The 57,671-nt window shown below is 67.1% G+C and carries 42 protein-coding genes (2 of these 42 only partly in view); 22 read left to right on the top strand and 20 right to left on the bottom strand.

Features of this window, described 5'->3' with window-relative positions; all coding sequences use genetic code 11:
• Positions 1 to 278, top strand: the 3' portion of a protein-coding gene (locus CYFUS_RS27335) for a dienelactone hydrolase family protein (RefSeq protein ID WP_095987911.1). The gene continues 463 nt to the left of window position 1, outside the view; the window shows 278 of its 741 coding nt (coding positions 464-741); the start codon falls outside the window, past its left edge; its stop codon occupies positions 276 to 278.
• A 129-nt stretch (positions 279 to 407) separates the two neighbouring features.
• On the opposite strand, the gene CYFUS_RS51845 is transcribed toward CYFUS_RS27335, so the two are convergent.
• Both CYFUS_RS51845 and CYFUS_RS27325 read right to left on the bottom strand, forming a co-directional pair.
• Positions 408 to 1,139 (bottom strand): hypothetical protein, encoded by a 732-nt coding sequence (locus CYFUS_RS51845; RefSeq protein ID WP_095987910.1) that lies wholly within the window; start codon positions 1,137 to 1,139, stop codon positions 408 to 410.
• A gap of 273 nt (positions 1,140 to 1,412) precedes the next feature.
• Positions 1,413 to 2,600, bottom strand: coding sequence for a cytochrome P450 (locus CYFUS_RS27325; protein WP_095987909.1), 1,188 nt, complete (start codon positions 2,598 to 2,600; stop codon positions 1,413 to 1,415).
• A 189-nt stretch (positions 2,601 to 2,789) separates the two neighbouring features.
• Between CYFUS_RS27325 and CYFUS_RS27320 the strand changes: the two genes are divergently transcribed.
• From CYFUS_RS27320 to CYFUS_RS27310, 3 genes are all read left to right on the top strand, one after another.
• On the top strand, positions 2,790 to 3,389 hold the full coding sequence (locus CYFUS_RS27320) for a biotin transporter BioY (protein ID WP_095987908.1): 600 nt from the start codon (positions 2,790 to 2,792) through the stop codon (positions 3,387 to 3,389).
• A 34-nt stretch (positions 3,390 to 3,423) separates the two neighbouring features.
• Entirely contained in the window at positions 3,424 to 4,368 is a 945-nt protein-coding gene (locus CYFUS_RS27315) for a WD40 repeat domain-containing protein (protein ID WP_198316096.1), read from the top strand.
• A 292-nt stretch (positions 4,369 to 4,660) separates the two neighbouring features.
• Complete coding sequence (locus CYFUS_RS27310) at positions 4,661 to 8,365, top strand: TIM-barrel domain-containing protein (RefSeq protein ID WP_157758682.1); 3,705 nt, start codon at positions 4,661 to 4,663, stop codon at positions 8,363 to 8,365.
• A gap of 88 nt (positions 8,366 to 8,453) precedes the next feature.
• Here CYFUS_RS27310 and preA read toward each other — a convergent pair whose 3' ends face one another.
• The 4 genes from preA to CYFUS_RS27290 all read right to left on the bottom strand — a co-directional run bounded on the left by preA (position 8,454) and on the right by CYFUS_RS27290 (position 15,896).
• Positions 8,454 to 9,557 carry an NAD-dependent dihydropyrimidine dehydrogenase subunit PreA gene (preA, locus tag CYFUS_RS27305; RefSeq protein WP_095987905.1) on the bottom strand — a complete coding sequence of 368 codons (1,104 nt, stop codon included), beginning with the start codon at positions 9,555 to 9,557 and terminating at the stop codon, positions 8,454 to 8,456.
• 272 nt (positions 9,558 to 9,829) lie between these two features.
• Positions 9,830 to 11,005 carry an RCC1 domain-containing protein gene (locus CYFUS_RS27300; RefSeq protein ID WP_157758681.1) on the bottom strand — a complete coding sequence of 392 codons (1,176 nt, stop codon included), beginning with the start codon at positions 11,003 to 11,005 and terminating at the stop codon, positions 9,830 to 9,832.
• Positions 11,006 to 11,236: 231 nt separating this feature from the next.
• Entirely contained in the window at positions 11,237 to 12,193 is a 957-nt protein-coding gene (locus CYFUS_RS27295) for an alpha/beta fold hydrolase (protein ID WP_095987903.1), read from the bottom strand.
• A 31-nt stretch (positions 12,194 to 12,224) separates the two neighbouring features.
• Positions 12,225 to 15,896, bottom strand: a complete 3,672-nt coding sequence (locus tag CYFUS_RS27290; protein ID WP_095987902.1) for a tetratricopeptide repeat protein — start codon at positions 15,894 to 15,896, stop codon at positions 12,225 to 12,227.
• 131 nt (positions 15,897 to 16,027) lie between these two features.
• Here CYFUS_RS27290 and CYFUS_RS27285 point away from each other — a divergent pair, with 131 nt between their 5' ends.
• The 4 genes from CYFUS_RS27285 (at position 16,028) to CYFUS_RS52995 (ending at position 23,443) form a co-directional block, all read left to right on the top strand.
• A complete protein-coding gene (locus tag CYFUS_RS27285) occupies positions 16,028 to 16,291 on the top strand; it encodes a hypothetical protein (protein ID WP_198316094.1) in 264 nt (87 codons plus the stop codon).
• Positions 16,292 to 16,424: 133 nt separating this feature from the next.
• Entirely contained in the window at positions 16,425 to 19,022 is a 2,598-nt protein-coding gene (locus CYFUS_RS27280; RefSeq protein WP_157758680.1) for a diguanylate cyclase, read from the top strand.
• A 668-nt stretch (positions 19,023 to 19,690) separates the two neighbouring features.
• Positions 19,691 to 22,336, top strand: a complete 2,646-nt coding sequence (locus tag CYFUS_RS27275) for a CHAT domain-containing protein (RefSeq protein WP_095987899.1) — start codon at positions 19,691 to 19,693, stop codon at positions 22,334 to 22,336.
• A gap of 480 nt (positions 22,337 to 22,816) precedes the next feature.
• Positions 22,817 to 23,443: a zf-TFIIB domain-containing protein gene (locus CYFUS_RS52995; protein ID WP_095987898.1), complete on the top strand. Its 627-nt coding sequence runs from the start codon at positions 22,817 to 22,819 to the stop codon at positions 23,441 to 23,443.
• 32 nt (positions 23,444 to 23,475) lie between these two features.
• Here the strand turns inward: CYFUS_RS52995 and CYFUS_RS27265 are convergent, their stop codons facing one another.
• The 6 genes from CYFUS_RS27265 to truD form a co-directional block, all read right to left on the bottom strand.
• Positions 23,476 to 24,963: an FAD-dependent oxidoreductase gene (locus CYFUS_RS27265; RefSeq protein ID WP_095987897.1), complete on the bottom strand. Its 1,488-nt coding sequence runs from the start codon at positions 24,961 to 24,963 to the stop codon at positions 23,476 to 23,478.
• Positions 24,960 to 26,330 (bottom strand): 2Fe-2S iron-sulfur cluster-binding protein, encoded by a 1,371-nt coding sequence (locus CYFUS_RS27260; RefSeq protein WP_095987896.1) that lies wholly within the window; start codon positions 26,328 to 26,330, stop codon positions 24,960 to 24,962. Before CYFUS_RS27260 ends, CYFUS_RS27265 begins: the two co-directional genes overlap by 4 nt.
• A gap of 257 nt (positions 26,331 to 26,587) precedes the next feature.
• Positions 26,588 to 27,961, bottom strand: coding sequence for a hypothetical protein (locus CYFUS_RS27255; RefSeq protein ID WP_095987895.1), 1,374 nt, complete (start codon positions 27,959 to 27,961; stop codon positions 26,588 to 26,590).
• An 8-nt stretch (positions 27,962 to 27,969) separates the two neighbouring features.
• Entirely contained in the window at positions 27,970 to 28,479 is a 510-nt protein-coding gene (locus tag CYFUS_RS27250; protein WP_095987894.1) for a hypothetical protein, read from the bottom strand.
• On the bottom strand, positions 28,476 to 29,048 hold the full coding sequence (locus CYFUS_RS27245) for an RNA polymerase sigma factor (protein WP_198316941.1): 573 nt from the start codon (positions 29,046 to 29,048) through the stop codon (positions 28,476 to 28,478). Before CYFUS_RS27245 ends, CYFUS_RS27250 begins: the two co-directional genes overlap by 4 nt.
• Before the next feature lie 123 nt (positions 29,049 to 29,171).
• The gene (truD, locus tag CYFUS_RS27240; RefSeq protein ID WP_095987892.1) at positions 29,172 to 30,776 is read right to left on the bottom strand and encodes a tRNA pseudouridine(13) synthase TruD; all 1,605 of its coding nucleotides are present in this window, start codon (positions 30,774 to 30,776) and stop codon (positions 29,172 to 29,174) included.
• A gap of 97 nt (positions 30,777 to 30,873) precedes the next feature.
• Between truD and CYFUS_RS27235 the strand changes: the two genes are divergently transcribed.
• From CYFUS_RS27235 to CYFUS_RS27215, 5 genes are all read left to right on the top strand, one after another.
• Positions 30,874 to 31,830: a hypothetical protein gene (locus CYFUS_RS27235; RefSeq protein ID WP_095987891.1), complete on the top strand. Its 957-nt coding sequence runs from the start codon at positions 30,874 to 30,876 to the stop codon at positions 31,828 to 31,830.
• Positions 31,831 to 31,931: 101 nt separating this feature from the next.
• Positions 31,932 to 33,617 (top strand): adenylate/guanylate cyclase domain-containing protein, encoded by a 1,686-nt coding sequence (locus CYFUS_RS27230; RefSeq protein ID WP_095992253.1) that lies wholly within the window; start codon positions 31,932 to 31,934, stop codon positions 33,615 to 33,617.
• A complete protein-coding gene (locus CYFUS_RS27225; protein ID WP_095987890.1) occupies positions 33,617 to 35,500 on the top strand; it encodes a serine/threonine-protein kinase in 1,884 nt (627 codons plus the stop codon). Before CYFUS_RS27230 ends, CYFUS_RS27225 begins: the two co-directional genes overlap by 1 nt.
• Before the next feature lie 231 nt (positions 35,501 to 35,731).
• The gene (locus CYFUS_RS27220) at positions 35,732 to 36,547 is read left to right on the top strand and encodes a hypothetical protein (RefSeq protein WP_095987889.1); all 816 of its coding nucleotides are present in this window, start codon (positions 35,732 to 35,734) and stop codon (positions 36,545 to 36,547) included.
• Between the two features lie 99 nt (positions 36,548 to 36,646).
• Positions 36,647 to 37,897 (top strand): NAD(P)/FAD-dependent oxidoreductase, encoded by a 1,251-nt coding sequence (locus CYFUS_RS27215; protein ID WP_095987888.1) that lies wholly within the window; start codon positions 36,647 to 36,649, stop codon positions 37,895 to 37,897.
• Positions 37,898 to 37,933: 36 nt separating this feature from the next.
• Here the strand turns inward: CYFUS_RS27215 and CYFUS_RS27210 are convergent, their stop codons facing one another.
• Together CYFUS_RS27210 and CYFUS_RS27205 are read right to left on the bottom strand one after the other, a co-directional pair.
• The gene (locus CYFUS_RS27210) at positions 37,934 to 39,505 is read right to left on the bottom strand and encodes a sigma 54-interacting transcriptional regulator (protein WP_095987887.1); all 1,572 of its coding nucleotides are present in this window, start codon (positions 39,503 to 39,505) and stop codon (positions 37,934 to 37,936) included.
• Between the two features lie 14 nt (positions 39,506 to 39,519).
• The gene (locus CYFUS_RS27205) at positions 39,520 to 40,368 is read right to left on the bottom strand and encodes an MBL fold metallo-hydrolase (RefSeq protein WP_095987886.1); all 849 of its coding nucleotides are present in this window, start codon (positions 40,366 to 40,368) and stop codon (positions 39,520 to 39,522) included.
• A 271-nt stretch (positions 40,369 to 40,639) separates the two neighbouring features.
• Between CYFUS_RS27205 and CYFUS_RS27200 the strand changes: the two genes are divergently transcribed.
• A complete protein-coding gene (locus CYFUS_RS27200) occupies positions 40,640 to 41,572 on the top strand; it encodes a DUF2381 family protein (RefSeq protein WP_198316092.1) in 933 nt (310 codons plus the stop codon).
• A gap of 11 nt (positions 41,573 to 41,583) precedes the next feature.
• Positions 41,584 to 42,075 (top strand): serine/threonine protein kinase, encoded by a 492-nt coding sequence (locus CYFUS_RS27195; RefSeq protein WP_095987885.1) that lies wholly within the window; start codon positions 41,584 to 41,586, stop codon positions 42,073 to 42,075.
• Between the two features lie 25 nt (positions 42,076 to 42,100).
• Here CYFUS_RS27195 and CYFUS_RS27190 read toward each other — a convergent pair whose 3' ends face one another.
• Complete coding sequence (locus CYFUS_RS27190) at positions 42,101 to 43,735, bottom strand: IS1182 family transposase (RefSeq protein WP_095987884.1); 1,635 nt, start codon at positions 43,733 to 43,735, stop codon at positions 42,101 to 42,103.
• A gap of 286 nt (positions 43,736 to 44,021) precedes the next feature.
• On the opposite strand from CYFUS_RS27190, the gene CYFUS_RS27185 reads away from it, so the two are divergent.
• Positions 44,022 to 44,675, top strand: a complete 654-nt coding sequence (locus tag CYFUS_RS27185; protein WP_095987883.1) for a GAD-like domain-containing protein — start codon at positions 44,022 to 44,024, stop codon at positions 44,673 to 44,675.
• Positions 44,676 to 44,990: 315 nt separating this feature from the next.
• Here CYFUS_RS27185 and CYFUS_RS27180 read toward each other — a convergent pair whose 3' ends face one another.
• Together CYFUS_RS27180 and CYFUS_RS52990 are read right to left on the bottom strand one after the other, a co-directional pair.
• The gene (locus CYFUS_RS27180; RefSeq protein ID WP_095987882.1) at positions 44,991 to 45,614 is read right to left on the bottom strand and encodes a hypothetical protein; all 624 of its coding nucleotides are present in this window, start codon (positions 45,612 to 45,614) and stop codon (positions 44,991 to 44,993) included.
• Position 45,615: 1 nt separating this feature from the next.
• Positions 45,616 to 46,191 (bottom strand): hypothetical protein, encoded by a 576-nt coding sequence (locus tag CYFUS_RS52990; protein ID WP_232536826.1) that lies wholly within the window; start codon positions 46,189 to 46,191, stop codon positions 45,616 to 45,618.
• 360 nt (positions 46,192 to 46,551) lie between these two features.
• On the opposite strand from CYFUS_RS52990, the gene tnpA reads away from it, so the two are divergent.
• Together tnpA and CYFUS_RS27165 are read left to right on the top strand one after the other, a co-directional pair.
• Positions 46,552 to 46,848 carry an IS66 family insertion sequence element accessory protein TnpA gene (gene tnpA, locus CYFUS_RS50950; RefSeq protein WP_420042713.1) on the top strand — a complete coding sequence of 99 codons (297 nt, stop codon included), beginning with the start codon at positions 46,552 to 46,554 and terminating at the stop codon, positions 46,846 to 46,848.
• 539 nt (positions 46,849 to 47,387) lie between these two features.
• On the top strand, positions 47,388 to 48,944 hold the full coding sequence (locus CYFUS_RS27165; protein WP_095987881.1) for a kelch repeat-containing protein: 1,557 nt from the start codon (positions 47,388 to 47,390) through the stop codon (positions 48,942 to 48,944).
• A 243-nt stretch (positions 48,945 to 49,187) separates the two neighbouring features.
• On the opposite strand, the gene CYFUS_RS27160 is transcribed toward CYFUS_RS27165, so the two are convergent.
• Positions 49,188 to 49,922, bottom strand: coding sequence for a hypothetical protein (locus tag CYFUS_RS27160; RefSeq protein WP_095987880.1), 735 nt, complete (start codon positions 49,920 to 49,922; stop codon positions 49,188 to 49,190).
• A gap of 225 nt (positions 49,923 to 50,147) precedes the next feature.
• On the opposite strand from CYFUS_RS27160, the gene CYFUS_RS52985 reads away from it, so the two are divergent.
• Positions 50,148 to 50,573, top strand: a complete 426-nt coding sequence (locus CYFUS_RS52985) for a DUF5953 family protein (RefSeq protein WP_269770157.1) — start codon at positions 50,148 to 50,150, stop codon at positions 50,571 to 50,573.
• A gap of 117 nt (positions 50,574 to 50,690) precedes the next feature.
• Complete coding sequence (locus tag CYFUS_RS54630) at positions 50,691 to 51,149, top strand: class I lanthipeptide (protein ID WP_420042654.1); 459 nt, start codon at positions 50,691 to 50,693, stop codon at positions 51,147 to 51,149.
• A gap of 143 nt (positions 51,150 to 51,292) precedes the next feature.
• Here CYFUS_RS54630 and CYFUS_RS27155 read toward each other — a convergent pair whose 3' ends face one another.
• Entirely contained in the window at positions 51,293 to 53,491 is a 2,199-nt protein-coding gene (locus CYFUS_RS27155; protein WP_095987879.1) for a peptidase domain-containing ABC transporter, read from the bottom strand.
• 6 nt (positions 53,492 to 53,497) lie between these two features.
• Complete coding sequence (locus tag CYFUS_RS27150) at positions 53,498 to 54,229, bottom strand: efflux RND transporter periplasmic adaptor subunit (protein ID WP_232536825.1); 732 nt, start codon at positions 54,227 to 54,229, stop codon at positions 53,498 to 53,500.
• Positions 54,230 to 54,675: 446 nt separating this feature from the next.
• Between CYFUS_RS27150 and CYFUS_RS27145 the strand changes: the two genes are divergently transcribed.
• The gene (locus tag CYFUS_RS27145) at positions 54,676 to 55,935 is read left to right on the top strand and encodes a lanthionine synthetase C family protein (protein ID WP_095987877.1); all 1,260 of its coding nucleotides are present in this window, start codon (positions 54,676 to 54,678) and stop codon (positions 55,933 to 55,935) included.
• 12 nt (positions 55,936 to 55,947) lie between these two features.
• On the top strand, positions 55,948 to 57,671 hold the 5' portion of the coding sequence (locus CYFUS_RS27140; RefSeq protein WP_095987876.1) for a lantibiotic dehydratase. It continues 1,549 nt past the right edge of the window; only the first 1,724 of its 3,273 coding nucleotides appear in the window; its start codon is at positions 55,948 to 55,950; its stop codon lies beyond the right edge, outside the window.

Here is a 57,671-nt window from a genome sequence, read left to right as displayed (position 1 = left end):
TGGCCACGGATGACCCGCGGAGCCCGCACCTGCTCGCGGACAAACTCCGGGGCGAGCTCTATTTCGGCCACGCCGACAAGGATGTCTTCATGGAGGCCGCGTCCATCGCCCGGCTGGAGGAAGCGCTGAAGAAGGCGGGCGTCACCTTCCAATCCGAGCTCTATGAGGGCTCGGGCCATGGCTTCGCCGTGAATGGCTCGCCGGCCTTCACCCCTCAGGCCTCCGAGCGGCACTGGAAGACGATGCTCGCGCTGTTCGGCCGCACCCTGCGCGTCTGACGCTTCGGGTTGTCTTCATCGGCTGGAGTACGCCACGCCCACGCCACCGTAGAACGAGCGGGGTGGGGTGGGCCACCGGCACCCAGGGCCGGCGAGCGGGAGGGGGCGCCGGGGGCCAGACTCGTCCGGTCAGATGTCGCCGGAGAAGTCTCCCTTGAGCTTCACGGTGGCGTCGCGCTCGCAGCTCACGTCCAGGGAGATGGCCCAGTTGGGCGTGGTACGGACGAGGGTGGCGCTACCCGCCCAATCACCCCCGGGGCAGTGGACGCCCGCGTTGTTGTAGTTGATGGACACGCGGGAGTCCGGCAGGGTGATGGCCTCTCCCAAGGTGACGGTCCGGTCGATCTCGACACTGACGTGCATGTAGTCGCCGTCTGAGCCACACTTGTCCGAGTTGTCCTCATACGTGAGGGAGAACTCGAGGGTGTCACCGCAGCTCGAGGGCGGGGTGCAGTAGGTGAGCCCGGAAGAAACCCCCTCGTAGTACTCGCCCGTGATCGCGGGCTCCGCGATGTTCCACGCGCAGGTGGGCTTCAGCGGGCGGCAGCACGCGGTGCTGCCGTCTCCACACTTGTCCGTGTGGCAGGAGACGGGGTTGGTGGTGGTGCCCGACGCACAGGCCTGGGGCGAGACGGCGTCCTTGCCCGAGCGCGTGCAGAACGCGACCCGATTGCCGTCACAGAAGGCGGTGTTGGGCGTGCAGCTGAAGTCACCGCTCGCGGCCGGACCCTGGGGACCTTGAGGACCCTGGGGACCTTGAGGACCCTGGAGGCCGGCGGGACCGGCGGGACCGGCGGGGCCCTGCGAGGTGCAGGCAGAGAGGGAGAGGAGAACCGCGAGCGACAGACAACGAAGGGACATGGATGGAGTCTCCGGATGTGCGCGGGTGCACCGCGCGTGTGTGAGGGGATGGACTCATCCGTGTGAAGGGAAATTTTTGCGCTTTTTATTTTTTCTCGAATTCCCTCGCGCTCGCCCCAGGCGTCGCGGGGCACCCAGCTCGAGGGCGACGCGCTGGTGGCCCCGGCGGGCGAGGTACACGGTGCCCGGGCCGCAAAACCGTTTGAACCGTTGCTTCGGCTTCGCGTCGCGTGCAACCCAGAACGCACGCGACGCCTTCCACCCAGAGGGCGTTCAACCACCGACGGGGATGTACCGGAGCGGCAGCGCGACGGGCCCGCGCGTCGTGAGCGCGCACTGGTATTGAATGTTCCCCAGGAGCCGCTCCACCCGCTGGAAGCGCGCGAGCACCGTCTCCAGGACGATTCGCACCTCCATCCGAGCGAGCATCGCACCCAGGCAGAAATGAGCGCCTTGTCCGAACGCGAGGCCGCCCTGGGAGCCCCGGTGCAGATCGAAGCGATCCGGATCCGGAAATTTCCGCTCGTCTCGATTGGCGGAGGACATGAGCGGGAACACCATCGAGCCTTGCGGAATGGTCACTCCCGCGAGCGTGACGTCGCTGGCCGCGAGCCGGGGAACCCCCGGCGCCACGCCGTCGTAGCGGAGCATCTCCTCGATGAACGACGGAATCAGCGAGGGCTCGGCCCGCAGGTGGGCCATCATCTCGGGATGGTCGGCGAGGAAGAGGAGCGAGTTGCCGAGGAGGTTCGTGGTGGACTCCAGTCCGGCGATCAAGAGGAGGATGAGGAAGTCCTTGATCTCCACGTCCGTCAACCGCTGTCCCTCCACCTCCGCGCGCAGCAGATCGCTCACCGTGTCGTCCGCGGGCGCGCGGCGCCGCTCTTCGATCACCTTCCCCACATACTCCGTCAGCTTCGCGATGGTGCCGCGAATGCGCTCGGCGGCTTCGGGAGACGCGGGGGAGGGAGTGATCGCGACGATGTCATCGGACCACTGCTTGAAATAGGGAAGGAGCTGGTGATCGAGCCCGAGGATCTCGCTGATGACATACGCGGGCACGGGCAACGCCAGCGTCTGGATGAAGTCAGCGCCGTCCACGAGACCGCTCGCGAGCCTCTCGGCGGTGGCCCGCACGCGTGGCTCCAAGCGGGCGATGGTGGCGGGTCCGAACGCACGCAGCAGCAGGGCACGCAGCCGCGTGTGCTGCGGCGGATCCCGGGTAATCATTGAATTGGCCATCGGGTTGTAGCCCACCCAGGCCGGCTGCCACGCCACCGTGAAACCCGACGACGAAAAGAGGGAAGGGTTCTTGAGAACGAAGAGCACGTCCTCATAGCGGGACACCGCCCACATGCCATGCGGCTCGACCTGACACACCGGGCTCAGGCGCCGCAGCTCCGCGTAGTAGGGGTAGGGATTCGTGAGGACTTCGGGTGACATCAAATTGATCTGAGTCATGGTGTTTCCTGGAGGTGTGCCTGACCGATTCCACCTGGTGGCGGGACGGGCCAGGAACTGAATATAGGCGAAGCCATTGGTCCCGGGAGTGGACTCGCGAGTTCCCCCAATCATGTGAGGTCTGGAGCGGCTCACGTTCCCCGGGCTCGCTGACGTCTTGCATCGGAGCTCCTCCTCGCTGAGCATGGGATGGTGTCTCCACGCCCCTCTGGTTCTCCACCACCTCGCGTCCTGGCCGACGTCTTCGCACGCACGCGCGTCCATGATGGGGCGCTCGTGCTTGGCGCCGCGCTGTTCACCGCGTTGCTCGCGCAGGTCGCCATCGAGGTGCCGGGCTCCCCGGTGCCGATCACGGGCCAGACGCTCGCGGTCGTCCTCATGGCCGCCGCGCTCGGGCCCGTGCGTGGCATGGCCGGGCAGCTCGCCTACGTCCTGCTCGGGGCGGTGGGACTGCCGTTCTATTCCAAGGGGGCCAGCGGCTGGGCACAGGTGCTCGGGCCGACCGGCGGCTACCTGGTGGGCTTCATCCCCGCGGCCTTCCTCGTGGGCCTCGCGGCGCGGCACGGCTTCGACAGGGTGGCATGGAAGGCGGTCCCGCTCTTCCTCGCTGGCCAGCTCGTCATCCTGGCCATCGGCGTGCCCTGGCTCTGTGTGGCGGCCCCGCTCGACCTCGCCACGGCCCTGCACAAGGGCTTCCTGCCCTTCCTCCCCGGTGGGTTGCTCAAGGCAACCCTCGCCGGCCTGTGGATGCCCCTCGCCTGGAGGCTCATACAGCCTCGCGAGCCATGAAGGTGCGCCTGCCCCATCAACGATGAAGAACTTCATGCACCTGGTGGACCATCACGAGGCACGCTGTCTTGCTTTGAGTGCGGACGGCACGCTCCTGGCGACAGGGGGGATGGACGGACTCCGGTTGTGGAGCGCGCAGCAGGGGACCCCACTGGCAGTTCGCGCCGACGTGGGCCCGGTCAATGCGCTGTGCTTCACGCCCGAGGGGGAGCACCTGCTCATCGGCGGGCGGGACGGGACACTCCGGCGCTGGGCCTTCCCCTCTGGCGCGGATGTGCAGCGCGTGCAGTGGGAGCAGCCCGTCATCGCCCTGGCAGTGACTGCACACGGCGGCCACATCGCCGTGGGGCTGGGAACAAAGAGCACTCCCGCTGGCACCCACGTGGTCGTGCTCGCCCCGGGTGGAACCCCTGTCGAGCTGCTGTCTCAGGACGAGACCCAAGGCCACTGGTCCCTTGCGTTCTCTCCGGACGGTCGGACCCTGGCGGCACTCAACGTCGATGGGCATACCACGGAGAGCGCCTTCTTCGCCGTGGTGGAGGTGGCGACGGGCACCCTCCTGCAGCAACGTCTCGTGGGAACGCTGCACTACTCAGGCTCGGTATCGTTCAGCCCGGCCGGGCACCTGGCGGTAGCTCCAAACCCGTGGAGGGACAGCAGCGGAGGAGTCGGGGCAACCGGCTTCGCGGTGCTCGAGAACAGCCAGAGCCCGACGCCTCTTCTGACGTCCTGGTGGGAACACGAAACGGTGTTCCTGCCCGACGGCAGCCTCGTTGGCCGGAGCTGGAGCGCGCTCCACTTCCGCCCTCATCTGCACGACAAGGTCAGCGCCTCCCTGACTCTGCCAGAGGGAGGGCCCGAGGTAACGCTCCTCACGGCGGCCACGAGCGCACCGGTGGTGGCCACGGCCGTGGGAGACAACCGGGTGCTGGTGGGCTCCGTGGACGAGCTGCTGCGCCATGCCGAGGCGCATGAGTGAGGGCTGGAGCCGAGGGTCTGCCTGGCACGTGTCTTTGCGACGGCCAACGCGAGCCGGGTGTCCACGGGGAGCAGCCTCCCAAGACAGTGTTGAGTGAGCCACAAACCAGGGATGTTAAGGTAAGCAGTTTATTCTTGGATGCCTCCGGAAGAGCTGCCACCCTGATCCGAGGAAGCGCGCACCGGAGGCTCGCGCACGTTCGAGCCCTGAGGAAAGAAAGCACCGGTGCGAGCCGTCTCGGCCACGCCCTCGTGAAGGGAAGGAAGCTCGAACAATGAGCAGGACTCTTTCGATGCAAAGTCGCGCTGTACTCAGGAGAGGAGCGGGCCGCGCGCGTACGTTCGCGCTGCTCGCAGCGATCGCGTCAGCCTCGGCGGCTTGCACTGCGCCCGCGACGCCCCCGGACGCCCCACAGCCCCCGGACGCCCCGCAGTCCCCGGTCTCCAATACGGCTGTCATCTCGGGCAAGGCCCGCTTCGAGGTGCTCAGCCCCACGCTCATCCGCACGGAGTACGCGGGTGACGCCCGCTTCCTCGACGCCCCGACCTTCAACGCCATCGGGCGGGGCGGCTTCGGCAAGACGAGCTTCACGACTCGTACCGAGGACGGCTGGCTCGTCATCGACACCGGCGCGCTGACGCTGCGCTACAAGGTGGGCTCCGGCCAGTTCACCGACGAGAACCTCGTCGTCAGGTTGAAGGCCGGCACGCAGGACGTCGAGGCGCGCCCCTGGGCGAGCCGGGTCATCCCGACTTGCGCGCTCGGCGTGCTCTGCGAGGCAGAGGGCCTCGTGCTCGAAGGCATCAGCGAGGCGCGCGACCACACCGGCTTCACCGGCACCGGCTTCGCCGCGGGCTTCGAAGGGACCGGGACCCGCGTCACCTTCCAGGTCGCGCCCGCGGCGGGCGGCTCCTACGTCCTGGACCTGCGCTACGCGAACGGACTCGGCGACCCGCGCACGCTCACGCTCACGGTCGACGGCGGGTCGGCGCGCCAGTTCTCGCTGCCGCGCACCGGCAACTGGGACTCCTGGGGCCACCTGTCACTGCCCCTCGACCTGATCGCCGGGCCGCACGTGGTTGCCCTGACACGCACCAGGTCGGACACGGGCCAGCTCAACATCGACAGCCTCGCGCTGCTCAAGTCCGGCGACGCGTACCCGCAGGCGCCGAGGACCTGCGGTTTCGGAGCGCTCTGCGAGGCCGAGGCGCTCGCGCTCACCGGCCTGATGCACCTGGCGACCGACCACCTCAACTACACCGGCAACGGGTTCGCCGCGGGCTTCGAGGGCGTGGGTGACTCGATTGGCTTCGCCATCGACGCGCCCGCCGCCGGCGACTACGAGCTGACCGCCCGCTACGCCAACGGCTTCGCGTCGCAGGCCGGCGTGACGCTGAGGGTCGAGGGCGGTTCGAGCCCCCCCGTCTCCATGCCGCCCACGGGCAGCTGGGACGCCTGGAAGCCCGTCACCGTGCCGGTGCACCTCGCGGCCGGCACCAACCACGTCACGCTCGTGCGGCAGGCGACCGACGCCGGCAACGTCAACATCGACAGCCTGGCCATCGGCCCGGCCGGCACGGGCCTTCCCGCGCCGGGCAGCACGGCGGGTGGGGTCTGCGGCTTCGGCGGCATCTGTGAGGCGGAGTCCGCGGGCCTGTCCGGCGGCGCGAGGACCGCCAAGGATCACAACGGCTACAGCGGCAAGGGGTTCGCGGCGGGGCTCGACGTCACCGGCTCGCGGATGACCGTGCGCGCGGTCGGCGTTCCGGCGGCTGGCACGTACTCGCTGCAACTGCGCTACTCCCGCGGGCTGAAGACGCCGGGCGCGGTAACCGTGCAGGCAGGTACGGGCGCGGCCTCCACCCTCACGCTGCCGACCACGAGCGACTGGGACAGCTGGCGCACGGTGCGTACGGACGTCACCCTCCCCAGCGGCACCAGCGACGTGCGCCTGAGCTGCCCGCAGGCCGGCGGGTGCGCGGTCAACGTCGACACCGTGGCGCTGACGAAGACCGACGCGCCGCTGCTCGCGCCGCACGCCGCGCTCGGCGGCTACCGGCGTGGCCTCGACGCCTTCGACGGCGACAAGGGCAGCGCGATCCTCAACCCGGGGCTTCTCTACCAGGACGGCTGGTCGCTGCTGGACGACACCGCCTCGGCGGAGTACGACCCGGCGTCGCGCAAGCTCACTCCCCGCGCCGCGCACCCGGGCGGCTACCAGGACGGCTACGTCTTCGGCTACGGCCAGGACTACCCACGGGCCCTCGGCGACCTCGCGACGCTCACGGGTCCGTCGAAGCTGCTGCCGCGCTGGGCATACGGCGTCTGGTTCTCCGAGTACCTCGACTTCACCGCGGCCGACTTCCAGGAGGGTCTGCTCCCGAGGTTCCGCGCGGAGGGCGTGCCCCTCGACGTCCTCGTCGTCGACACCAACTTCAAGGCCGGCAACTACTGGAACGGCTGGGAGATCGACACCAGCAAGTTCCCCGACCCCGAGGGGTTCTTCGACTGGGCGCGCTCGCAGGGCCTGCGCACGACCCTGAACATCCATCCCAGCATCCTGCGGACCGACCCGCGGTTCGCGGCCGCGCAGGCGACCGCGAAGGGCAAGCTCACCCGGCACACCGGCGGCTGCTCGGGCGAGGCCTCCGAGTGCTACACCTTCGACTTCGGCGATGCTGACCAGTTGAAGGCGTTCTTCGGCCTGCACGACACGATGACGCAGCAGGGCACCGACTTCTGGTGGCTCGACTGGTGCTGCGACGCCAGCGAGGCCAACATCGACGGCGTCACCGGCGACGCGTGGATCAACCAGCAGTACACCGACTACACGAACTCCAGCATCGGCCGCGGCTTCGCGTTCTCCCGCGCGTTCGGCTCGCTGCAGGCGGGCGGCTACAGCAACCCGACCGCGGTGCCGACCGGGCCGTGGGCGGACAAGCGCACGACGCTGCCCTTCACCGGTGACACCACCTCGACGTGGGGGACCCTCGCGGCCGAGATCGGCTTCACCTCCGGCGAGGGCATTGCCACCGGCCTGTCGGCGATCAGCCACGACATCGGCGGGCACAACGGCGGCCTGTGGGGCATCCCCGGCTCGGACGTCGTCCACGGTCAGCGCACGGACAAGCTGCCCGACGACCTGTACGCCCGCTGGGTCCAGTTCGGCACCTTCCAGCCGATTGATCGCCTGCACAGCAACCACGGCGACCGGCTGCCCTGGCAGTACCCGGGCGCCGGGGGTGCGTCGGCGAAGAAGTTCCTCAACCTGCGCGAGGCGCTCGTGCCGTACACCTACACGCTCGCGCGTGAGGCGGAGGCGACCGGCGTCCCGGTGGTGCGGCCGACGTACCTCGCGTACCCGACCGAGCAGGACGCGTACGCGACGGCCGGCAGCGAGTACCTGTACGGCTCGGACGTGCTCGTCGCGCCGGTGACCACGCCCGGGAACACCGCCACGACCCCGGTGTGGTTCCCGCCGGGCAGCTCGTGGACCGACTGGTTCACCGGCAAGACGTACGCGGGCGGCACGACCCAGAGCCTCACCACCGGGCTGGACACCATGCCGGTGTTCGTCAGGTCCGGCGGGATCGTGCCCACGCGCAGCAAGGACGTCACCAACGACGTCCAGAACCCGCTGGACGCGGTCACGCTCACGGTGGCGGCGGGAGCGACGGGGCACGCCAGCCTCTTCGAGGACGACGGCACGACCTCCGACCGCACGCAGAGCACCCGCACGGACATCCGCTACACCGAGGACGGCCAAAGCGCGGCGCTCCGTGTCGACGGGCCTGTCGGGTCGTTCGCCGGGCAGGTGCAGAAGCGCGCGTGGACGGTGCGGTTCGTGGGTGCGCGGGAGCCGGAGTCGGTGACCCTCGACGGCAAGGCGGCGCCGGCGGGCAGCTGGACCTGGGACGTCGCGAGCCGCGTCCTGACGGTCAAGGTGGCCGAGCGTCCGACGAGCCAGGCTGTGGACGTGGCCTACCGGTACAGGTAGGACGCGTTGGCCCCGGGTCAGCCCCTGACCCGGGGACCAACACGGGTAGCCACGGTGGGCGGCTTCGTCGACGGCATGGGTGACGAAGTTACCCGCTGGTGAGCGAGTCCGTCTCCCGCTTGATCTCGCCCTTCCACGTCTCGTTGTCCTTGCCCCCAGTCACCTTGGCTGCCTTGGCCGCGCGCTGGCGCTCCACCAAGTCCGCGTGGGTGGTGAAATACGGGAGGCTCTTGCCGACGAGCTCGCGCACCGACGCGAGCTCGTGCTTGCTCAGCACCTCCTGCAATTCCTCCTTGAGTTTGGCGATGACCTCGTAGCCCTGGAGCATGGCGCCGGTGCACACCTGCACGGTGTGCGAGCCGAGCAGCAGGAACTGGGCGGCGTCGTAGCCGGTCTCGATGCCGCCCATCCCGGAGAGGGGCATGCCGGGAAGCGCGCGGGCCACCTCCATTACGTGCCGCAGCGCGATGGGCCGCACCGCCTGGCCCGAGTAGCCGCCCGGCACGGAGTAGCCCTCCACGGTGGGCATGGGCCGCAACGTCCGCAGATCCACCCCCGCGATGGAGAGGATGGTGTTGATGGTGGAGAGTCCATCAGCCCCCGCCCTCGCCGATGCCCGGGCCGACAACACCGGGTCCCCCACGTTGGGCGTCATCTTCGCCCAGACCGGGATGCGCGAGACCTCCTTGACCCAACCCACCACTTCCTCGCAGATGCTGGGGTCCTGGCCCATGGCCGCGCCCATCCGTCGCTCGGGCAGGCCGTGCGGACAGGAAAGGTTCAGCTCGAAGGCGTCCACCCCTGTCTCCTGCACCTCGCGGACGATCGTCTGCCAAGCCTCCTTGTTGTACTCCTCCATGATGGAGGCCACCAGCACCTTGTGGGGGTATGCCTTCTTGAGCTGGCGCAGTTCCTCCAGCCAGGTGGAGAAGGGCCGATCGGAGACGAGCTCGATGTTTTCGAAGCCCACCACCACCTTGTCATCCTCGCGCGCCTTCACCTTGGCGTAGCGGGGCGCGGTGTTGATCACCTTCGAGGCGTCCAGGCTGATAGTCTTGCACACCACTCCGCCCCAACCCAGATCGAAGGACTTGGCGATCACCCGGGCGTTGGTGCCCGGTGGCCCCGACCCCAGGAGGAAGGGGTTCTCGAACTCGATGCCACACACAGTGATCTTCAGCGAGGGATTCACAGGGTCCTCCAGGGGATGTCCTCACAATAGCCCGGACCCCGGGTGCTCAACCACCTGCGCCTGCCCCGGTTTGAGTGGACCTACCCCACAAGTCGGCTACACGAGAGGTCGTGTCCATGGCGCGAAGGAAGAGGCGCGGTGCCGGTCGTCCTACGAGTGTTTGTGTTCAAAACAGGCCGGCCTTCACGTCGTTTCCTACTCCACCGTGAGCTGCAGGCGGGTCGAGGCGCATAGGAAGGATTGAAGGCCTGTTGAGGGGTCCTGCCGGCCACCTACTGTGGCAGCCCAACGACTGTCACGGGAGCGAGGCGCTGGGTCGTTGTCCCGTCTCCGAGTGTCCCCTGGGCGTTGTCGCCCCAGGCCCATACCTTCCCGTCAGCGGTCACCGCCAGGGAGTGCAGGGTACCGGCGGCAAGATGCACGACCTGGGCAAGCCCTGGCACCAGGACGGGCGTGTAGCGGGTTCTCGTGGTGCTGTCGCCAATCTGGCCATAGAGGTTGTAACCCCAGCCCTTCAACGTACCGTCGGCGAGCAGTGCCATTCCGTGACCCACCCCGGACTGGATGGCCACGGCCGTGGTGATACCGGGGACCTGGACGGGAGTGGGGCTGGTGCTGACCGCCGAACCGACGCCGAGTTGTCCGACCCAGTTGTCACCCCAGCTCCACACGGTTCCGTCGGACTTCCGCGCCACGGAGGAGTTGCTCCCCATCACGGAGACGGCGCTCACGCCCGTGAGGTTCTTCACCGGGACGGGAGCGGTGCGGCTGATGGTCGTGCCGTCTCCCACCTGGCCAAAGTAGTTATAGCCCCACCCCATCACCGTGCCGTTGGCGAGCACCGCGAAGGCGTGGTCACCACCGGCCGCGATGGACACGGCCTGGGAGAGATTGAGGACCGGGACCGGGGAGTAGCGATCCGACGTCGTCCCGTCTCCGAGCACGCCAAAACCATTGCGGCCCCAGGCGCGCACCGTTCCATCGGAAAGCAACGCGAAGGAGGAGTACGCCACCGCCGCAATGGCTTTCACGCCACCGAGGCCCGGCACCTGGAGCGGCACCAGACTGCTGGTGGTCGTCCCGTTGCCAAGCTGTCCCGAGGAGTTGCCGCCCCAGGCCCAGACCGTGCCATCGACACGCAACACCAGGGAGTGATTCCTTCCCGCGGCAACAGCCAACACCCCGCTCAGACCCGGAACCTGCGCTGGAGTGCTCCTGGAGAGTGTCGTGCCATCTCCAAGCTCTCCGTTGCCGTTCTCTCCCCAGGCCCAGACGGTCCCGTCGTAGCGCAGCGCCAGGGTATGGTCGTCCGCGGCGATGCGCCATGCTCCGCTCTGTACCGCTTGGGCACTCCGCCCCTGGGACAGCACCTCTTCACCCGCCGCGCCGCAGCCCGCCATCCACAGCAGCCCAATCCCTACCGCCCACCATCTCCAGATGACAATCACGATGCTCCTCCTGAAGGGGGAAACGAGTAAGTCAAGTCTAACACGATTTCGTGGGAAGGGCCTGGGGCCTGAGCGATTCCTGACCGATCAGGGGTGCTCCCTTCGCAGCCTCACCACGACCACGCCATGACCAGTCGGCGAGTCACGGCCCTCGGAGAGACTGGACGCCGGCGAGCAGCTGGCGCGCCATGACGATGCGCTGCACCTGGCGGGTGCCCTCGTGGATCTTGTTCAGGGGGGCAATCCTTTCAGGAAGGAGAGGAGCGCGGCATTGACCTCGGCGGGGCGCTCCTGTTGGACCCAGTGGCCCGCGCCCGGGACGATGACCGGCTCGTGGAGGTGAGGCACCAGGGCCTTCATCGGCTCGACCGGCGCGAAGGCGCGTCCCGGGTCCTGTTCACCGATGACGAAGAGCGCGGGCTGATGGATCTTCATCGTGGCGAGCTCGGGCAATTCCTCCCAATCCCGGTCCATGTTGCGGTAACGGTTGAGGCTGCTGCGGAAGCCACCGCGGGAGAACTCCTTCACGAAGTACGCGAGGTCCTCTTCCGTGAGCCAGGCGGGCAGGGTGGAGGGGGCCTCGAGGCCAGCGAGGTAGCCGTCGCCTGGCTTCTTCGCGCGCACGACCGGTGACATGGGATCGTAGCCGGGAGTGCCGGTGTAGATGGTGCGTAGCGCCTTCGCGACATCCGCCTCGAACTCCGCCTCGGCGACGCCGGGCTGCTGGAAGTAGAGGATGTAGAACCAGGTGTCCTGGAACATGTGCCGGAAGAGCTGCGTGGGCGGCTGGGGCGAGCGGCCGAGGTGCGGCACACTCATGCTGACGACCGCGCGGTAGCGCTCGGGGTGGAGCGCGGCGCTGGTCCACGCCATCGCCGCGCCCCAGTCGTGGCCGACGATGACGGCGGTCTTCTCCCCGAGGGTATCGAGCAGGCCGGTGCAGTCGGCGAGCAGCTGCTTCATGCTGTACGCCTCGATCTCCCAGGGCTTGTCGCTCTGGCCGTAGCCGCGCACATCGGGGGCCACGACGTGGTAACCGGCGGCGGCGAGCGCGGGGATCTGGTGGCGCCACGAGTACCAGGACTCCGGCCAGCCATGGAGCAGCAGCACCAGGGGACCCTGGCCGGCCTCGGCGATGTGCAGGTGGATGCCGTTGGTCTGAACGATGCGGTGGGTGATTTCAAACATGTTCGATTATCCGCTCCTGTCGTTCCCGTGCTCAGGGCCGGCCCTGCTGGGCCTTGCCCTGCTTGAAGAGTTCCTGCTCCGCCTTCTCGCGCGGGTGGTCTCCCGCCAGCCTCGCGTCGATGGCCAGCTTCAGCTCCACGTCCGGCCGCGCGAACACCGCGGCCGCCGCCTGCTCCAGCACCACGTCTCCCGCCGCCTTGGCGAGCACCCAGTCCGTCATCTCGGGGCGCACCCTGGCCCGCTCACGTGCGTGCTCGGCCGCTTCCTTCAGCTCCGACTGAGCCCGCAGCGCCGCCGCCACCTCCGCGCCCGCGGGGCCCGTCAGCGCCTGGAGCATGATCGTCCCCAGGCCCCGGATGCGCCGCTCCTCCTTCCATACCTTCCCCAGGGCTTCGGACTTCGCCGCCCCGCGCTCCATCGCCACGGAGGCCAGCGCCCACTCCAGGGACCCGGCCACGCCGAACTGCGGCCAGAGCTTCCCGGCCTCGCGATAGGCCTCCACCATCTTGTCGAGCTGCTCCTGCTTCGGATCGTGGTAGCGCTGCCTGTCGAGGGCCTCGCCCAGCAGGAGCCAGGCCGCCGCGATCGTGGGCGCGTGGTTCGTCTGCTTCGCCCGCTTCAGTGTCGCCTCGGCCCAGGTCACGCCCTGGGCCATCCACTTGCCCAGCTGCGCGTCCATCTCGCCCGACTCCCACTGCTTGCGGGCCAGGACGCCGGCACTTCCCTCGAAGGACGGCAGCGTCTCCAGCCGCTTCGCCAGCGACGCCAGGCCCTGCGTGTCCCGGTGCCAGCTCAGCCACAGCAACTGCCGCTCCCAGGCCGCGGCCTTCCCCGGTGACAGCGTCTGCTCCTGCTGGCTCAGCTCCTGGCCGCGGCGCAGCGAGGGATCCGCGTCCAGCGCCTTCAGCACCTCCTCGCGCAGCGGGCCCTCGAGCAACACCGCGAGCAACTCCTGGGCCTCGCCATCCTGCAGGTGCAGCGGCGTCGTGCGCACGAAGCGCTCCAGGACGGTCACCTTGCCCAGGTACTCATGAGCGGACGCCAAGTTGCCCACGACCAGGGCGTTGTCTGGTGCCAGCCGCACCGCGTCCTCCAGGTACTTCACCGCCGAGCGCAGGTGCGTCACGTCTCCCGATGCCCGGTACCGGGTCATGAGCGCCATGGCCGTGTTGTTGGCGGCCGCCGAGTTGTGCTTCGCCTCGTGGGCCCGGAAGGCCACGTTCTTCGCCAGGGCGCGATCGGCGTCCTCGAGCCGGCCTTCGCGCAGGGCCCGGGTGGCCTCCAACTGCAGCAGATCGTCCTGGATGGTGGGCGAGCGCGGATCACCCTTGCGCAGCCACTTCTCCTCCTCGTCATCGTCCGTGGCCATGCGCGCCAGCAAGTTGGCCGCGCCGTACTTCAGCTCCGATTCCGTCGCGGTGTCGTAGACCTCCTCGCACAGGGGCCTGGCCTGGTCGAGCCGATCCAGCTCGCGGTAGACATGGGCCACCTGCAGCGTGAGCGCCGGCTGCTTGCGCTCCACCACGCCGCGCAGCTCCTTGTCGCCTTCCTCGCTCCGGCCGAGCCGGTGGTACACCTGCCCGAGTCCCAGGTGGAAGCGCGGGTCGCCCTCGGCATCCTGGCGGATGGAGAGGAAGACGCGCTCGGCCTCGCCCAGCAGGGCCTGGCGCGCCTCGCCTTCCGTCTCGTTGGCCCGCATCAGCTTCAACATGCCCAGCATGAGCGAAGTCGGCACCACCGACTGGTGACGCAGGTACTCCTCGCGCAGCTTCTCCAGGCCGGAGTCCGCCTCCACCTGCGCGGACAGCCACTCGTCGAAGATCTTCCGCTGCTGCTCCTCGCTGCCGGAGGCCACCTCCAGCCGCTTCATCACCTCCGCGGGGAGCTGGCCCGCGCGCGCCCGCGAGATGAGCCGCTCCTGCAGCGCCTTCGCCGCCTCCTCGTACTTGCGCTGCACGCTCTGGAAGGGCTGCAGGCGATCGGCGACGTAGGACGAGAGCACCGCATCCGCCTCGGGCAGTTGTCCCAGGTCGCGGTAGCACAGGCCGAGTATCATCTGCGCATCGCCCGTGAGCCGCCCCATGGGCCCGAGCGCCGTCAGGGTGGCCATGGCCCCCTTCGCATCACCCCGGGCCCGCGCCAGGCTGGCCAGCTCCACGGCCAGCTCCTGGTTGCCAGGAGACGCCTTCAGGGCCCGGGCGATCTTCGCCTCGTCGCCCTCCTGGATGAGCGCCTTGTCCTTCTCGCTCGTGGCGGAGGCCGCCTCCAGCCGCTCGCGGTAGAGGGCCACCTTGTCGCCACGGGAGTTGTCCTGGTCCTCGTGCCTCGTCCACGCCTCCACGTCGCCGGAGGCCTCCAGCCACAGCGAGGGCGCCTCACCGAAGGTGTCGATGATGGCCTCGGCCGCGTCCAGCGACTCCTTGCCGGGCAGCTCGACGTAGAGCGAGAGCGCCCGCAGGGGCTGATCCTTCACGAGCCGCTCCGCCTGGCCGCGCATGAGCGCCACCCGTCGCTCCTTCAGCGCGCGAGTGCCCGCCACCCGCAGCGCGTCCTCCACCACCGTGAGCGCCGCCCGCGCGTCCGCCGTCGTCTCCTGGCCGATCTCCCGGGCGCAGGCGTCGAGCCGCTCGCCGAACCGGGCCGAGGGCTCGCCGCTGATCGCGCTGGAGGGCAGGGTGCTGATGCCCGTCACCACGCGGCCCACCGCCTCCAGCGTGTCCTTCGTGCAGGGCGTGGGCAGGCCCGCGAGGCTCAGGCGCACCACGGCGTCCGCCGCCTGGGCCCGCGCCGAACCATCCGTGTGCGCGTCGATGACGGAGCGGTAGCGCTCGATGGCCTGCTCGCGCGGGAGGGTGGCCTCGGCCGTCCGGGCCTCCTCCAGCGCCAGCCGCGCCAGACGCTCCGGCGAGTTCAGGTAGCCGTCCACGCCCGACCAGAGAACCATTCCCGCGACACCGGCGAGCACCAGCCGCTGCCACGTGCGCGTCACGGGGCCGAGCGACTCCTTGGAGTAGAACTGGTACGCGTTGCCTTCCACCTCGCGCACCCGGTAGGCCGTCAGCGGGAACACGGGGATGAAGATCAGGCTGATGAAGTACGTGGCCACATAGGAGCCATCCGGGGCCTCGTCGCGCTTGCCGTACAGACCCACGCCGCAGCCGTTGATGCGGAAGAGGGTGGGGGCGCCCTTGAGGGGACGCGAGCCCCGCAGCGCGCTCTGGGCCGTCTGCTTCAGCACCGGCTGGCGGGTGTCCTTCACCACGCGCTTGAGGAGGGAATCCGCCTTGTCGAAGCGGCCCTTGCCCAGGAGCCACCCCGCGTACGCGAAGCGGCAGAAGACCTCGGGCTCGGCCAGTGCGGCCTCGAGCTCCGCGCGCTGCGAGGCGTCCTCGGACAGCTTCAGGGCCTTCTCCAACAGGCGGCGGCAGCCCTCGGTGCTGCCCGTGGCCTGCAGGAGCGCCGCGACCCGGCTGGCCACGCCCGCCACCCGCTTGCGCACGAGCGCCTTCATCTCGGCCTCGTCGGCCTCCTCCAGCGCGCCGGACAGGCCATCGAGCACCCGCTCCATGCCCTCACGCACCATGTCCACGCGGACCTTCATGCCGCTCCAGTCCGTCCGCTCCGGATCTGGCTCCAGCACGTCCTCGGCGAGCAACCCCGCGACATGACGCATGTGCTCGGCCAGCGTGTTCAAGCGCTCCATTTCCCCCCTCCAGGGACTGAATGAGCGCGCGACCATAGGCGATACGTTGGGTGGGAGCGAGCCCCCCGCACGGTGGGCGCCACCCTTGCAGTGCCCACCGGGTGGAGCCCGGGGAGGGCCCTCACGTGGACATGACGACTCACCGGCGCGACCTAGCCATCTGGGGCTATGCATTCGGCTACTTCGCCACCACGCTGGCCTACACCTTCAGCGGCACCTCCATCGTCTTCATGATGCTGTTGCAGCTGGCCCGCGTCCATCTCCAGCAGCAGCGGGCCGGAGGCCTCCTGCAGGTCCCCGAGTGCCCCCTCCGCTCCATTCCCCACCCTCAACAGCACCCCCATCCCGCCACGCCTACGCACTGCGCAGTGAAGCGCCTCACTCATGAGGAGTGAGGCGCTTCACTGCGCCAAGACGGTTCGGGTGGCAACTTGGATTCTACCAAGAGCAACAAGAGGCGGTCCTTGGTGAGCAGGTATCTTACATTTACTTGTGGTCAGCGCAACTGACTACACGCTCGGCGCAGACATGAAATGCGAACAGGCGAAAGTACAGCCTCTGCACAGGGAGAATCTCATGGCGCTACGCGGTTACTGGCAGACCGTCGTCTCGGCCCACGGTGCTTCGAGTCTTGCAGTCGCAGTGCTTCTAGGCTGCGGCATTGCCACCGGCGTTGCTCACTGGACGGCCGAACGTATTCTTGAGCGAGACGTCAAGCGGCGCTTCACTATCGACGCACGCGATACCGTCTCATCAGTGGAATCCCGCATCAGGGCCCATGCAGAGGTACTGCTCAACCTGCAGGGCCTCTATGCCTCGGTTGGCCAAGTCTCGCGAGACCAGTTCCACCGTTACGTCGAACACCTCGGTCTCGATCGGCGCTACCCAGGATTTGAAGCGATAGAGGTGGTTCGTTATCTGACTCCCACCGAACTGCCAAGCTTCGTAGAGAGGACTCGTTCAGACCGCAGCCTGAATCCCAACGGCTATCCAGACTTCCATATTCATCCGGCTGGCCAGCGTCCAGCCTATTATGTCATCGACTACGTCGAACCCACTCTCGTTGGCGAAAAAGTACTTGGTCTGGATGTTGGTGCGTTGCCACTGGAACTCGAAGCGCTTGAGCGCGGTCGCGACACAGGCCGGGTGGTTGCGACAAAGCCTATCAAGCTGGCGCAGGACTCTAACGGTCAGCCTGGATTCGTTCTGCGTGCGCCGATTTATAAAAACGGCTACCCGATTGAGAACGAATCACAGCGAAGAGCGGCATTGGCCGGCTTCGTAGCTGCCGTTTATCGTATGAACGACTTGATGACAGGGGTCGTTGGCGCACGAACCATGCGCGAAATGCACATCCGTGTATACGACGTCGGCTATGTAAACGAGCATTCTACGCAAGTTATTCTATACGACAGCCTGGCTCCGAACCCAAATGTGGTACGCGCGCCCGACGAAATCACTTCGCGAGTCTCGCATAGCCAAGATATCGTCGTCGGTGATCGCAGCTGGCGGTTTGTACTTGCCGCACGCTCGGATTCCCCGTACGAGATTAATCATGCGCTGCCCAACTTGATCCTTGTTAGCGGTGGTGTTTTTTCCCTCCTGCTCGCTGCACTGGTCTTGAGTTATGTGCGCACACGCCGGTTGGCAGGCAGTCTTGGGGCTCTGGGTGCCGAGCAGAAGGCCATCTTGGAGAACCCCCTCTCCGGTATCCTGTACACGCGACAGGGAACAATTGTGCGTAGCAATCAGCGCATGGCCGAGATGTGCAATCGAGCCTCCGAAGAGCTTGTCGGCCTTGAGCTTGGCGCGCTTTTTGTCGATGCCTCGAGTCTGCAAGATGTTCAGAACATCGAGTCCTCACTTGGCCGTGGCCGACCTGTAGCGCTCGATGTTCGCCTTCGCCGCCAGGATGGATCAACCATTGCCTGTGCGGCGTATGGGAAAATGCTCGCTGGCGATGGACTGGCAGGCTGTATTGTTTGGGTGATCATGGATATGACTGACCCGGAGCAAGTTGAAACAGAACGCCGTGATCATGAGGCTGCGCTCCGTGAGGCGAACGACCGCTTGACCGCAAGCCTTCAGGAGGTCGGCCGACGCAAACAACAGATTGAGTTGCTGACCGAACTTAGTGGGATGTTGCAGGCTTGTATCGACACTGGTGAAGCTTTTAAGACGATTTCCTACTACGCCGAATTGCTATTTCCGGGAGAGTCTGGCGCGCTCTACCTGATCAGTGCAGACCGGGACTCGGTGGTGCGCGGCGCCGCATGGGGTCAACCAACGGCTCATTCCGAAGCCTTTGTCCCAGATGACTGCTGGGCACTCCGGCGTGGTCACCCTTTCCGGCCACCGGAAGGCAAGTTCGGGCCGATATGTGGACATGTTGATGAAGAATCCAAGGCAACGCGCCGCTATATGTGCCTACCGCTGGTCGCACAACATCAGCCTCTTGGTCTGCTCTACCGCGAACTGTCACAGGCTGAGGCGCTTATCGACCCTGCACAGGACGATCTTGCTGTGATGCTGGCCGAGCAAGTGTCACTCGCCATCGGTAATCTAAGGCTACGGGAGCAACTGAAAGGTCAAGCCATTCGGGATCCACTCACGGGTCTCTATAACCGCCGGATGATTGAAGAGGCCTTGACCCGTGAGTCCGCGCACAGTCGCAGCAGTGGCAAGCCGCTTGCTCTCATCATGATCGATGTCGATCACTTCAAACGTATCAACGATAAGTACGGTCACGACGGGGGAGATATGGTGTTGAGAATGATAAGCTCCATACTGAAGCGTATTGCCCGTGCAAACGACATTGCTGCGCGATTCGGTGGTGAGGAATTTCTGCTGTTGATGCCGAATACTACACTCGAGACGGGCGAACAGCGGGCTTTGGAGTTGCTCGAAGAAATCCGCGCCATGCGAGTGGCCATCGGTAGCACCATGCTTACCGACGTTACTGCCTCCTTCGGCATCGCACTGATGCCACTTCATGCCGATGGACCCGAGGAACTTGTCTCAGCCGCCGACACAGCGCTCTACGCAGCCAAGAATGGAGGCCGGAACCGCATTGTATCTGCAACGATACGACTCCAAGGAGTGAACGCATTGGCTGAGAGCGCATGATTTGAAGGGCACCTCAATCCTAGGATTGCCACGTCACCACCGCAGCGGGCTCGGCTTGTATGAGATCCACCGGCTTGCCGGTTCCGATATATGCAAGGGATGGAAGTCACCAAGAGAAGGGCGCCGCGCGCAGTTTGAGGTTTCGGCAGGGGGGGCACGGAACGTATCCGTTCGGCCAGCAACTCCCCCGGGCCCGGGCTCAAGTCAGCCGACAAACCACAGTGAGTCCGCATCGTCGAGCAATTCAAGCACAGCTAGCTGACACAGAAGCAGTTCGCTCAACAGCAAGGGCCTGCCGTCGAGTACCGTGCAGTCGTGAGGTTTCCCCGATCAGGTGGCTCTCACGTGGTTTGTGTGGATCCAGGGACGCATGAGGATGGCCACATGCGAGGGACTCGCCTGCTCGCTGCCGCTGAACCACGCGAAGTGAGGGAGAGCGACGAAACCAGGTCAACTTCAATCTCTTTTGCTGCATCCATTGAGATGAGCGGCGTGAGGTGCTTCACCTTGATGATGTGAAGCGGCTCACAATCTTCATATCGGAAAATCAGTAAGCTGAGCGATAGCAGCGACGTCACGGGTGTTTTGCGCACCGCAGGCGAGTGAGACAGTCATTGAGGGAGCACACATGTGGGGACTGCTGCCAAGGCGCGAAGGGGAGTCTCACGATGGATGACATCACGTCGTTGTTGCTCGATTTCATTCGTGTAGAGAATGCGGAGGATCGATATGCCTTCCGCTTGGGGGCGCAGGAGTATGTCATTCGGAGCGCGGGTGGAGGCGTCGAGAACGTCGAACTGAAGTGGAGCCATGCGCTGCTCGCTGATTTTGTCGCCCTCCACCAACCAGGTTGTGATCCAGCGGTGATTCATCGCGTCGGCGGGACGATTCGTGATTTCCTCAAATCAGACGAATGGGCAAGACAGGAGGCGCTGCTCGGTGAGGCGGTGTCCCGTGGGCAGCCAGTGGTCGTGACGGTCCGCTCCGCTGCGGCGGAACTGTACGCCCTGCCCTGGGAGTTGCTCACCCTTGATGCGAGTGGGCAGCACTTGGGCGAACTACCCTCCGTGCTTGTGCGCTACGAGTGGCCCGAGACCAGAACCACGGTTGAATCGCCCTCGCCACGTCCGGAAGGTGGGCGTATCCTTTTTGCGTGGTCGGCGGCCGGTGGATACGTCCCCGTAGCACAGCATCTCCGCGCCATCCAGGAGGGGGCAAGAGCGGGCTATTATCCCTTTGATCTCCAGGGCGACGTCCTCGAACGCGCTACCTGCGGGAGCTTGGATGATGTGCTTAAGGCGGCCAAGGCCCCTGGGGGCAAGCCTATCTCGGTGCTTCATCTGCTCTGCCACGGGGGCACCGCAGGACAGACCTGCGGCCTTATGCTCAACAGTGAGACCGATGGCGAGCCCACCGTCATTGACGCCGGACACCTTCGCCAACTCCTCGCCCCCTACGCGGGCATGGTGCGGCTGGTGGTCATCGCTGCCTGCAACGGTGGCAACATTGGCACCCTGGGCAACCATCTTGGAAGTGTCGCTCAGGCCCTGCATCAAATTGGAATTGCCGCAGTCATCGCTTCGCGCTTTCCTTTGTCCATTTCTGGCTCGATTCGGTTCTCCGAGATCTTCTACCGGGAGTTGTTCAGCGGCCCCTCCTCCGTGGAGACCGCTTTTCTCGCCGCCCGCCGACAGCTCGCGAGAGACACGGGCCTGCTGGATTGGGCGAGCATGCAGCTCTACGCACGCGACGCCGATGGCAATGACAATCGTCCCATCGTCCTGCGCCCTTACCGTGGACTGCTCGCATTCCAGCCCGAGCACAGCCGCTTCTTCTTCGGCCGCGATGCCGAAATCACCAAAATACTCAACGGCCTCGGCGGGCTTCTCAAGGCCGGAGCGCCCCGTTTCCTCGTCATCGCTGGCGCGTCGGGCACCGGCAAGTCCTCGTTAGTGCTGGCCGGAGTGATGCCGCGCATGCTCCAGGCCCCCAGGGCCACATGGGTGTTCGCCCAGATGCGCCCCGGTGCCGAACCTCTGGTCGCCCTGGAATCAGCCCTCGCGACGAGGACAGACTGGGCCAGACCACTGCTGCTCGTGGTCGACCAGTTCGAGGAGGTCTTCACTCAGACGGAATCAACGGAGAAGCGCAGCACCTTCGCCCGCAGACTCTGGGCACTGGCGGGGGACGCCGACTCCAGAGTGACGGTGCTCGTCACCCTGCGCGTGGATTTTATTGGCCGCTGTGGTGAACTCCCGCTCGATGGCAAGGGGTTGAGTCTCGACAAGGTCGCGTATGACGAGGCGCATCGAGTTTTTGTGGCGCAGATGGCCGAAGCTCAACTTGAAGAGGCTATTTTCAAGCCGGCACAATTGGTGGGAATTACGCTTGAAGCGGGCCTCACGCGCCGGATGTTGAAGGATGTCCAGGACGAGCCAGGCGCGCTCCCCTTGCTCCAAGACACGCTGGACATGCTCTGGCAGCAGCGCAGGGGGTGGACGCTTACCCAGGCGGCCTACGATGCAGTTGGTGGAGTCTCTGGTGCGCTCAGTCTTCGTGCTGACGCGCGGATTGATGAACTCGACGAGGCTGGACGAACGATTGCGCGCCGCCTCTTTTTACGCTTGGTGAGCGTCTACTCTGATACGGCAACTGATATACGGCGACGGGCTCGCCTGACTGAGGTAAGATTGAGGCCGCGTGATTCACAGGACGAGGCGCGCTTCGATCAAATTCTCGGCCGACTAGTTGATGAGAGGCTGCTAGTGCGAACAGGCGACGGCAAGGCAACGACCGTGGAGGTTGCCCATGAAGCACTCATCCGCAACTGGCAGAGGCTTCGTGGGTGGGTGAGTGAGGACCGTGAAAGGCTCGTGGCGAGACAGGCACTCGAAAGCAAGGTCGAGGAGTGGAGGAAGCATGGAGCGCTGCTCAATGAGCGGCAACTCAGCCTCCTGGAGGAGGCCTTGAGGGACTCTTCTGATGAGCTAGGCGACGACGCGAGGAAGTTGATTGGTGAGAGCCACGCGACGATTCGGGGGAAACGTCGACGCCAGCAATTCGCCATGGCCGCGATCACATTTGCGGTTGTAGGGATCGCAGCACTTGGAGTGTGGGGCATTGTACATGCTGCAGAGCGTGATTTCATTAGTCATCTGGCTAGGGACGGCTCGTACCAGGAGAAACACCCTTCGGGTTTTCACCGCCCGGGCGTTGGCGGGCAATCCGGAGTTGATGGTTACACTGCTGCGGGACGACGAGGGATTTGTGCTGACAACCAGAACAAATCCAAGGAGGGGATTGGCGGTGAATAGTAATGATCTCAAGAATGGGGGATTCGAAATCAATCCACACTCCAGGTACTTGGCGAAGTCCCGCTCCGCGTACCGGGGCAGGCTCAGCTGGCGGCGCTGCTGCCCCGGAGAGCGGTGAGCCTGCATCTGGCTGGGGAGGAGGGCAGCGGCTGCATCGGCATGAGGCTGGACCACTTCGAAGGCCGCTCGTGGCGTGGCTTCCACCATCACGCCACCCTGTGCGCTGTCGCCCACGGCTTTCTCGTGCTGCGACGAGCGCTTTTTCCCCCTCAAGACAACTCCCTGGACGCCCACAGGTGCGTAGGCGCCTACAGCATCTCTTGCTGCGACGCATTGGGCACTGCCCGCTCTGCCTACGTCACGTCGACAGCCGCGCCCCTCCTCTCGGCCCTTCTCGTATGTGACCAAGTAGCACTAGTCGGTGGGCCCGGGAACGTGCGGGACGAGGCCTGGCGGGAGGGGATGGTAGAGTGCGTCCCCATGTCGCTCGTGAGCCGCTGTCCCCACTGCGCCCATCCCCTCGAGCCTTTCGCCGCCACGTCGCGCACGGGTGCCCGGGTCGAGCTGGCCCGGTGCGCCCAGTGCGCGGGCTTCTGGGGCGCCGCCGGCCGCATCCAGGACACCTTCGGTGAGCCCGCCAGGCACCAGCTCGTCGGAGGAGAGACGCAGCGCTCGTGCGTGGAGTGCCGCATCCTCATGACCCCCGCACGGCTCCCCTCGGGCGCCACCGTCGAGGTGTGCTCGGCGTGCCGTGGCATGTTCCTCGATGCGGGAGAACTCGCCCCGCTGGGGGTCCGGGAGACGCCTCCGCCCGCGGCCCGTCCGCCTCCGCCCGCGGCCCGTCCGCCTCCGCCCCCGGCCCGTGTGTCTCCGCCTCCACCTCCGCCCCGGCGGGCCAGGCCCGCGCATACGCCCGGGCAGCCGCATTCCGTGGAGGACCACCAGGAGAGTCGCCTGGTCGTCGTGGAGGAGGCGCCCGTCGAGCCACCTGCCCCGGGCACCTTCCGCTGCGTGGAGTGTGGCCAGGCCAGACCGCTGCGCGAGGGGCAGGCCCTCCGGGACGGGCTGGCCTGCCGCGCCTGCATGAAGGCGCGCGCGGAGCGCTGAACCGCGGCCCTCCCTTCCCCGCGACACCCCGCTCAGCCGATGATCATGTCCTCGCGCTCCAGCTTGCCCTCCTGGAAGCGGCGCAGGTTGAAGCGGGTGAAGAGCTCATCGGACGCGCCCGTGGTCATCCACTGGGCCATGCGCTCGGCCACCGCGGGCGCCATCATGAAGCCATGCCCCACGAAGCCCGAGAGCTGGAGCAGGTTCTCCAGCCCCGGCGTGCGGCCCAGGATGGGGCTGTTGTCCGGCGTCACGTCGTAGCAGCCCGCCCACTGCCGCAGCACCTTCACGTGGCCCAGGTTCGGCAACTGCTCGGTGAGCGCCCGCGCGAAGCGCGACACGAAGCGCAGCGTGGAGCCCATGTTCAACCCCGCGGGCTCCAGCGGATCTCCCATGCCGCCGACGATCTCCCCACGCATGGACTGGCTGAAGTACAGCCCCGAGTCCAACACCGACACCAGTGGCCCCAGGAAGGGCTTGAGGGGCTCGGTGCTGAGGATCTCGTGCCGGTGGGGCTCGTTGGGCAGCGACACCCCCGCGAGCTTCGCCACCTCCGGGCTCCACGCCCCCGAGGCCAGCACCACCGTGTCGCACGAGATGTCGCCCCGATCCGTCTTCACCTTGCGCACCAGGCCGTCTGACAGCTCGAAGCCCGTGACGCGCGTGTACGTCTCCACCTGGATGCCCGCCTTGCGGCAGGCATTGGCGTACCCCCAGAGGAAGGGCCAGGGGAAGATGACGCCGTCCTCGGGGTTGTAGGAGACCGCCTGCGCGCCCTCGAGCGACAGGCCGGGCACTACGTCGCGCGCCTCGTCCAGGGTGAGCATGCGCGTGGGCACGCCGTGCTTGTTGTGCAACGCCGCGTTGCGCTCCAGGCGCTCGGCCACCGCCTTCGTCTTCGCCATGAAGAGGTAGCCGCCCTGGCGCAGCCACACGTTGATGCCCAGGTCGCGCGCGAAGCGGCCCATCAGCTCGATGGAGCGCTTGGCCAGCTCGATGTTGGCCGCCGTGCCCCACTGCATGCGCACGCCGCCACCGTTGCGCCCCGACGCGCCCGCGCACAGGTAGCCACGCTCGAGTACCACCACGTCCGTCTCGCCGCGCAGCGACAGGTTGTACGCGAGCGCCAGGCCCAGCACGCCTCCGCCGACGATGACCACCCGGGCCCGCGTGGGGACCGCGCCCTCGGGCCGCAACGTCGCGGGGAAGGTGTCCAGCTCCTGGGGCACGCCGCCCACCGGGGGCTTGGACTCGTCCACCGGGAACGAGGCCAGCAACGACAGCTCCGTGGGGTAGAGCGGCGGCCGGGGCGTGAAGGGCACGATGCCCTCGGGCTTCTGCGCCTTCTCCCGGGCCAGCAGCGCCCCCACCGCCGACAGGCAGCTCTTGCCCTGGCATACGCCCGTGCCGAAGCCGGTGAAGCGCTTGACCGATTCCACGTCGCGAAAGCCCTTGGCGACCGCGTGGCGGATGTCCTCCACCGTCACGTCCTCGCAGGAGCAGACCAGTGCCTTGCTCATGACTTGCCTCCCACGGCGGCTTGCGTGAGCGATTGGACGAGCGCCTCGGCCGCGCGCCGGCCATCCGCCGCCGCCTGGGCCGCGCTCCGTGCGCCCCTCACGTCCCCCGCCACGTACACGTCCGGTGCCTCGGTGCGCCCCTCCGCGTCCGCCACCACCGCGAACACCTCGCGCGCCTCGTCGTACTCCACCTTCGCGCCGCCCTGCCGCGCCAGCTCGAAGCTGGGGCTGGGCGCCACCGCCACCAGCACCGCGTCACACGCCACCTTCACCCGGCGGCCCGATGCGTCCTGGTAGCTGAAGCCACTCACCGCGTTGTGGCCGTGCGCCTTGGGCTCGCTGCCGTGCACGGCTCCGGCGGGCGCGTCCGCGGGCGGCGAGCCCTTCAGGTCCACCACCGCCACCACCTTCGTCCCGCGCTCCGTCATCAGCCGCGCGAGCGCGTACAGCTCGGGGCCCGAGCCCACCAGCGCCGCCGTCTCGGGCGCCACGCCGTAGCGGCGCACCAGCAGGCTCGCCGCGTGGCTGGCATACACGCCCGGCAGATCGTTGTTCTCGAAGGGCAGCATCGGCGGGTGTCCACCGGGTGCGAGCAGGAAGCGCTCGGCGTACACGCGCACGAGCCGCGGCTCCCCGGTGCCCTCGCTCACCGCCGCGAGGAGGTGGCCTTCCTCGTCGTCGAACAGGCCGATGACCGTGACGCGTGTGCGCACGCGCTCCGGGGCCAGGAGACCCTCGGCCGGCGGAGGTGGCGCGTCCGCCTCGGGCACGCCCGAGAGGAGCCGGCCTCCGAGCACGCTGTCGCGCTCGAGCAGCAGGAAGGGGAGACCCTGGGCGGCGAGCACCTGGGCCGCCGCGAGCCCCGCCGCGCCCGCGCCCACCACGGCCACGCGGGTGCGCACCGTCTCCACCGGCAGGCGCTCGGGAGCGGGGGCGGTGGGCAGCAGGCCGAGGCCCGCGAGCTGGCGCGCCACCTTGGCCATGACCTGCTCGGCCACGGGCACGCCGGCGAACATCTCGTGGTGGTCCAACCCCTTGGGGAAGAACCAGTCGATGGCCTCGAACACGTCCACCTTCGCCGAGGGGTAGGCGTTCTGCCGCTCCAGCTTCATGCCGTCGCGGGCCGGCACGCGGCAGGTGTAGACGTTGGGCAGTCCGTCCACGCGCATGAGGCAGTGCGAGCACGCGCCGGAGAAACAATACGGCCCACGGGCACGGTGGTACTTGATGGAGCGGGCGAGGACGGATTCACCGGCGGCGATGAGCGAGCAGGCAACGGGCTCGCCCTCGATGGCGGGCACCGTTTCGCCCTCGAGGTCCATGGTGATGGACTTGCCGCGCGAGGCGGCATCTGGGAGGCGGCGCATAGGGTGCGCGGGACAATGTCCCAGAGGCCCCGGGCGGTCAAAGCCCGCCTGGAGCGCCCCCCCTCCCACGAGACAAAAGGGCCAGCGGGCGAGATGGCGTGGACAACGGCGACTTCTCCGCCGGAAGTGGCGCGGCGCGTCAGGCCGTGGAGCGACGTGTCATGCGCCTGCCGCAATGAAGCGGGGGCGGCGCGAGCGTGGCTTCCGCTCGTCACCACCCCCATGGGGACTACCCATGTCTTGTCAGGACGCGCCGCTCAGGAGGTGCGCTGGCCGCCGAAGATGGGCTCGGGAAAGCCCTGGGGGCGGTGGCCGAAGCGGGTGCGGATGACGGCGCCCAGGCCCACCAGCGTCGCGGCCAACATCACCATCGAGCCGAGCACCGGGATGCGGCCCACCAGGAGGAGGACGAGCAGCCCCAGGGCGAGCACCATGGCTTGGGTCTTGCGTCCGCGCGGCAGGGGCAGGCGAGAGCCCAGCTCGCTCGCCACCGCGGTGAAGCCCCAGCCCGTCAACACCGGCACCACGACGATGAGCGCCAGGGCGAGCGGAATGCCGATGACGGTGATGCTCAGCATCACCAGGGCGGGGACGAGCGCCAGCGCGCCCAGCAACCCCACCGCGCCGCTGCGCGCCGGCTCGGCGCGGATCTCCGCGCCCAGGGCCTTCATCCGCGCCGGGAAGAAGAGCTGTCCGAGGAAGCCCATGCCGAAGAGGAGGGCGAACGTGAGCAGGAAGGACGCGAACCGGCCGCCCGAGTCACGCTCCGCGTCGCGCTCCTTCTTGACTTCCTTGATGCTGTCCTTGATTTCGCCCGCCACCATGCGGCCGATGTTGGCGCCCCCGAAGGACTCGGTCCGGCCCTCCACCTTCGCCCCTTCCTGCTTGATCACGCTGCCGCCAAAGGCGGACACGTCCCCCTCCACCTTCGCGTCCGGGCCGAGCACCACGTTGCCCCCGAAGGCGTGCGCGTCTCCCTCCACGCGGCCGGAGATCTCCAGGTTGCCGCCGAAGACGACGGCGTCCTCGTTCACGTGTCCCTTCACGCGGAGATCGCCCCCGTAGACGACGGCGCTGTCCACCGTCTCGTCCTCCGTCACGTCGAGCGAGCGGCCCCGGGCGACCACGTCCTGCGAGCCCCGGCTGGAGCGGCGCACCTTCTTCATCTGGCTGCGCACGTGCTCCTTGATCTCGTCCTCGTCCAGGTCGAAGTCGGAGGAGTCCACGGCCACCGGGGGCACGGGCGGAGGCGGTGCCACGGCAGGCACGGGCGGAGGCGGCGCCGAGGGGAACTCCGCCACGTCGCGCTCTTCCTTCTCCTCGTCCGTCATCGGGCGCAGGGTGTAGATGGCGCCATCGCGCTCGAGCTTCAGCGCGTGGGCGCGCGCCACCGTGCGCAGGGCCTGCTCGGCGCTGACGTTCTTCAGGCGGATGTCGGCCGGGGTGTCCAGCTCGCCGGTGATGACCACGTTGAGGCCGCCCTCCTCGGCGATCTTCTGGATCGCATCGCGCAGGGTGCCGCGGAACTGGAGCTGGAGCGTGGGGGAGGGGGCGTCGGCGGTAGCCTGCGCGAGCGACAAGGGCGCGGCGAGCAGGGCGGCGGACAGGAGCAGGGGCGGGGAGAGCTTCATGGCGACACTCACGCTTCGGAAGGTTGGGGACCGTTGCCGGCCAGCCGCTTGATGCCGAACAGGGAGGAGAGCAGGAGCAGGGCGAACAGGCCGGCGACGGGGGCCGCCGCCGTGTTCCACAGGGCATTCACCCCGCTGCGCAGGCCCTCGAGGAAGGCCCTGCCATCCACGAGGAAGCGGGCCAGGCTCGTGCCCGCCCCGCTCAGGGCCGCGTCGTTGGAGACCAGCACCCCGAGCCCCACCAGGAGCGAGGCGGCGAGGATGGACAGGCCCGTCCACAGCTCGCGGTGCAGGGGCGGGGGCTCGGCGGCCACCCGCGCCATCACCCGGTGCACGAAGTCCGGTGGAGGCGCCGGATCCGCCAGCCGGTACAGGTCCTTCTCCAACTGCCGGTGCTCCTCGAGGATCGCGGAGCACACCTCGCACTCGCGCGCATGCTCCAGCGCGGGGCCCGCGCCCGCCTCCAGCTCGGTGAAGAGCACCTCGAGCTCCGGGCACTCCGGGATCGTGGCGGTCATGTCGGCTCCTCCTGGGCGGGAATCATCTTCTTGCGCAGCTTCTCGCGCGCCCGGAACAGGCGCGCCATGATCGTGCCCGGCGCGCAGCCCAACACCTGGGCGATCTCCTTCGTCGTGCGCTTTTGCACATAGTAGAGGGCGAGCACCTCCCGGTCGTCGGCGGACAGGGTGGCGAGGGCCGCCTCCAGGGACTGGCGCTCCTGGCGGGCGATCGCCCCCTCCTCGAGCGACGCCTCGCCGCTCGCGAGCACTTCCTTCATCGGCTCGAGCTCCTCGGTGCGCACCTTGCCGCGCCGGCGCAGCAGGTCCATGCAGAGGTTGCGCGCGATGGCCATCACCCAGAGATCGAAGGGGCGGGACTCATCGTATTTGTGCAGGTGCTGATAGGCGCGCAGGAAGGCCTCTTGCGACACCTCGGAGGCCTCGGCCTCGTTGCCGAGCAGGCGCAGCGCCAGGCCGTACACGGGGCGCTGCATCCCGCGCACGAGCGACTCGAAAGCCGAGGGGTCACCGCGCCGGGCGGCGAGGACCTCGGCCTTCCAGGAAGGGGCGACGGCCTCATCCGCCATCTGCATCCCAATGGCCCGGGCGAGGTCCGCGACGACTGCTGAGGGGTAGGCGAGTGCGTTCACGCATGGGTCTACGACCCCGCCCGTCCCCGATTGCGCCGCCGGGGACGGCGGCGGCCGGGATCATTTTTTCTTCCGGGATTCCGGGCGTTTGGCGGCCTGCTCCTGACGGGCCTGCTCCTTGGCGGTCTTCTTCAACCGCTGGCGCTCGCGAAAACCAGCGGGGGGCGTGGGGGCGGGCGGAGGCGCGGCGGCTTCCCGGGCCGGGGCGCGCCGGTTGCCGGTGGGCGCGGAATCGGGCGAGCGCCGGGCGGCCGGGCCCGTGGGCGTGGCGGCGAGCTTGGCGAGCGCGGAGTCCCGCGGCGAGGGGCGGTGGGCCCGGCTTTCGGCGGCGGCTCCCCGGCCGGCGGGCGCGGCGCCCCGGGACGCGGTACGAGGGGGGCGGGCTTCGCCGGAGGAGGCCCGGCGCGGTCCGCGGGGTGCTGGCTGCTCCTCCTCGTCCCGCTCTGGCGGCGTGTACCAGCCCTCGCGGATCTTCTGGGCGCTCTCCTCCTCGTACTCGAAGTGGAAGAGCCGCTTGATGACGAGCGTGGCGTAGGCGCCGGGGGGCAGGGTGAAGGCGATGTTGACCTTGAGGAAGCCCCGGTTGAGGTCGTCGTTCTGGACGCGGCCGATGACGAGCTTGTGCGGCACGACGACGGTGGGGCGCTCCTCGTGCTTGAAGTAGAGCATCCGCGGGGCCTCGCGCACGCGCAGATCCTCGAAGGAGGAGAGCTTCTCGCGGCCCATCACCCAGTCCACGGCCTGCTTCACCTTCGGATCCTCGATGCGGGTGTCCGGGGCGAGCAGCGGGAAGGTGGAGGCGCGCAGGGTGTTGAGCGTCTCGGGGTCCGCGTCGCGGTGGAAGAGCAGGGTGCCCGCCTGGTACTTCATCGGGAAGAGGCTCTCGCGCGGCAGCAGCACCTGGAGGTAGCGCCGCACGCCCTCGTTCCACAGGTAGCTCTGGTAGGTGAAGAGCAGCATCGCGCGGTAGTCCGCCTCGATCTGCAGGAAGGCGCGCACCCAGTCGCCGGGGTGCTCGCGCAGGGACTTGAGGATGCGGTGGTACTTGCGGCTGCCCTCGAAGGGCACGCGCGCGTCCCACTTGCCCCAGTTGTCGCGCCAGAAGGCCTTCACCTTGGCGTCCTCCGAGCGATCCAGCTCCGAGGGGCGCGCCAGGTAGTTGTGCAGCGCGGCCTCGAAGTCGCCGCGCAGCAGATCCTTGGCGATGAAGCCCTGGCCGTGCTTGAGCGAGCCGAAGCGCTGGCTGTCGAAGTAGTTCACCACGCCCAGGCGGTTGATCTCCGCGGCGGCCACGTTGAGCGGTCCGATGGACTCCTGCGTCAACATGCGCACGGTGACGGCGAAGCGGTTGGAGGTGATGTTGGCCGCGGACAGGGCCTTGTCCGAGCGCCCCAGGTACTTCAGGCGCAGGTCGGGCTCCTGCATGTCCACGTCGGCGCCGTCCACGGCGATGAGCTGCTCGGTGCGGCCCTGCTTGTCCTTCAGGCCGCAGTAGGAGATGGAGCCGGGCTTGAGGCCGAAGGCCTCGCGCAGGCGGTTGGCCGCGTCGAAGGTGGACAGCTTCTGCTTGTCCATGAGGTAGACGCGGTAGCGACCGCTGGCCACTTCGTCGAAGCGGTAGGACTCCTTGACGGAGAAATCCTCGGGTTTCTGCTTGATTCGCACCGGGCTCCCTTAACAGCCGGAGTGCCCTGAGTGGAAGGAGTGAAGGGGGGCGGGCCTGACAATCGGACAGGCGGCGGCGTAATCTCGGCTCCCCCTCATGAGACTTCCACTCCTCCTGCTCGCCCTGCTGACGGCCACCGGTTGTGCCTCCACGCTCTCCACGATGCAGACGGCCAAACCCCTCGCCCGGGGCCAGTTCCAGGTGTCTGGCGCGATGGGCGCCTTCGCACCGGTGGGCCAGCTCGGCTCCCTCATCGAACAGGGCATCGCCCAGGGTCAGGCCATCAAGCGGGCCGTCCAGGCCGGCGAGCCCTATCAACTGCCGGAGGAGGAAGCCCAGCGGTTGCTGGGCGTGGGTCTGGCGCTCGCGGTGGCTCCTCCGGGCACCTCCAACGAGTTGATGGTGCGCGCCGGCCTGCTCGAGTCCCATGCCCTGGACGTGGGCCTGCGCCTGAGCTCCACCTCCCTGCGCTTCGACGGCAAGGTGCGGCTCGCGCACGGGGGGGATCCCGAGGACGACTCGCTGCCGGACTACCAGCGCAAGTCCTATGATCTGGCGCTCGGCGTGGGCCTCTCCCGCCACCTCTTCAAGAGCCCCGTGCTGGATGCCCTGGAGATCGTCCGGATCGACGAGTTCTCCCGGTGGGACCTCGAGGTGCCCATCTACCTGAGCCTGGACCTGGGGGACATCTTCAAGCTGTACGGCGCGCCCAAGTACATCTACAGCAGCACCTCGCTGGACTCGCGGCTGGTGGACTATTCGAACTCGGGCCAGGACGTGTCGGGCTTCGACGTGCGGCTGCCCGCCCAGGTGTCCAGCCACTTCGTGGGCGCCAGCGTGGGCTTCGCCCTGGGCTTCCGCTACGTGCACCTCTTCGCCGAGCTCACCGCCGGCTACAGCTCCTGCCGCCCCGTCCTCTTCGGCCGGGAGCGCGACCTCGGGGGCGCCATCGTCTATCCCGCGGTGGGCCTGGCCATCAAGAACCCCTTCCCCCTGGGCTCCCGGGCCCACTCCGGCCCCCAGAGCCCGGGAACTCAGGAAAGTTTCCTCTGAGCTGGCCCACCAGACAGGCGTTCGTAGTCGTTCCGGTGCTCCGGGAGGTCTGGTAGTGTCCGGGGGGTGACGTCGGAATCCGGAGCGTCGAGGTGGCGCGCGTGAGTCAAGGTTCCCCTCCATCCTCGAAGACCGCGGGTCCGCGGGGGCCGCATCTCAAGGGGCGGTTTCCGGACGGGACGACCGGGGAGTTCTCGCTCGGCCAGCTCACGACGCTGGGCCGGCACCCCTCCAACACGCTGCGACTGGTGGACCGCGAGGTCTCCAAGGAGCACGCCACCATCGAGCGCGTGGGCCGCGAGTACGTCCTGCGCGACCTGGGCTCCTCCAACGGCACCTTCGTCAACGGCAAGCGCGTCTCGGAGCTGAAGCTGCGCGACGGGGACGAGATCAGCGTGGGCGCCACCAAGCTCACCTTCTACTCCGGCGAGTCCCCGGGCGTGGCCGCCCCCCTGTCCTCCGGTCTGGGTGGCACCTCGTCGCGCTCGCCCCGGGTGACGGTGGTGGCGCAGTCGCACTCGGTGCCCGCCTTCCTCGCGCAGATGGATCAGCAGGGGCCGCCGCAGAACTTCCGGCCCGCCGAGCAGATCCAGGAGCTCGCCACGCTCAAGCGCGAGTACGAGAAGCTGCGCACCGCCTACGAGTTCCATCGCCAGGTGAGCCAGCAGGGCAAGCAGGCGGACCTCTTCGAGCAGATCCTCTCGGTGTCCTTCCAGCTCCTGGCGGCCGATCACGGCGTCATCCTCAAGGCGGGCCCGGACGGCCAGTTCACCGTGCCGGTGGCCGTCAAGCACCGCCACGGCCGGCCGGACAACGTCATGGTGTCCGACACGGTGCTGCAGAAGGTCGCCGAGACGCACAAGGCGGTGCTCACCGCGGACGCCATCATCGACGAGCGCTTCTCCTCCTCGGAGAGCATCGTGGCGCAGGGCATCCGCTCGGCCATGGCGGTGCCGCTGTTGTCCAAGGGCAAGCTGGAGGCGGTGCTCTTCCTCGACTCGCGCCAGCAGACCAACGCCTTCTCGGAGAAGGATCTCACCATCCTCTCGGGCATCTCCGCCCAGGCGGGCATCGCCCTGGAGAACGCGGCCCTGGCGGCGCAGGTGCAGAACGAGGCCATCACCCGCGCCGAGCTCAGCCGCTTCCTGTCGCGCGCGGTGGCCGAGGCGGTGATCCGCGGCGAGACGGAGGACCTGCGCCAGAGCCGGCTGGCGGAAGTCACCTGCCTGTTCGCGGACATCCGCGGCTTCACCACCCTGTCGGAGAACGAGTCTCCGCAGGAGGTGGTGAGCATGCTCAACGAGTTCTTCACCCTCATGGCCGGCGTGGTGTTCCGCCACGAGGGCAACCTGGACAAGTTCATCGGCGACTGTGTCATGGCCGTCTGGGGCCCGCCCTCCAGCCACCCGGACGACGCGGCGCGGGCGCTGCGCGCGGCGCTGGAGATGCAGGACGCGGTGGACGTGCTCAACGGCACGCGCGTCGCCGCGGGCAAGCGGCCCATCGAGGTGGGCATCGGCGTCAACACGGGCCAGGCCGTCGTGGGCTACATGGGCAGCAACGAGCGCCATGAGTTCACCGCCATCGGCGACACGGTGAACACCGCCTCGCGCCTGTGTGGGCTCGCGCGCGGCGGCGACGTCGTGGCCAACGACAGCACGGTGAAGAAGGCCGGCTCCGGCTTCGACGTGGAGCCGCTGCCCGTCACCCAGGTCAAGGGCAAGGAGAAGGGCGTCCAGCCCTACCGGGTGCTCGGCCTGGAGATCACCAACACCCACCACGACTGATGACGACCCAGGACTGTCCGAACTGCGCGCGGACGCATGAGGTGGGCTCCTTCCAGGTGGGAGCGGAGGTGTCGTGTGCCTGTGGCACCCGCTTCCCCGTGCGCGCCTCGCGTGCGGCGGCCCCTTTGACCGGAGCCGAGGAAGGCCTCCTGGAGAGCACCTTCGTGGGCGGCCAGCTGGTGGTTCCCGGCTACGAGCTCTTGCGCGTGCTGGGCCGCGGCGGCATGGGCGAGGTGTGGCTCGCGCGGCAGATGTCGCTGGGCCGCCGCGTGGCGGTGAAGGTGCTGCCGCCGCGGCTCGCCAAGGATCCCGAGTTCGTCCAGCGCTTCGACAAGGAAGCCACCGCGCTCGCCACCCTCAGCCATCCCCACATCGTGCAGATCATCGACCGGGGCGTGGCGGGCGAGCACTACTACTTCGTCATGGAGTACGTGGAGGGGCGCTCGCTGCGCGACGTGATGCGCGAGCTGTCCCCGCCCGAGGCGCTGCGCGTGGCGCTCCAGGTGGCGCGCGCCCTGGAGTGCGCCCAGGAAAAGGACATCATCCACCGCGACCTGAAGCCGGAGAACATCCTGGTGGATGGGCGCGGGCACGTGAAGGTGGCGGACTTCGGGCTGGCGGGCATCCGCCGGCCGGACTCGACGGAGCGGCTGACGGCCACGTCCGTGGCCATGGGGACGCTCAACTACATGGCGCCCGAGCAGCGGCGCGACGCCAAGAACGTGGATGGGCGCGCGGACCTGTTCTCGCTGGGCGTGATGCTCTACGAGATGCTCACCGGCGAGGTGCCAGTGGGGCGCTTCCGCCTGCCGTCCGAGCGCGTGCCCGGGTTGGACAAGCGCGTGGACGCGGTGGTGGAGCGGCTCTTGGAGACCGAGCCCGAGGCGCGCCCCGCGCGGGCCTCCGAGGTGTGCCGGATGCTCGAGACGCTCGTCAGCAACGTCTCGTCCACGGGGCCCGCCCTCGAGCCGCTCGGCCCGGAGCGCAGCCGGCTGCGCTCGGGTTGGCGGCGGGTGCGCGCGGTGCTCTCGGTGACGGGCGCGTTGGCCGTCCTCGCCTACGGCGTGAGGGGGCTGTCGGACACGCCCGTGGGCCTGCCGTGGGGCGAGGGCAAGCAGGTGGTGCTCGGGCGGCTCTTGCGCGTGGTGCCCAGCCCCAAGCCCTGGCCCGCCAACACCCATGGCGATCTCTTCGTCAGCTCGATGCAGGAGGAGCTGGCCGACGGCCGGGTGCGCCTGGGCGTGGACTTCGTCGGGGGCGAGGAGAACGTGAACGCCCACGCGGGGACGTGGACGCTGGAGAACGGGCAGCTCCATGCCATCCAGGGCGGCAATGACGCCGGGGGCGGGCAGCTCATCCCCCGCGCCTACCTGGCCCACCGCTACTTCTCCAGCGACGACTTCTCCGCCGAGGTGCTCATGAGCGCGAGCGCGCTCGGCCGCGGCTACCCCGAGGAGGCGGATGCCCAGCACTTCGCCGAGCTGTCCTTCCGCGTCACCGGCTTGCAGGTGTCCGTCTACGCCATTCCCGGCACGGGCATGCGCCTGAGCTGGCGCTACACCACACCCGAGGGCCGCGACGTGGTGGGCAACAGCGCGCAGGAAGTGGAGGACCTGGTGCAGGACGAGACCCCCGTTCCCCAGGGCGCCTTCCGCGTGAAGCTCCAGCTCAAGCGCAAGAAGGACGGCGTGGAGGTGTCCGCCTACCTCAACGGCGAGAGTGCGCCCTTCGCGCACAAGTACCTGGAGGGACTCCAGGGGCGCTCGGCGAAGGTGGCGCTGGGGTGCCGCAACCTGGTCTGCACCTTCGACGACCTGGTGGTCCGCGGCCTCCAGGCCCGGAAGGAGACGGATCGTTCGCTGGCGGAAACCCCGCAGGAGTAACGCGCCCGTGGCGGACGGTGGCCCCCCGACAAGGAGGATCGGCCACCCGGGCACCCTTGTCGGCGCTCCGCCGCGTCCGCACCTTTGGCGAGGTCGAGGCCCGTGCGGGACGGTGGGCCGGGGTGGATTGGGGGCAGGGGAGCCATGGACTTGCGGTGGGCATTGGCCCCGTTTTGCGCGGCGGGACTGGGCGCGCTGATGGTGGCGGCGGTTTCCTGGAGTCGCGGAGACGTGAGGGCCTCGTTGCCTCGCGCGCCGCTGGCCTGGTTGGCGTTGCTGGCGGGGTGCTTCGCGCTCCTGTCGCTGAGCTACGGCGCGGGCCCGCTCATGTGGGTGTCTCCCGCCGTCTTCCGCCAGGCACTGGGCGTCGGACTGCTCATGGTCGCGGCGGGGCTGGCGGTGGTGGGCTCGCGGATTCGCGTGCGCGCGGACGCGCTGCGGGCCGAGGCGCCCCGGAGCCTCGACGAGGGCGTGGAGGCCTTGCGCCAGGGCCAGACGCCGGGCTGGGGCGTGTACCGGGGCCGGCTCGCGGCGAGCGATCAGGTGACGTCGCCGGGCGGCGTGGTGTGCGCCTTCTACGAGGCGGAAGTGCGCGGCGTGACGCCCGGGGGTGGCAAGGGCTCGCTGTTGTCGGTGGAGCGGGCGTCCGCGCCGGTGGTGCGCATGCGCGGGGAGAAGACGGAGGCGGCGTTGAGCTTCTCGCCGGGCCTCGTGCTGGCACCGCTGCGCGTGCGGCCCTGCCTGGTGGGACGGCCCGCCGAGGTGGGGCCGGGACTGGACGCGCCCGTGGAAGGGGCGCCCCCCGAGGAGGCGCTGTCGTACGAGCGGGTGGGCAAGCTCGGCGAGGAGTGTCTGGTGGTGGGGGAGCTGCGGCCCGGTCCGGTGGCGGGCGGGTATGAGCTGCGCGGCCGGCAGGGCGGGCCCGCGATGGTGATCCTCGGCGACGCGGCCGAGGGCACCGGGACGCACCTGGCGCGCCGGGCCTGGACGCTGTTCGTGGCGGCGGGGGGACTCACCGTGGCCGCCGCCTGGGTGCTCGCGGGCTGAGCGGCGCCCCCTCGGGCATTGTCGGTTGTGCTCCACGCTCCGCGATGCGACATCATCCGGTCGCCAACGCAGCGGCCTGGTCCGCGAGGAGTGCAACCGATGAAGAGCGGCGAGACGGTGGTCATCGTGGGAGCTGGACAGGCCGGGGGCGAGCTGGCGACGCGCCTGCGGCAGCAGGGCAGTGAAGGCCGGATCGTCCTCGTGGGGGACGAGGCGCACCTGCCCTACCAGCGGCCTCCGCTGTCCAAGGGCTTCCTGCTCGGGAAGATGGGCCGGAACGATCTCCACCTCAAACCCCAGGCGACCTACGAGCGCTTCTCCATCGAGCTCAAGCTCGGCACGCGCGTGGAGCGCATCGAGCGTGACGCGCACGAGGTCCTTCTCTCGGAGGGCAGCCGGCTGCGCTACGACAAGCTGGTGCTCGCCACGGGCGGCCGGGCGCGCCTGCTGTCGTTTCCGGGCGTGGACACCTCGCGGCTCGAGAACGTGTTCTCCCTGCGCTCCATCGCGGACGTGGAGGCGATGCACGGCCAGTTCGTGTCCGGACGCCACCTGGTGATCATCGGCGGAGGCTACGTGGGCCTCGAGGTCGCGGCGGCCGCCACCCAGCTCGGGCTGCGCGTGACGGTGGTGGAGGCCGCCCCCCGCATTCTCGCCCGCGTCACCGGACCGGAGGTCTCCTCCTTCATCGAGGCCATTCATCGCGGACACGGTGTCGACTTCCGGCAGCTCGCGGGCGTCCAGGGCTTCGAGCTCGATGAGTCCCAGCGCCGGGTACGCCGGGCGAAGATCTCCCACGGGGGAGGGGAAGAAGCGATCGAGGCGGATCTCGTCCTGGTGGGGATCGGCCTCGTCCCCAACACGGAGCTGGCCGCCCAGGCGGGGCTCGCCGTGGACAACGGCATCGTCGTGGACGAGTACGCCCGCACGAGCGATCCCTCCATCCTCGCCATCGGTGACTGCGCGAACCAGCCCAGCTCCTACACGGGCACCCGGGTGCGCCTCGAGTCCGTGCCCAACGCGCTCGAGCACGCGCGTGTCGCGGCCGCCACGCTCATGGGCAAGCAGGAGCCGTCCACCGCCACGCCCTGGTTCTGGTCGGAGCAGTACGACTTGAAACTCCAGATGGTGGGGCTGTCCACGGGCTACGAGCGGTGCGTCACGCGTGGCTCGGTCGAGAACCGGACCTTCTCGGCCTTCTACCTCAAGGACGGCCGCATCCTCGCCGCGGATGTCATTGGCCGGCCCGCGGACTTCATGGCGGCCCGGAAGATGGTCTCGAGCCGGACCCCCGTGGATGCCCAGCGCCTCGCGGACGAGAGCGTTCCGCTCGGACAGTGCGCCGTGTAGCGGCTGCCCACGCTGATGGTCTGACCGTGTAGTTGATCAGCCCTCGTCGGACAGCCCGTATTCCTTGAGCTTGCGGCCCAGCGTATTGCGGCCGATCCGCAGCGCCTTGGCGGCCGCCGTCCGGTTGCCCTTCACCAGCTCCAGCACGCGCAGGATGTGCCGCTTCTCCACCTCGGCCAGCGGCAACACGTCTCCGAGAGCCCCCTCCGCCGCTCGCGGCTCGGTGGCCAGTGGGGAGGACGCGGCGTCCACCACCTTGGGCAGGGGCAGGTGCTCCTCGAGGATCTCCCCCTCGCTGAGCACCACCGCGCTCTCGATGCAGTTCTCCAGCTCGCGCACGTTGCCCGGCCAGCGGTAGCGCTTGAGCCGCTCGAGCGCCAGGGCGTTCAGCCTCGGCTGGGGCAGCCGGTGGCGCCGCGCCGCCGACGCGATGAAGTGCCGCGTCAGCCGCTCGATGTCCTCTCCGCCTCGCTCGCGCAGCGGCGGCAACACCAGCTCCACCACCTTGATGCGGTAGTACAGGTCCTCGCGGAACTTCCCCTCGGCCACCATGCGTGCCAGGTCGCGGTTGGTCGCCGCGACGATGCGCACGTCCATCTTCAACGTCTGGGTGCCACCCACGCGCTCGAACTCGCGATCCTGCAACACCCGCAACAGCTTGCCCTGCACCGGCAGGGGCAGCTCACCGATCTCGTCGATGAACACCGTGCCGCCCTCGGCCGCCTCGAACTTGCCCGGCACCCGGTGGTCCGCCCCCGTGAAGGCGCCCTTCTCGTGGCCGAACAGCTCGTTCTCGATGAGCGTGGCGGGCAGCGCCGCGCAGTCCACCTTCACGAAGGGCTTGTCCCGCCTCGGCCCGTTCACGTGCACCGCGCGGGCGAACAGCTCCTTGCCACACCCGCTCTCGCCCCGCAGCAGCACGGTGGCGTCCGTGGGCGCCGCCTTCTGGATGAGCCGGTAGATGACCTTGAGCGGCTCGGACTCGCCGATGATGCGGTTGAAGAAGTAGCCCACCGGCGCCTGGGGCTGCTCCTTGGCCCGTTGCAGCTCCTGGTACAGGCTGGTGCGCTGCAGCGCCTGGCTCACCTGGGTGGCGATGGCCTGGAGCCGCTGCACGTCGTCCTCCGTGAAGCGCTCGCCGCCGCGGCGGTTGAGCACCTGCAACACGCCATAGAGCGTGCCTCCCGCGTCGCGCAGCGGCACCGCGAGGTTCGTCGTGGTGCGGTAGCCCGTCAGCCGATCGATGTCCGCGAAGAAGCGGCTCTCTCCCCGAGGGGTCGGCATGTTGACGGGCTCGCCGTGCTGGGCCACCGAGCCCGCCACGCCCTGGCCCCGCTTCACCCGGATTTGAGACACCTCGGGCAGGTGCGCCGCGCGCGAGAAGAGCTCGTCGCGCGCCGGATCCAACAGCCACAGCGTGCCCCGGTCCGCCTGCATCGTCACCGCGATGCGATCCACCAGTGTCTGGAGGAAGGCATCGAGCTCGACCTCGCGGCCGACGAGTCCACCGAGGGGGAGCAGCACCTGACTGACGTCCGGAGGAGTGGCCATGAAGGGCAGGGGAGGCAGCTCGAAGAGGGACAGCAGACTAGCGCAGGGCGAATCCATGTGTCCCTCCTGGCTCATGCGTGCGCCCCGGCCCCGAGCACGATGCGCTTGCCCTCGCGGGCCGGCTCGCTGGCGGCGAAGTACTGGCGGGCCTCCTCGGCCATGCCCTCCACCTGCTCGTCGTTGTGGGCGGGGTCATGGTGGAAGAGGAACAGCCGGCGGGCGTGGACGGCCTGGGCCACCTGGGCCGCGTCCACCATGGTGGAGTGGCCCCAGCCCTTGCGGGGCGCCCCGCGCGAGCCGTTGTACTCGTCCGGGGTGTACTGCGCGTCCATGCACAGCGCGTCCACGCCCTCCATCCACCGCGCGTGGCGAGCGTCCAGCGCGGCGAGCGACATCTCCATGTCCGTGGCGTAGACGAAGGAGTGACCATCCGCCTCGACGCGGTAGGCCAGGCAGCCCTGGGGGTGGGGGGAGTCGAAGGGCGTCACGCGGAAGGGGCCCACCTCCACCGTGTGGCCATGCAGCGCCGAGCGGAACGCCATGCGCGCGCGCATGGTGGACAGGGGCACGGGGAAGTTGGGCGGCTCCATCTGCCTGGCCAGCACCGACGCCAGCGCCGAGTCCCCATCCGGCCCCGGGCCGTACAGCTCCAGCTCCGTCGTGGGCAGGTAGCCCGGGGAGAAGAAGGGGAAGCCCTGCACGTGGTCCCAGTGCAGGTGCGAGAAGAAGAGGGTGGCCTTGCGCGGCGCGCCCTCGCGCATCATCACCTCGCCGAGGGCGCGGAGGCCCGTGCCGGCGTCGAGGATGAGCCGATGCCCCTGGCTCGTCACCTCCAGGCAGGACGTGTTGCCGCCGATGCCCGCCGCGTGCGCCCCCGACACCGCGATGCTTCCCCGGACTCCGTAGAAACGCACTTCCATGTCGGCTCCTCCTCGAAAACGTGGGCGCTCCCGTGTGGGGGGCGCCCTGGACGTTCCCTGGTCAGAGCAAGGCCCTTGCCAACGCCAAATGGCCGGAGTTACTGGGAATCCCAGGCCTGTCTGGAGGGCGGGCGCTCCATTCCGGCGCACCTGGATGGGGCGGGCGCTCCGGTTCGGATCGCCCATGGGGAGGATTCGCTGATCGGCAGCCTACAGGCAGGGCGCGCGAGGATTGAGTGCCCTGCACCCGTCCTGTTACGTTGGCCCCACCATGCGCACTTTCCCACTTCTGAGGTATGGCCTGCTTCTCGTCATGATGGCTTCCCCGGCACTGGCCAGGGATGAGGCAGAAAAGCTCACGATTCGGACCCTCAAGGTACCGGCTCATCCAAGGCAGGAGGCTCCGTCCATCTACGTTTCCTGGCAGGTGGTGACGGCGCTCCGCTTCGAGAAGGAGGTCGATCCGGAGAAGACGAAGTTCTTGGCATGGGAGGGGCGTTTCGAGACCCCGCTCGTAGGCGGCAAGAAAGTGGTTCTAGAGCCGCTGCGTGACCTCGACGACGGCGAGGCGTTGCCCCTGCTCGTGACGCTCGTTGACGGGACGGAGTTCACGTTCCTTGTGAAGCCCAAGAGGCGCGAGGACTGGGGATGGATCGACTATCAGGTCAACGTGTTCAAGGACCACGACAGCTACAACGCGGTCCTCTCGTCCCTGTATGACTCCCTCAACCGCGAGCGCAAGCTGAGCGAGGAGAACGAGCGGTTCAAGAAGGAAGAGAACTCGGTCGATCACGCTTACGCGACGCTTCTCGCGAACGGGCAGGTGAAGAAGACTCCGTTTCGGCGTGCGAAGTTCTGGCGCTCGAAGAACGAGGACATGGACATGATCGTCGAAGTCTTCTCGGGCCCCGGCAAGGCTGCCGCCGTGATTCACTTGACGAACACCTACTACGGCGAGCCCTGGAAGTTCGATGGTGCCTACTTGACCCGCGATTTCACCAGCTACACGGCTCGACCCTTCGCGCTTCGCATGGACCGCCCTGTGATCGTTCCCGGTCAGTCGGGAAAGATCGCGGTTGTTGTGGACAAGAGCGCCTTCGAGACAGAGGGCGGGCAACTCGCCGATCTGGCCCTCCAGATCTTCCGTGGGGACGGTCTCCTCCAGGTGGCCGTTGCGATGGATCACACACTGATTCGGCAGTAGAAGTGCCGTTCATGCCCACGACTAAAGCTCTGCTGCTCAGATCCATCGTCCTGCTTGGCACGTCTTCCGGCTGCACCACGACTGGAGGTGTGGCACTGCGTCCGGACGGCACTCCGGGTCCGCAGGAATGCCCAGCGAAGGCGCTAGAAGTCATGCGGTATCTAAGGCTGCGCGTTGGGGATGCCGCGCTGGCGGATCTCGATGCGAACCAGATCGACGCGAGGCGCATCTCGCTTTACGACGGTCCCATCGAGAGCATTCTCAAGGACGACCTCGGCACGCTTGAGGCGACGACCCGTTTGTACGGGCAGGTCTGGACAAGCGGGCCGCAGGTTGTCATCCGTTGGTACGAGGCCCACCCGCCGGACGGTGATAAGGTTCCCATCTGCGCGGTGGCCCGACTCAGCCGGGACCAGATGCGGAAGCTGCCCGAGTCAAAGCCCGGAATGGCTATTCTCGACGGCTCCGTTGCAGCGGCCTACATCGTCGATGCCTTCCGCTAGAACACCGACCGATTTAAAAACCACATCATCCCACCTGCTGCTGGGACAACTCTAGATGGCGTTGCCATGTCTCCAAATTCTGGATGCTGGCCGCACGTCGTAGATCAAAGACGTTCTTACGCACGCCCCGATAGCGCGCACGACGCCCCTGTCGTCGCGCTATATGGGCTTGTCGATGTTCCACCCCTACTCGCTTCCTGAGTCGCTCTCGCCCAGCAGGTGTCTTCATTAATTTGCGCAACTTGTGCTGGAGCGCTTCATCTTCACTGATTGCCACAGTCCGTCCTTGTCCTATCTGGGCTTGTGTACATTTCTCGCGCAATGGACAAGTCTCACAGTCCTTTGTCGCGAATTCGACTGTCTTTCCCAGTTCGAAGCGCATTGTCTTCCCCTCCGGACACGTGATGGTCCGGCTTCGCATATCTATTTTGAAGTCTGACTTCGCGAACAACTCCCCATTGCGTGCCTTCCACGGCTTGCTCAGCACTTCCCCTCCCTCCTCGAGCACGCTGTCCACGATACTGCTGTTGATATACCCCCGGTCTATGTGTAACTCGTCAATCTTCACTCCTTGCTTCTCCATGTCCTTCTCAAGCGCCGGTGTTGCCTCCGCTTCAGGTCGGTTGGCGGGCGTCACAGCACATGCCAGGATGAGTTCTTCGTCCAGCGCCGTGGCCACATGCTGCTTGAATCCGTTGAAGCGCTTGCTTTTGCTCTTGCGTCCATGACGCATCTCCCCATCTTCTACCGACACTCGTCTCTCTTCCGCCACTTGCTGGCGAACGCGGACACCTCCTCCTTCTGGGTCCGGCTCCAGGTCCTGCTTGCGAATCTGCTCGAGAGTCTGAACGTGTTCCCTCAAAGGCTCCTCTTCCATCTCCTCTGCCAGATTCTTTCTTAGCCAGGACAGCATGCTTTCCACTTGCTCGAGCAGGGCTTGCAGCGCTTTCTTTTTCTGCCCCGCTTCGCTCCAGTCCACATCCAATCCCTTCTTGATACTTTTTTCCAACAACAAGGGAATACCCGCCTCTCGGCAGGCCTGCTGCTTGGAACATCCCAGCAGCTTCGCCACGCACATCATCACCTTGCGCGCTGCGTGTCCTACCAGGTTGATGGTGTCCTCTACCCGGCCAGCTCCCTCCAGTGGCTTTGAGTCAATCGCCACTCGCAACAGCGTCTTGAGCTTTCGCTCACCGAACTCTTTCTGTTCCCGCGCCACCTCGACTGTCTTCTCCAGGAGGCGCCGGTCCATTTGGTTTCTCATCAGCCGCTGACGAAACTCATACAACGAGCCCTGGGAGAACGCCGGCTCGCTGTGACCCAACCAGCCCAACACCATCTGCACTCTCAAGTCGAAGACCGTCAGTTCCACCAGGGTGGCATCCGACACTCCCATGTATCCCTGTAAGAGTATTGCCATTGCCATCAGCCCGGGTGCTATAGCCACTTTCCCTGCTCCTGTCTGGCGGTACATGGAGGCCAGTTCCGCCTGAAAAGCCTCATCCATCAGCTTGTGCCGATTCAGACGCAGAAAAGCGAACAGCTTGCCGTTACGGCTCATCCGTTCGACAATCTGTTGCTCTTGCTCGTTCAACTCCCGCGGAGGAGTCCATCGAGCTATCTCTCCGGTCACCTTCGGCGGACTGACGGCTAAGGTCATGTGCCGACCTGATCAAATTCAGCCCCTGTTGTCCACCCCCTCACGTAAATCCTTGATTTTACTAAAAAATCAAATCGGTCGGTGTTCTAGGGCCTATAAATACGCTGAAGGACTACTCACCTCGAATCGTGTCGAAAGGCTGAAGCCCATGCAGAATCTCTATCTCGTCACACCCAACCGGAAGATCATCACCCGGCTCCAGTTGCGGAATGTGCCCTGGTTCTGTCCCTTCAAGGGCATGGATGCTCTGCACGATTGAGGTCTGCCGCGGCCGGAGGTATTGCCCATGAGGGATGAGGCTTTCGAGGTATTCATCGAAGACATCGGTGAGGCGTCCTTCCGGACGCCCGCGCTCGAGCTGAGTTTCGAGAAGTACCAGAAGGTGCTGCCGAAGCAGTTCCTGGAGTACTGGAAGGAAGAGGGGTGGTGTGGGTACGCCGACGGCTTGTTCTGGACCGTCAACCCCGAGGACTACGAGGGACTCGTCGAGTGCTGGCTGTCTGGCACGCCCTTCGAAAAACTCGACAAGTACCACGTCGTGGCGCGCTCGGCGTTCGGCAAGTTGTATGCCTGGGGAGAGCGCAACCACCGCACCCTGGTGATTCTGTGCCCCACCAGTGCCTTGATTGGAATCGAGAAAGAGCTACGCACGCCCGCGAAGGATCCCGATATCGCCGCCCAGGTGTTCTTCGCGTCCAAGAAGAAGCAGGAACTGGATATGAAGGACGAGGCTGGAAAGGCGCTGTTCCAGCGGGCGTTGAAGAAGCTGGGACCCCTCGCGCCCGATGAGATGTATGGGTTCGAGCCGGCCCTGGTGGCCGGAGGCGGGAACCGGCTCGAGAACCTCCGGAAGGTCAACCTGTTCGTCCACCTCGCCATCGTGCGTGAGCTGGCCGAGCCGCGCATTCCCTTCGCCGGAGTGGATCCCGGAGCGCAGTGAGCAGGAGCGGGCCGCCAGCGGCACCATGTGACCACGTCCATTGCCGCGCTCCTGAGCGGAGCGCGGCCTGGGCAGGCGCGTACCCCAACGCTCGGGTAAGGTGTCTCGGGTAAGGTGTCAAAGGACTCGTTCCGACATCTCGTCTCCTGCAAATCGTCTGACACCTTCTCTGGGGAATCCCAGGCCTGTCTGGAGGGCGGGCGCTCCATTGCGGTGCACCTGGATGGGGCGGGCGCGCCGATTCGGATCGCCCATTTAGGGAGACTCGCCGCCGCCGGGCATCGTTGGAAGAAGTTGAAAGAGGAGGTGAGTCGCTCACCGTACGATGAAGTCGAACCGCCCTACAGCCGCCTTGAACTCCTCCAGCGTCGCCCTCGAGCGCTTCGCCTCCGCCGGTGCGTAGAGCGTCACTGCGCTCGTGGTGGGCTGTTCCTTGAGTGGCCCCTCGAGGACCACCGGCACGAAGTCCCCCGGCCACGGCACACTCAGCAACTCCCGACCGTGCTTGATGGGCTCCAAGATGGTAAAGCACGGCCACTTTGGAAGCCTGATTGTCCGCATGTCGCAACTGTGGAAAACGCACTCGTCGAGCCGAGCCTCCGAGAAGTCACAGTTCGCGATTCCACCGTGCTCCCACCACCTGTCCACGCCAGCGCGCTGACCAAACCCAATACCGGTAAACTTGCCGACGAACCGGCACCCCTCGAATTGCATTGACGTGAGCCACTGGTCGGCCACCTCTCGCTTCGCTGTGATGGTGCAGTCGATCAGCCTCCCCCACATTGGCACCAACTGCCTCTCTGCGACGCCGAGGACCACGGTGCAGCGCCGCAACGTGAGGTTCGGGCCGAGCCAGTAGATGGCTTCCTTGTCGGTCAGTTCGAGCCGCTCGCCCTCGATGACTCGTTCCTCGTAGTGGACGTTGGAACTCGCGTGCATGTCAGAAGTAAATCATACGAAAGAAGGTGCTCGCCATTCGCCGCCCGTGAAGCTCGAAGTTCGACTCCGTGCCGGACAGAATCTCATAGTGGTACTTCTGCCCCGTAGGGCCCACCACATCGACGCCACGACCCTTCCAGTCCAACGACGGAAACATCTTCCGAAGTTCCCTCTCCACCCACCGCCCACGAGCTTGGCGCTCCAGCAGGTTCGCGCGGTGAACGAGCCCCCGCTGGAGCATCCGCCTGATGGCCCTCTCTTCCCTCACCCTGAAGTGCTGAGGTCCCCAGCGCAAGGCCACCTGTTTCGCCGCGTCCTGGAGCTGGTCCCCCAAGGGATCCGAGGCGGGAATGTCGTTGACGGACACTCCCCGTGGCAGGTGCCACCGCTCGCCGTTTCTCTCTACCTGCCTATTACCACCGCGGTGCCGGTACACCTCGTTGGCAGGCGCCCCGCTTGTGCTGGCGCTCGCCGCGCTGTTGCGGCTCATCATCGCGCCGGCGAGGGCCCCCTCGGGCCCCACCGTGATCGCCAGGGCCCCCTCCGCAGAGGCGGCCACCGCCTTGACCTGTTCCAACCGCTCGAGGCTGCGGGTCCGGCTTCTTGACGGCCACGTAGCACCTGCCTTGATACTCGGCCGTTCCCGGAGGGCAGGGCGCATCACTGCGGTGGGACATCCAGCAACCGCCCCGAATCTCCACTTCCGTACCTGGCATGCAAGGCGGCTTGTGCTGCTCCTTGAAGGGTTTCTCTGGCATCGGGTATGCGATGACTGGCGAAGAGAGCTCCTGTCCATTCATGAAGATAGGAGTGTCGCTGGCCCGGTCGCGTGTCTCCGGAGGCGTGGACGCGCGCGGCCAGAGCAGGGTATCCGTCCGGCCAATGACGTGCTGCGAGACTTGGCCGGGGCGAGGGGGACGGCGGACCCTACCCGGTCATTACGAAGCAGAGAGAAAAGCCGGAGTGGGTCCGCGTCGCCGAGGAGTACGAGACGAGCGGGCTGACGCAGAGGGAGTTCGCCGCGGAGCGTCGAGGCCTGATGCTGAGCACGTTGCAGTCCTGGGTCTACCGACGTAGGCGGCAGGAGGGAGCGCCTGTCGCCCAGCCAGTGCGGCTGCTTCCGGTGCAGGTGACGGCGGAGCAGGATGTGGCGCGCGTGGATCGCCCGCGTGCCTGGACTCCTGCCCGCCAGCCTTCCGAGGAAGTCACCTCGCAGAAGTTACCGCCGCAGTAGGGTGTTGGCAGGGGCATGGCCCGTCACCTACCCCTGGAGCATTTCTGCCCCTGGCGCGAGGAGGCCGAGGAGCTGCGCGGAGGAACCCGATTCGGGGGATCGCGACGCTGACTCATGGTGCGCGCAGTGTACCGAGCCTGGAAAGAGCATCACCGCGCGTTCTGCGGAGCCGGTCCCGGTTCGTGCGCGGAAGCGCGCCTGCCCAATCGCGAACAATTGGCTCCGGAGTGAATTCAGGAGAACAGAAGAGCGCGGAAAAACCCATCATTCACATGCCCTCTCGTTGCCGTTCTCAAGGGCCATTCTTAGTCTCGGATTCACTAATTGTTCGGATTTGATGCACAAAGCGCGTAATCCAGACTCCGCAGTTTACGCCATTTGATTCACGCAGGGCCCCCACGCAGATAGGAGTTCACAGTGATGTCCATTGAAGACAACAAGCCCGGATCACGCCCCGTCAACACAAGAACGCACTGGGCAGGAGCTTTGTCAACAAGGACTCTGTCAAGAAAGACAAGGTCTTCCCGTGGGCGATCCTGATGTCGACCGGACCCTCGACAGACCAACCAAACAGGTACATCATCGTTTCCTCGATCCACTCGATTGTCGACCATGGATACAGCGATACCACGGACGGAGTGGCTGACTTCTTCAATGGAGAGGTCGCGCGAGGACTTGCAAAAGCATTGAAGGGTATCTCCGCTTCGACGATGACTGACGGCGTGGCCCATCCGCCAGGAGCCCCGATTGCGATCATCGGCGACATGAATGCTTATTACAAGACGAAAACAGGTCAATTCCCAGGAGGCAACACCGAAGCCAAGTCGGTGCCTCGACTGCTTCATGACTATGGTCTGCGGGATGCCCGAGGCGACTTCTTCAAGGAGACATCGGAATGCACGACCGCCTCCAGCCTGTGCTTGAAGTATCACACATTCAACACCGCAACCAACTCGGGCAATGTGCTCGATTACATTTTCACCCTCTATAGCGGCAGTACCACCAATGTGGGCGACTTCCAGACGGTCGCAGACCCTCACCTGTGGTCTGACCACAAGATGATCGCCGCACGCTTGAAGTTCGGACCGCTGCCAAAATCATCGTGGGCGACGAGTTCAGCGATGCAGTCTCCACGCGGCGTGCAGGGCGCGGCGCTGCTCAGCTCCGGACTGGTGCTGGTCACGGGGGGTCATACGCGCAACTCGCTCGGTGTCGCGGCCTCCATCAGCTTGACCGAACTCTACAATCCCTATTCAAACACCTGGCAGGCGACGGGGGCTCTGAACTCGCCGCGCTACAACTTCGCCACCGTCAAGCTGACGTCCGGAAAAATCCTGGTGTCGGGTGGCCGGAATGATGAATCCACGCTCTCGAGCGCAGAGCTTTACGATCCGGTCACGCGTTCCTGGAGCTATACCGGCTCTTTGAGCCAGCGGCGTTCTGGCCACCAGGCGACCCTGCTTCGGTCGGGCAAGGTGCTGGTCACGGGCGGCGAAATCGAGAACCTCGATGGCTCGAATGTCCACGTCAGTCCGGCGACCACTGCGGAATTGTATGATCCGGAAACGGGCGCATGGTCTCCCGCAGGCGAGCTGGAACACGACAGCTCGGGGTCTGTCGCGACGATGCTGTATTCGGGCGAAGTGCTGTTGATCACAGGGTCGCAAGTGTACCTCTATGATCCCTACACCAACAGGTGGAGCCAGCATGGAGCACTGCCGGGCCACCGTGATGGCTTCACCGCCACGCGGCTCTACTCGGGCGAGGTGATGGTGGTGGGCGGCGATTCGTCCAGTTCCACGTCGGGCACTACGTTCATTTACAATCCGTATACTACCCAGTGGCGCACGGGTCCCGCTATGAACCGGTTGCACCGCAACCACACGGCGACCCTCCTCTACTCAGGGCAGCTTCTGATCGCGGGGGGTGTTGACGGCGGCACCGAGGTGTATGATCCGGAGACCAACGAATGGACCCTGCTTGACGATATCCCGGCCAGTTGCACGGGAGGAGCCGCCGTCCTTCTGCATCCAGGCAGCGTACTGCTGACGGCCGGCTGGGAGAGTTCCACCGTAGCGCCCATCTTCACCCCGTGATCCATGGCTCTCCACGCCAGCCCGTTGCCCTCAAGGCCGTAGGCCTAGCGGTGGAGGGCCCGCGATCCAGCCCATGCAACTGACGGACGCATCCGCACCCATCGTGAAACTGCCGGAGGCCACGCGGTGGAGTGGCCTCGGCGAACCCCGGTGGCAAGAAGGGTCGACAAAACCTCCTCCTGCTACTACTCGCCTTCTTTGAGGCATCGGCCTGAGCATCGCTAGAAACCGCGAAACTCGAACTCAGGGCTGGATGGATCGAGGCTCCGGGTCCGGCTTCTTGACGGCTACGTAGCACCTGCCCTGGTACTCGGCCGTTCCCGGAGGGCAGGGCGCATCACTGCGGTGGGGCATCCAGCAACCGCCCCGAATCTCCACTTCCGTACCCGGCATGCAAGGCGGCCTGGCCTGCTCCTTCAAAGGTTTCTCCGGCATCGGATAGGCGATGGCTGGAGAAGAAAGGCCCGGTCGATTCACGAGGACGGGAGCATCTTCGCGTGTGTCGCGTGTCTCCGGAGGTGTGGACGTGCGCGGCCAGAATAGGAAGAAGAAGAATCCCACCGCCAGGGCCACCGCCGTGAGTCCCCAGCGCGTTGCCGGGTGTCGTGAACGGATGGGCCGGGGAGCGCGCAGGAAGTGGGCCCGCACATCCTCCCGTTCATCGAGTTGCGCCAGCGCGCCCGCGAGGTGGATGAACCCCAGGGTCAGTTCGTGCAACCTCGGCGGCCTCGCCCCGGCCGTGCGCTTGGGGTGAAGAACCAGGGCGTCCGGATCGGTGAACCTCGTGGCCTCCGCACACCAGAGGGTGGACGAACTCCAGTCGTCGCCGGAGCCCGGCATCACGACCAGCACGGACTCCCCGGTGTCGACATGGTGCGCCGCGTAGAGGCGCCCTTGGTCCTCCGGAATGTCCGGGAACCGCTCACCCAGCAGATACGGGCCCAGACGACGTCCTTTCCACTCTGGCGTGTCGCTCATTTGATTCCTCCTGATGACGACTCTTCCTACTCGCGATGTCGGCTCGCTGTCCAGACCCGATGGGTCAGGCTGCTCGGATGCGGTAGAGTTCCCATGCTGGACGCGCGAGCGAGGCCTCTTTGGTGCTCTCCAGGGTGGGCCCGGTGCTCGTGGCCCTCGTCCTGCTCTGGCCCTCCCGCACCGTTGCTTCCGCCCTCACGGTTGTCGTCATGAGCTGGTGCTGAAATGACAGCTACATCAAGATCCCTCAGTCTTGTCGCCTACGCTCCCGCGCTAACCAGGGACGATGGCCGTCCTTTGACCATTGTTCATGGAATGGAACGCGCCTTCCCCGGCTTGCACCTGGGGTGGATGATTTCCGAAGAGGGGCAGCGCATCCCTCTTCAGGAGCGAGATGCCTTTGTCTCCCGAGAAAGGAAGGACGGGGGATTTCCGCTCCTGCGCAACGGCGATGATAGGTTCCGGGTGACAGTGACGGGATGGGAAAGGCCTGCGGGCACTTCGCCGGGTGGTCAGGCACAGTTTGAGGTTCATGCGAACCTGCCACTGAACGTGGGTGGCATGGCGGCGGCGGATGTGCTGGAGGCGGTAGGGGAGGGTGCTCGCGCGTTCTGGGGGCACGTGGATCCAGGCGGGCGCTCCACCCCTTGAGAAGGCGAAGAGGTGAAGGCGTGCAGCCGGAGGTGCCGACGCTCTGCTGGACGGCTCGCGCCAGCATGCTTCCCACCGCCTGCCCGATGCCATCGTACTCCTGGCCGATTCGCCGATATGCTCCTGGCTCCTCTTCACTCCTCGTTTGACAACAAATCGCCGTGGGTATGCTTGTGTTCGGGCTCCTCCCAGGACGTTGGCTCCCTTCCCTCTTGCTCTTGCCCCGCTTCACCCCTTGCCTCTCCTGGCCTTCCTCCTGGCTATCCCTTCGGACAAGCCCTTATCGGGGACCCCTACTGGTCTGTCTTGTCTGCGAGTAATACATATGAAGTGAGTGCTGCCAATTTCGGCAGCATCACCAGAGAGAAGAGGGACAGAATCATGAACGAGATGACTCCGAAGAGACTCAGCCTGAACAAGGAGACCATCCGGAATCTCTCGGACGAGAATCTGGAACAGGTCGCTGGTGGCAACAGACGGGACGATGACGACAGGGATCGCCGGGATTCCCGCCGACACCACCGCGGCTGCCGCCGCTACTCGCGGCGCCACGACCGCGGTCGGTGCCGTGACTAAGCGTCCGGGCCATCGCCTGCTGGTGTCGAGGACCGCCTGCGTGTAGAGGCGCAGTGCGGTTCATGGCCCGCGGTGCGGTGTTTCCGAACGCAATTCCTATCGTTTGGGGTTTTCGCGCGGGGGAGGCTCCGGCCGTGGGGATGTCAACCCAGCTGGGCCGCCACCAGCGTGGCATAGATTCCTTTGCGGGCGAGCAATTGCTGGTGCGTCCCCGCCTCCACCAGGGCGCCATCCTCCAGGGTGAGGATCAGATCCGCGCCAACGACAGTACTCAACCGGTGGGCAATCACGATGCGTGTGCACTCGAGGGTTGACAGGGCCTGATGGACCCTGCTCTCGGTGATGGCATCCAACGAGCTGGTCGCCTCGTCCAACAGCAGGATCGCGGGCTTGCGGACCAGCGCCCGGGCGAGTGCGAGCCGTTGCCGCTGCCCGCCGGAGAGTGAGGTCCCGCGATCCAGCAGCAGGCTCTCGTAGCCCATGGGCATGGCGAGCACCTCCTCGTGGATCTGCGCCAGCCTGGCGGCCTCTACCACGGCTTCCAGGGGAAGGGAGGGGTCCGCCAGGGTGATGTTGGAGCGGATGCTCGCGCTGAACAAGGCGGGGTTCTGCAGGACGATTCCCAACTGCTGGCGGACCGAGCGCAGGTCCAGTTCCGACAGATCCACCCCGTCGTACAAGATGCGTCCCGCGCTGGGCTGGTACATGCCCAGCAGCAGGTTGGCGAGGGTGGACTTGCCCGCTCCCGAGCGGCCCACGATGGCCACGAGCTGCCCGGGTTGGATTTCCACCGACACGTCGCGTACCACCAGGGGCGCGTGGGGGCCATAGCGGAACGAGACCTTCTCCAGGGAGATGTGCCCCGTGAGCTTGTGCGCCCGGCGCGCCTTGCCAGCCGGCTGCTCGGGAGGTGCATCCATCACGTCATGGATTCGAGCGAGGTAGCTGCCCAGGAGCTGCAACTGCATCATCGTGGAGACCATGTTCCCGAGCGGCCCCAGGAAGCCCACCGCCACCGCGTTGAGCGCCAGCATGCTGCCCAGACTGAGCACGCCATGGAGCACCTGCCAGGCGCCGAAGCACAGGGTGACCAGGGGCGCGCCCATCTGCAGGGTGCTCAGCAGTGATTCGACCAGGGTTTCGAGCCGTCCACGCTGGAGCGAGATGTTGAGCACGTCCACGAACATCCCCGACCAGCGGTCCAACGCCCGGTGCTCGCCACCCATCGCCTTCAAGGTCTCCATGCCGGTGAGGAACTCCACCTCGTAGGCCTCGGATCTCGCCGATGCCTCCAGGCTGCGGGCCATCAACTCCGACTGCCGTCGCCAGCTCCAGGCGAACACGCCCACCTGGAGCGCCGAGAGCCCCAGCACCAGCACCGCCAGGGGCACGTTCACGATGAACAACACCACCAGGAACAGGAGCACCATGGAGCCATCCAGCAGGCCCGAGAGCACCCCCGAGGTCAGCATCTCGCGGATGGTGGTGTTGCTGCCGAGGCGATTCATGAGATCGCCCACCGGCCTGTGCTGGAAGAACACGTACGGCAGCTCCACCAGGTGCTCCACGAAGCCCAGCGTCATGCGCGCATCCAGCTCGGTGCGCAGGTGCAGCAGCAGATAGGAGCGCACCATCGACGCCAGGAATTGGAAGAAGATCAGCGAGCCCATCGCCACGCTCAGGACGAGCAGCAGGTGGTAGTCGCCGCGGGGCACCACCCGGTCGGTGATGGCCCCGGTGAGCGTTGGCAGCCCCAGGGCGAAGAGCTGCACCAGCAGGGAGGTGAGGAGGATGCGGGGCAGCATGCCCGATTGAAGCAGGAGCTGCTCCAGGTAGCGCCGGATGGGGAGCCGCTGGCCCTTCTCCTGCACGAAGGTGTCGCCAGGCTCCAGCAGCAGGGCCACGCCCGTGAACGACCGGCGGAACTGGTCCAACGGCACCCGTCGCCGGCCCATCTCTGGATCCACCACGTCGACCCAGTTCTTGCCCAGACGCTCGAAGACCACGAAGTGGCGGAATTCCCAGTGGAGGATGGCGCCCGTCGGAAGGTAGTCGAGGTTCTCCACCTCCAGGGTGACTCCGCGGCCGCGCAGCCCGTACCAGCGGGCGGTCTCGAGGAGGGCCAGCGCGGTCGCACCGTCCCGATCCACGCCGAGAACCTGGCGGATGTCGTCCAGGCGCACCTGCTTGCCATGGTACGAGAGCACCATGCCCAGACAGGCCGCGCCACAATCACTGGCATCCATCTGCTGGATGTGGGGAATCCGCTTGCGGCGAGCGGGCAGACCCAGCCGGTGCAACTCCGGGAACCGGTTCAGCAGGGAATGGAGTGGGCTGAGCATGGCGTGTCAGTGGAACAGTGGCTTCAATCCGGGGATGATGGTCAGGATGATGCGCTCCGTCTTCACCCGCGCATCGACCGTGCCCTGCATTCCGTCGAAGTACGCGAGCCGCCTGCCATCCGCCTCGAAGAACCGGGAGGGGGCGTGGGCCCGCACCAGCACCACGGCCCCGTTGACCGTCAGACTTTCCGCCAGCTCCGGGCCCAGGTACCGGCGTACCTCTTCAGGCCCCACCAGCTCATCCCCGACCTGGTCGATGATCAGCTCCTGGTATTGGTATTGGAAGCCATCCAATTCCAGGCGCATCCTTCCTCCCTGGGTGAGGAGCGGGCGGGACCCGCCGGGAAGCATCGCGATGACTTCCATGGGCGAGTCCTCCTGTACCAGGGCAACCACCACCTCTCCCTCGGAGAGGTGCTGGCCGCGCCGGATCCGCACGTCGCTCACCACCCCCGCCTGGGGCGCCCGTACCAGCCGCTGCTCGAGCTGGAACCTCGCCAGTTCCATCTCCGCGCGCAGCGAGGTCAGGGCCTGGCTCGTCGCCTCGTTCGTGAGATCCCTCATCCGTTGCACCAGGAGCAGTTCGAACTCGTGCTGGTAGCGCTCCAGGCTTGCCTGCTCCGGCCCGGCGAAGAAGCGCGCCAGGATCTGCCCTTCCTTCACGCGCTGTCCCGGCTGTACCTCCACCGAGGTGACCCGCCCCGCCAAGAGTGCCGTCACCTCCAGCCGGCCCTTCATCCGCACCACCGCCGGGCCGGTCGCGTATTGGGTGATCCATCCAAATATTCCGAACCCGACATAGAAGCAGACCACCGTCAGCAGGAGCCAGAAGGCCCAGCGTGTCCACGAGGGAGAGAGCCGCAAGAGGGTTCCCTGTTGCTGGGCCCCAGCCTGATAATCGAGTGCCTCTTTCCGGAATATCTGATCGTGGTCTGCCATCTGGAGCCGTCCATCTCGAAGATGGCTAGGGAGTGCAGGCATGGACAGCCTGAGCAGGGGGGTTTCGCCCTCGTCCCCAGGTGCCTCCGCGTGTCGGGCAGGAAACCGTGTGCCTTCCCAGGCGATGGAAGTGTTGTAGAAGCCATCGACACCCACCCTGTTGCCGCATCACCCGCGTGAGGAAAAGGTTGTATTGGGTTGGAGGCCGGAGCTGATGACGTCTGGCGGAGCGGAGGCGGGCTTTCATGACGGGATGGACGACGCTGCTCGAGGGCCCTCTGCGGGAGCGTGCGCTGCGGTCCGTTGAGGAGATCGCGGGGGCGCTGCGGGAGCGTCAGGGGGTGGAGGGGCCGACGCTCTCGGGAGGTCTGGCGGGACTGGCCTTCTTGTTCGCCGAGCTGGACCGGGCGCAACCCCAGCAGGGCCATCGGGCCTGCGCGGAGCAATTCATCCAGGAGGCCGCGTCGGCGCTCGAGGAACTCCCACTCCCGCCGTGGCTGTATGTTGGCTTCTCGGGGATCGCCTGGTCCATTTCGAGACTCGGGGCGATGGGAATCATTTCGAGCGAAGGCCTCGAGGAGATCGACGAGGTGCTGCTGGGCCTGGTCTCCCGGCATCCTTGGAACGTGGACTACGATCTGATCTCCGGGCTGGTCGGCCTGGGGGTGTATGCACTCGAGCGGATGCCCCGTCCGGTGGCGGTCCGGAGTCTCGAGGAGATCGTGGCCCGCTTGGAGGAGCGCTCCATTTCCGCTGGGCCAGGGCTGTCATGGTGGACCCCAGCACGGCATCTGCCGAAGAAGCAGGCGGAGGTGTATCGCGAGGGACACTTCGACCTCGGCGTCGCGCATGGGGTGCCCGCCGTGGTGGCCCTGCTGGGGCTGATTGCCCGGGCGGGAGTCTCCGAACGGAAGGCTCGCGAACTCGCCATGGGAGGGGCTCGCTGGCTGCTGGCGAACCTGTTGCCCGACAGCCCGGGGGCTCGCTTCCCCTGGAGTGTCGCGCCGGGCATTCCCGTCCAGCCCGCTCGCTCCGCCTGGTGTTACGGAGATCCCGGCGCCGTCGTCTGCCTGCGGATTGCCGCCCGAGCGCTGTCGGACGGCGAACTCGAGCGGGTGGCGCTGGAGCTCGCTCGCGAGGCCGCACGGCGCCCGATGGCGCGGGCCGGGGTGCGGAACGCGGCCATCTGCCATGGCTCCGCCGGCCTCGGGCATCTCTACAACCGGCTCTACCAATCCTCCCGGGAGCCGGTGTTCAAGGAGGCGGCGACCGCGTGGTTCGCCCAGACGCTGGAGATGAGGCGTCCCGGGGAGGGCCTGGCGGGCTTCCTCTCCTGGTATCCGAAGACCGATGAGGATGATGAGGATGAGGAGAAGGAGGTGGGTAGGGAGCTGGATGGGACCCTGCTCGAAGGTGCCGCCGGTATCGCGCTGACCCTGCTGGCGGCATGTCACCCCTTGCCTCCCACCTGGGACGGCATGCTCCTGGCCGCCATCCCCGACTGAGCTCGCACGCCCATGAACCCCTCCCATTCCGAGGAGAAGTCCCAGGCGTTCGCGTTCTCCCCAGCGGGGTTCTTCGCGCTGCGCACGCCCCTGTTGCCCTTCGAGGAGCTGATCAGGTGGGGGGAGGGGCTGGAGGCCCCGCGCGTCCAGCCGGGCTCCCCGGGACTCGAGTCGGCACTGCGCCGGGACCAGGCCCTTCTCCGGGGACGTCTGGGCGAATGGCTGCGGCGGCCGGAGGTGCGGGAGGCCCTCTTCGTGGCCTCGCCGAGCCTCCATGCGTGTCTGGGTCTCTGGGAGCGGGAACCGGAGAGCGAGCGCGGAGGGAAGGTCGAGCGCAGCATGGTCCGCTACGTGCTCCGCATGGCGGGGCGGCCCACCCCCTTCGGACTGTTCGCGGGTTGCTCCGTGGGCGAGCTGGGTGAGCGGACGCGGCTGCGGCTCGGCCCTCGCGCCAGCTACCAGCGCCACACCCGTCTGCACATGGACTACGCCTGCCTTCTCGCGGAGGCCCTCTCTCGCGAGCCCGGGTTGCGCCGGTCCATCCTCTATCGGCCCAGCACCAGCCTGTACCGCGCGTGTGGCCGGCTGCGCTACGCCGAGGGACGGATGATCGACACGGCTCGCTCGTACCACCTGGTGGCGGTCGAGCCGACCGGGTACCTGGAGGCCACGTTGGCCCGGGCCCGGGAGGGCGCCTCGCCCGAGGTGCTGGCGCGTGCGCTGGTCGAGGGGGATCCAGAGATCAGCCTCGCCGAGGCGGAGGAGTTCGTCGAGGAGCTGATCGACAGTCAGCTCCTGGTGCCCGAGCTCTCGCCGCCGGTGACCGGACCGGAGGCGCTCCCCGAGCTGATCTCCCAACTTCAACGGCTCCCCGGCGGAGCGCGCTTCGCCGACGTGCTGCTCCCGGTCCGGTCCGCCCTCGAGCAACTGGATGGCGGTGGACTCGGCGCGCCGAGCGAGCGCTACCTGGAAGTGGCTCGAATGCTCTCGACGCTGCCCGCGCCCGTCGAGCTGCCGCGGCTGTTCCAGGTGGACATGATCAAGCCCGCGCCCGAGGCCGTGCTGGGGCGGGAGGTGGTCCGCGAGCTGGAGCGCGGCGTCCAGTTGCTGTACCGGCTCGCCCCCGCCTCGCCGCAGCGGGAGCTGGAGCGCTTCCGTGAGGCGTTCACCCTGCGGTACGAGGGGCGCGAGGTCCCCCTCCTGGAGGCACTGGATGCCGAGGCGGGCATTGGTTTCAACCCCTCCAACGTCCCGAGCGCCGAGGTGGCACCGCTGCTGGCCGGGCTGGTCCTGGGCGGGGAGGCCAGCGAGGCCGCGGACGCCAGTTTCGGCGAGCACGAGACCGTGCTGCTGCGCAGGTGGGAGGAGCACCTGTGCACGGGGCGCCAGGTTCTCGAGCTGGATGATGCGTTCGTCGAGCGCCTGGTGAACAAGCAGCGCCAGCCCCTACCGGACTCCTTCGCGGTGGTGGCGACCGTGGCGGCGGAGTCCGAGGAGGCGCTCGCCCGGGGGCGCTTCCAGCTCCTGTTCCAGGACGCCTCCGCCTTCGGTGCCAACCTCCTGGGCCGTTTCTGCCACGGGGATTCCCTGCTCCACCGCAAGGTGGAGGCACTGCTGCGGGCCGAGGAGGCGCTCCAGCGGGACGTGGTGTTCGCGGAGATCGTCCACCTGCCCCAGGGCCGGGTTGGGAACATCCTCGCCCGCCCGGTCCTGCGCGAGTACGAAATCCCCTATCT

The sequence above is a fragment of the Cystobacter fuscus genome (assembly GCF_002305875.1).
GTDB classification, from domain to species: domain Bacteria; phylum Myxococcota; class Myxococcia; order Myxococcales; family Myxococcaceae; genus Cystobacter; species Cystobacter fuscus_A.
Note: the sequence above shows the minus strand (reverse complement) of the source record. Positions and strands in the feature narration are given on the sequence as shown.

Bases quoted from the DNA above. Each gene is read 5' to 3' on its own strand.
- CYFUS_RS51845 (WP_095987910.1), bottom strand. From the start codon at position 1,139: ATGTCCCTTCGTTGTCTGTCGCTCGCGGTTCTCCTCTCCCTCTCTGCC.
- CYFUS_RS27325 (WP_095987909.1), bottom strand. From the start codon at position 2,600: ATGACTCAGATCAATTTGATGTCACCCGAAGTCCTCACGAATCCCTAC.
- CYFUS_RS27320 (WP_095987908.1), top strand. From the start codon at position 2,790: ATGGTGTCTCCACGCCCCTCTGGTTCTCCACCACCTCGCGTCCTGGCC.
- CYFUS_RS27315 (WP_198316096.1), top strand. From the start codon at position 3,424: ATGCACCTGGTGGACCATCACGAGGCACGCTGTCTTGCTTTGAGTGCG.
- CYFUS_RS27310 (WP_157758682.1), top strand. From the start codon at position 4,661: ATGCAAAGTCGCGCTGTACTCAGGAGAGGAGCGGGCCGCGCGCGTACG.
- CYFUS_RS27295 (WP_095987903.1), bottom strand. From the start codon at position 12,193: ATGTTTGAAATCACCCACCGCATCGTTCAGACCAACGGCATCCACCTG.
- CYFUS_RS27290 (WP_095987902.1), bottom strand. From the start codon at position 15,896: ATGGAGCGCTTGAACACGCTGGCCGAGCACATGCGTCATGTCGCGGGG.
- CYFUS_RS27285 (WP_198316094.1), top strand. From the start codon at position 16,028: ATGACGACTCACCGGCGCGACCTAGCCATCTGGGGCTATGCATTCGGC.
- CYFUS_RS27280 (WP_157758680.1), top strand. From the start codon at position 16,425: ATGAAATGCGAACAGGCGAAAGTACAGCCTCTGCACAGGGAGAATCTC.
- CYFUS_RS27275 (WP_095987899.1), top strand. From the start codon at position 19,691: ATGGATGACATCACGTCGTTGTTGCTCGATTTCATTCGTGTAGAGAAT.
- CYFUS_RS52995 (WP_095987898.1), top strand. From the start codon at position 22,817: ATGTCGCTCGTGAGCCGCTGTCCCCACTGCGCCCATCCCCTCGAGCCT.
- CYFUS_RS27265 (WP_095987897.1), bottom strand. From the start codon at position 24,963: ATGAGCAAGGCACTGGTCTGCTCCTGCGAGGACGTGACGGTGGAGGAC.
- CYFUS_RS27260 (WP_095987896.1), bottom strand. From the start codon at position 26,330: ATGCGCCGCCTCCCAGATGCCGCCTCGCGCGGCAAGTCCATCACCATG.
- CYFUS_RS27255 (WP_095987895.1), bottom strand. From the start codon at position 27,961: ATGAAGCTCTCCCCGCCCCTGCTCCTGTCCGCCGCCCTGCTCGCCGCG.
- CYFUS_RS27250 (WP_095987894.1), bottom strand. From the start codon at position 28,479: ATGACCGCCACGATCCCGGAGTGCCCGGAGCTCGAGGTGCTCTTCACC.
- CYFUS_RS27245 (WP_198316941.1), bottom strand. From the start codon at position 29,048: ATGGCGGATGAGGCCGTCGCCCCTTCCTGGAAGGCCGAGGTCCTCGCC.
- CYFUS_RS27235 (WP_095987891.1), top strand. From the start codon at position 30,874: ATGAGACTTCCACTCCTCCTGCTCGCCCTGCTGACGGCCACCGGTTGT.
- CYFUS_RS27225 (WP_095987890.1), top strand. From the start codon at position 33,617: ATGACGACCCAGGACTGTCCGAACTGCGCGCGGACGCATGAGGTGGGC.
- CYFUS_RS27215 (WP_095987888.1), top strand. From the start codon at position 36,647: ATGAAGAGCGGCGAGACGGTGGTCATCGTGGGAGCTGGACAGGCCGGG.
- CYFUS_RS27210 (WP_095987887.1), bottom strand. From the start codon at position 39,505: ATGGATTCGCCCTGCGCTAGTCTGCTGTCCCTCTTCGAGCTGCCTCCC.
- CYFUS_RS27205 (WP_095987886.1), bottom strand. From the start codon at position 40,368: ATGGAAGTGCGTTTCTACGGAGTCCGGGGAAGCATCGCGGTGTCGGGG.
- CYFUS_RS27200 (WP_198316092.1), top strand. From the start codon at position 40,640: ATGCGCACTTTCCCACTTCTGAGGTATGGCCTGCTTCTCGTCATGATG.
- CYFUS_RS27195 (WP_095987885.1), top strand. From the start codon at position 41,584: ATGCCCACGACTAAAGCTCTGCTGCTCAGATCCATCGTCCTGCTTGGC.
- CYFUS_RS27190 (WP_095987884.1), bottom strand. From the start codon at position 43,735: ATGACCTTAGCCGTCAGTCCGCCGAAGGTGACCGGAGAGATAGCTCGA.
- CYFUS_RS27185 (WP_095987883.1), top strand. From the start codon at position 44,022: ATGAGGGATGAGGCTTTCGAGGTATTCATCGAAGACATCGGTGAGGCG.
- CYFUS_RS27180 (WP_095987882.1), bottom strand. From the start codon at position 45,614: ATGCACGCGAGTTCCAACGTCCACTACGAGGAACGAGTCATCGAGGGC.
- CYFUS_RS27165 (WP_095987881.1), top strand. From the start codon at position 47,388: ATGTCGACCGGACCCTCGACAGACCAACCAAACAGGTACATCATCGTT.
- CYFUS_RS27160 (WP_095987880.1), bottom strand. From the start codon at position 49,922: ATGAGCGACACGCCAGAGTGGAAAGGACGTCGTCTGGGCCCGTATCTG.
- CYFUS_RS52985 (WP_269770157.1), top strand. From the start codon at position 50,148: ATGACAGCTACATCAAGATCCCTCAGTCTTGTCGCCTACGCTCCCGCG.
- CYFUS_RS54630 (WP_420042654.1), top strand. From the start codon at position 50,691: ATGCTCCTGGCTCCTCTTCACTCCTCGTTTGACAACAAATCGCCGTGG.
- CYFUS_RS27155 (WP_095987879.1), bottom strand. From the start codon at position 53,491: ATGCTCAGCCCACTCCATTCCCTGCTGAACCGGTTCCCGGAGTTGCAC.
- CYFUS_RS27150 (WP_232536825.1), bottom strand. From the start codon at position 54,229: ATGAAGGGCCGGCTGGAGGTGACGGCACTCTTGGCGGGGCGGGTCACC.
- CYFUS_RS27145 (WP_095987877.1), top strand. From the start codon at position 54,676: ATGACGGGATGGACGACGCTGCTCGAGGGCCCTCTGCGGGAGCGTGCG.